This is a genomic window from Tissierella sp. MB52-C2 (genome assembly GCF_030931715.1).
GTDB lineage: Bacteria > Bacillota > Clostridia > Tissierellales > Tissierellaceae > Tissierella.
Window position 1 is genome coordinate 1,268,773 of record NZ_CP133261.1, and the last position, 57,671, is coordinate 1,326,443.

The following is a 57,671-nucleotide window of genomic DNA, read 5'->3' on the forward strand; positions in this document are numbered from 1 at the left end:
GGAATGAAAGTCCAGACACATCAAAATCTGATTATAAAAGTGAACTTTGGATTCCAATAACTAAGGGCAGGATACCAAATTTAAGTGATTAGAACAACTCATCATGATTTTGTGAAAACTCAACTACCTAAGTGATAAAGAAAACATGCATATAAACAGAATAAGTTTCTGTGTATAATTACGGGACCAGTAGCTAAAGTTAATAATTATAGTTTGGATTCATTTTTATCTCAGAGGATAACAAATGCATCGATAGAGCCCCTATATACTTCCCTAAAAAAGAACATTCTATTTTACTTTCGACTTTAAGGACTGTTATTTATCAATAGTCCAGATTTTATTTGTCATATTAGGAATCATATACAACAAGGAGATATCTGTTAAAGAGTATTTGCTTTTTTGTTGTAGTAAACTTAGACGATAAAATTCCAGTTTATTGTGAATCTAATGTGTATAATAGAAACACAATAAATTCTAATTTATATAACTAAAAATAAGTTATGAACGACTTAAGCACAAGATATTTCTTGTGCTTGTATTTTTTAAAATTAATCGCACATTTATCTACTATTATACGTTATACATAGTGAAAGGAGGTTTCTTATGTCTGTAAGCTTACAAGACCAATATGATAAAGTATACCGATATTGTTATTTTAAAGTAAATAATAAAGAGATAGCAGAAGATTTGACGCAAGAAACTTTCTTGAAATATTTCAGTCAAACATCGTATATAAATAGAGGAAAACCTCTTGCTTATCTCTATACAATAGCCAAAAATCTATGTATTGATTTTTACAGAAATAATAAAAAAGAACAAGATCTTGATGAAGAAGTATTAGCTAATGATGATATTTCTACTTTTGAAACAAGCTTTGCTATAAGACAGGCAGTACACACATTGCCAAATGATTTGCAAGAGCTGCTTTTACTTCGTTTTGCAAGCCAGCTTGGCATAGGTGAAATAGCAAATATTATGGACATTTCTAGGTTTTCAGTTTATCGTAAGTTAAATAAAGCATTTGGCAAGTTAAAAACTGTTTTGAGAGAGGAGGATTTTTCATGAGAAATAATTTAAAAAGAAAATTAAAATCAGCCTTTGAAGCTCCAGCACCTATAAGAAAAAGTATTTTTTTAAGTCAATTTGATTATCCTAAGGCAAGTCGGTTTGATTTTATTAAATCACAGGCAGGATATATTAGGAAACGGGTTTGGGTTTTGTCCTTATTATTATTTATAGGTACACTTATTGGAATATATTATTATGAAGTATCTACTTCTATTGTCTGGGTTGTATCGTCTATTTTTCCCTTTATTTCTCTTGCAAGTATAGCTGAAATTCTTAGAAGTACCACATACAATATGGATGAACTTGAGATAAGTTGTAAGCACAACTTTTTAGAGGTTAGCCTTATTCGTTTGGGAATATTGGGAATAGCTAATTTTGCTGTTTTAATTAGTATTTTACTTTTATTCATGGGACAAACCGATTTTGGATTTTTTCGATTGGGGTTATATTTAATAACACCATATTTATTAAATTGCTACGGTTCACTATTTGCTATCAATCGTTTAAAAAGCAGGGAAATAACTTATATTTGTGGTATTGTTACAGCTTTCGTTAGTCTATTAAATGCTTTGTTTACAATACAAATCAATGATATTTATACAGAAAGATATTGGTCATTCTGGCTTATGTCATTTATTATTTTAACTGTATTGAGTTATAAAGAGGTTGTGAAACTAATTAAGAAAATGGAGGGATTACAGTGGAACTCATCATTGACCGTTTAACAAAGCAATATAAGAATAAAATTGCTATTGATCGGATTTCATTAACGCTGGAAAAAGGTGTTTATGGATTATTAGGGCCAAATGGCGCAGGAAAGACAACACTAATGCAAATGCTATGTGGAGTCTTAAAACCCACAAGTGGAGAAGTAAAATTCAATGGAATTGATGTAAGTGAAGAAGAATATAGAGATTCGTTAGGTTATTTGCCACAGGATTTTGGGTACTATCCAGAATTTACGGCCTATGATTTTTTGCTTTATATGGCAAGCTTAAAGGGGCTTACGAAGGAACGAGCGAAGGAAAAGGCAAATGAACTTTTAGAGCTTGTGGCTCTTTCCGATGTAGCAAAAAAGAAAATCAAAACATTTTCTGGTGGAATGAAACGACGTTTAGGTATTGCACAAGCAATGCTAAATAATCCTAAGATTTTGATTTTAGATGAGCCAACTGCAGGACTTGATCCAAAGGAGCGTGTACGTTTTCGAAATTTAATTTCTAGATTAGGTAAAGACAAAATTGTGTTACTGTCTACTCATATTGTTTCAGATGTTGAGTATATCGCCTCTACAATTCTAATGATAAAAGATGGGCAAATTATACGTGAGGGTAGCCTTGAAAAAATTATTAGTGTAATAGAAGGAAAAGTGTTTGAATGTTCAGTAGACAGTAAAACTGCTGCTAATCTAATAGCTAATTATCCGATAATAAATATACGGGAAGAATCAGATAAAACCTTTTTACGTCTAGTAGCAGAAAAAAACCCTTGTGAAACTGCAGTTGTTGTATCAGCCACATTGGAAGATTTATACTTGTATTATTTTAATGAGGGGGTAAACAAGAATGAATAGTATTTGTGAATTAGTTGGGTTTGAATACAGGAAAATTTTATGGAAACGTCGTACTATTATTACATTGTTGTTTGCTGTTTTCATCACAGTATTTAGCTGTATTGGTCCATTAATGGGAAATGATTACATAAAAGGTGAAATATCAGAAAGCACTTATGATGGTATGAAGAAAGACAGGGAATATATAAGAAGTATGTCAGGCAGAGTAATAGGCAGTGACATACTTTCAGAAACAATAGAAGCCTATACTCAAATTCCACCTACTGATGGTAAGTATACGGACACGCAAGAATATCAGCAGTATGCTCGACCATATTATGAAATTTACTATATGATTAGAAAAGCATATAATATAAATGACAGGAAAGAAATAGAATTACTTAGCGAAGAGAATGTTAATAATTTCTACAGTATACGACAAGATATGGTTGAAAGAAGCATAGAAGAAACAACAATGAGCTCCACAGAAAAACCAGCTTCTGTGAGGCTAAGTAAACAAGTAAAAACTCCGTTTATTTACTCATATACAGGAGGATATACAAGATTTTTTTCACAGATGTTTGTGACTGCTATTTTAATATGCTTTATCTGTTCCATTTGTATATCACCATTATTTGCAGGGGAGTATACTGATAAAATGGATAGCCTGATTTTGTCATCTAAATATGGTAAAAATAAAGTTATATATGCAAAACTATTTACAGGAATATCCTTTTCAATTTTATTGAGCATTGTACTTACAGTGGTATCTTATGTCACAACGATGGCATTTTTCGGATGGGAAGGTGGTAATTCTCCAATTCAATTTTTTTTACCACTATCAATACACCCATTTACAATGGGGCAGGTTGCATTATTATACTTTGTTTTAATTTTATTTGGAAATATATTATCTGTAACATTGACGATGCTATTATCCGCAAAGCTAAAGTCTCCATTTATGGTCATTGTGATTATGACAATAATCACTATCCTTCCTATGTTTGTGACCTTATCTGAAGACATACTGTGGATATATCATTTATTCAATCTTATTCCTGTAAATATGTTTTCTATTGGTAATATTTTAGATGTATTTTCTATAAATTTATTTGGATTAATGGTACAGCCTTATGAAATTATTCTTGCTTTTGCTATTATATCGAGCATAGTATTATTACCATTTGCATATCGAAGCTTCAGAAATCATAATTGAATATAAAGTTACCCTATACTCGGGTTAATACTTATCATACAATTCTCTATCAGGTAGAGGAGGGAAATTATGAACAAACAAAAAGCGTTCAAGTCTTATGAAAACAAATATAACAGAAGAGATGAGATTTCGTCAAAGAGTAGTTAAATATGCAATTAAATATGATAACAATGTAAATGTGGCTATAAGATATCATACTAGTCGCCAACAAGTGTGGCGTTGACGAAGAAAATATGATGGTAACCTTCAGTTACTTATCCAGGCAAATGAGTACAAATAGATAATGGATTAGACTTTATAAATGATCCTGATAAGACTAGCAATATTTGAATATAGAGAGTCATGGTATAACAGAGAAAGAATACATAGCTCACTAGGTTATCTTACTCCTCAAGAATGGGAAGATAAGTCTAAGAGGGTTGCATAAAATTGTTCGAGAAAATGTATCTACTATATTGAAATAGGTCCAATAATAGTTTAATAAAGTAAGAATAGTTAAATACAATTTTAGACATTTTTCATATTTCATATCATTGTATATATATAATAAAAATAATTTAATACTTAATTTAAGGAGAGATAAAAATGAAGAAACTGATGATTATAATTTTAACCGTTTTATTATGTGCTTTTACAGTGGTTCATGCCAGTGAAATTACAGAAAGGGAAAAAAATCTAGACTTTTTGTATGAAACATTAAAAGAAAGTCATCCAAATATATTTTATAGCACATCAGAAAAAGAATTTATAAAGAGAAAAGCTGAGATTAAAAAGAATATAAATGAGAAGTCAAATGTGGAGTATGCCCTTGATTTACAAAGCTTAGTGGCTATGGTTAATGATTCCCATACAAATGTGAATACAGGTCCTGCTTTGAAAGATGTAAATATTTATCCTTTTAGCATCAGACATATTGAAACATGGGTGCTTGATGTTATTGGAACAGAATATGAAGAATACCTTGGATGGGAAATTGTGGCTTTAAATGGATATGATATGAAAACTGTAAAAAATAAAATGGCATCTATTATCAGCCATGATAATGATGTGTGGCTTCAAAGACAATTAAGGCAAATTATTAATGTCAAAGAAATTCTTGATTATGTAGGTATTATAAAAGATGATGAATTAGAAATAACAGTAAAGAAAGAAAATCAGGAAAAAACAATTTCTCTTCATGCTGTAGAGACTTCAGCGGATACGGTAGATGTGGTATATTTAGCCGAAAAGCGTAGCCAACAACCAAAAACAACTAAGGATAAATCTAAAATTTATTTTTCTATGCCATTAGATGGAAATGTTTATTATATTCAATACAATGCTTGTAAAGAAGATAAAAACTTGCCCATGGAAACATTTAGTTTAAATGTTCAAAAAGATTTAGAAAGCAATGAATATGAAACCGTTGTTATTGATTTAAGAAATAATACAGGTGGATCTGATGGGGTGATTATGCCTTTATTATATGTATTAACTGAATATCAGAAAAATAATGATATACAAATAGTAGGTCTTATTGGTGAAAATACATTTTCTTCCGCTACAATAAATGTCATGATGATAAAAGAAATGGGTGGTATTTTAGTGGGAACGTATAGTGGTGGAAGTGTTGACCATTATGGTGCAGTGGATCAATTTGAATTGCCTCACTTAAACATACAAGTGGGTCACTCTACAAAATATATAGAAATTGATAGTTTGTTTGACAGTGGCATTCCTTATGGTATTGAGCCTATTAAACCTGATATTATAAAAGAACAAACTTATGATGACTATATAAAAGGTATAGATACAGCAGTTCATTACATTGAAAATAATACAGGCAAATTGCAAGCTAATGATGATAAAAGTTTATATATTTCACGAGGAAAATTGGCTCATTTATTATATACAATGTCTCTTGAAAACAATCAACCTTTAGAATATGCAAAAGAAACACCTAAAGATGTTTTTTTCTTCACTTATTATGAAGAGGCTAGTCGTTGGGCAGTAAAAAACAATATAATAGTAGGAAAATCATCCAATGTTTTTGCGCCCTCTGATTTATTAACAAGAGAAGAATTGGCTGTTGTACTGGATAGATTTGTGTCTTATTTAAACATGGAACCAGCAGAAAAACAACAACTTTCATATAGTGATGGAAAAGATATTAGTATATGGGCAAAAGATAGTGTACAAAAAATAGTAAATATGGGTTATTTAGAACTAGAAAATGAAAAATTTAATCCAAAAAGTCATATCACCATTGAGAAATTAGAAAATATATTAGAAAATATTAAATAAAATAAATGATACAAATAAAAACCATTAACTTACAAGTAACTGTAAGTTAATGGTTTTTATAGAGTTAAATATGTTTAAAGGGTTACTATGTACAGTAAAATGAGTATACTAGATAAATAACTTGTTGGACTTAGGTTGGATCTAGATAGGTTACACTAAATTAGGACTTTGTAATGTTACTTTCCCCATAAAACAAGGTGGGGAGATTGAAAAACTACAAAAAGAGATATTATGGTTTCCACTACAATAAAATAAAAATTATATTATATATGCTAGGTGGTGGAATTATGTTTGAAGTTGCATTTAGTAATAGTGAGAAAGGTTCTATGAAAGTAGCAAAAAACTATAATGAAAAAAATATGATTGATGGAGCTATCAGCTATATTGGATAAAAACCAACTAAGATTCAATTAGGAAAACATTTTGAAGGTCAAGCAGTTGGAGGAAGTTCTAAAGATGTGGTTAATATATGTTTTTTACTTGATGTTGGAGATTTGATTTTAATAATAATGAAAAAGAGCAGTTTTTCCTAAATCAACGTAAAGATAGAGAATACATTCTATCCCCTTGCAAAAAGTGGTATACCTATACGAATATGAAAAAGCAAGGCTCCTTATTCTACTTGTGGATTTTACTTTGTTTGCAATATATTAAGAAATATTGACTGCGATATAGGTTTTGTTTGTTTATCTAAATATAAGTAAAAGTCTAATTGTGATTATGACAATAATTACTATCCTTTGAAGATTTATTAACCAAAACTACATGGAATAATATCAGTATTAACAGTTTATAATCTCCATATTGAAAAATTAATTTACTTAGTGTATTATGGGAGAGATAAAGCATAATCTTTGGTTAATTTTTTGATAGCATTTAAACAATTTTGTATAAAAGGGTGATTATATATGAATAAAGATTCAGAATTTATATTATCGGAGGCAAATAGATGTCTATTATGCAAAAATGCAAAATGTCAAATGAAATGCCCCATAAATACTGAAATTCCCGAAGTAATTAAATTATATAGAGAAGGAGAAGTTCATAAGGCTGGTGAGATATTGTTCAAAAACAACCCATTATCTGCCATCTGTTCTATAATATGTCCACATGAAAATCAATGTAAAGGAAATTGTATAAAAGGAATAAAAGGTGAACCTATAGAATTTTATGAAATAGAAAATTATATATCTGAAGAATATCTTAAAAACTTAAGTTTTGAGCCTGAAAAAAAGTTAAAAGATAGAATAGCAATCGTTGGTTCAGGTCCGGCAGGTATTACTATAGCCTTTATTTTAGCTCAAAAAGGATATAAAGTAACAATATTTGAGAAAAATGAAAAAATAGGTGGGGTTTTAAGATATGGAATTCCCGAATTTAGATTGCCAAAGAATATCTTAGATCGGATTCAAGAGTTATTAATACAATTAGGAGTAAAAATAAGACCAAGTACACTAATTGGTCCAGTATTGACCATAGATAAATTATTTGAAGATGGTTATAAAGCTATTTTCATTGGAACCGGTGTATGGAACCCAAGAAAATTAAATATTAAAGGTGAAAGTTTTGGCAATGCACATTATGCCATAGATTACCTAAAATCACCTTCAGTATATAATTTAGGCAAGAAGGTTGTAGTTATTGGTGCTGGTAATACTGCAATGGACTCAGCACGTACAGCTAAAAGGCATGGGGCTGATGATGTAACAATTGTATACAGAAAGGGCTTTGAAGATATGGCTGCGACGAAACACGAGATAGAAGAAGCTAAGGAGGAAGGAATTAAGTTTGAATTATATAAAGCACCATTAGAAATTGTTGATGAAGGTTTAATTCTTAGAGAAACTGAAAAGGTAGTTAACGAAAAAGGAGAATCTAAGATTATTGATAAGGAAGGTTCAGAAGCTCTATATGAATGTGAATCCATTATAATTGCAATAAGTCAAGCTCCGAAAAATGTTATTGTTGTAAATAATGCTGGATTTATGACTGCTAACGGGTTATTAGTAACACATAAGGGTCAGACAACAAGGGAAGGTGTATTTGCATCAGGTGATGTAGTTACTGGTTCAAAGACAGTAGTTCAAGCCATAGCAGATGCAAAGATAGTTGCTGAAGCGATGGATGAATATTGTAATAAACTAAATTCAATTAATAATGATATATAGATCGAAATAAACAAAGATTATATTGTTAACAAAACCGTTGAACCACCAATTGGAAGACATACTCTCTTAATTGGTGGTTTTTGTTTTATATAATTCTGCTGTAAATTAAAAATAAAAAATAATTGACTAAAGATACCAAAGGACAAAGACCAATGGCTAACCTTGAAACTATCTAATATATTCTTAAATATGCATATTATGAATTAGTAAAATGTTAGTAATTCTAAACTGAAAGTATTATAAAGAATAAAAATATTCCTAAATTCCAATTTCGAATACTGGGCACTTAAATAAAGGAAATCTATTGCCGATTGCATTGCAAATCGTACAAGGAGAACTCTTCTTATCCAAGGGAATGTACTTTGATATCACAGGCGAAGAACAAGCAAATGATGTAGTGACCTATCAGATTCGACAGTCCTTTTAGTGAAAGAAAAAAGATATTTAGTTAGGCAATTGACGGAAAATTCCAGTAATGCTATAATTTACCTTGTTAAGTATTTGATATTTTTCTTATTAGGCGGCAAGTTAAAAGAAGAAAAAACTTAATTAGTATCGAATGATAAATTAATTTTTTGATTATGCTTATTTGATTATAGTTACGAGGGGGGTTATTAATGGAAATGAATGAAAAAACATATCTAAGTATAGAAGAAATTATTTCATTACCAGCCTTATCAGGTACAAACATAAGTGATGATGGCAGAAACGTAGCATTTGTCAAGAAGACAGCTAACTGGGAAGACAATAAATATAGAAATCATGTATGGATATATGAAAAAGATAAGGGGCAGTGTTACCCATTAACAACTAGGGATATAGATAGTACATACCCATTATGGTCTCCAAATTCTAGATATATCGCATATCTTAGCCCAGTTGGTGACGGGGATAATAAGAAAAATCAGATATTTGTTAAGTCAATAGATGGTTATAGTGGAGTTCAAATTACTGATGAGAAAGAAGGGGTCAGTAAATTCAAATGGGAGCCTACTGGCAAGGGTTTTTATTATGTTGCACAGTCAAAAGAATCTGAGATGATAAAGAAACGTAAGGAACTATATGGAGATTTCCATCATATAGGTAAGGAATACCAGAATAATTGTTTGTATTACATTGAAATAGAAAAAGTGATACAAAATGATAAATATGAACACGAAAATAGCGTTGTTTATCAACTAATTGATGATAAGGATTTTCATATCCATGAATTTGATATTTCAAATGATGGGGAAAGGGTCGTGTTTATAGCTACACCAAGCCCACATATAGACGATATTCTTCAGAATGGAGAGCTATACATACTAGATATTAAAGCTGGAGAATTACATAAGATTAATAGAAATAAGTTATTGCGGGGGAGTGTTTGCTTTTCTCCTGATGGTACCAAAATATGTTATACAGCAAGCATAGGGGAAAAGGATTACTATAAGACACATATAAAAGATCGTACACTAGAGATATATGATATTAATAGTAGAGAGCGAATTCAGCCTTTAACAGATTTTGATAGTACGGTTATTCCAATACGATGGACAGCTAAAGGAATTTTAATTAGATGGCAGGATAAAACAAATTATCTTATTGGGTTACTATCGGAGGACGGCAAGGTGGAGATGCTAGACGAAAAAATAGATTGCTGCATAATAGATGTGTCTATAACGGAGGATGGAAATCATATATCCTATAATAAGGCTACATCAAAAGAAACCTTTGAAGTCTACTTAGACGATAAAAAAATAACAAATGAGAATAGCATTTTTAAGGGAAAGCTTAAAAGTAATAGAGAAATAATCTCATGGAAAAGTAGTGATGGTCTTGAAATAGAGGGAGTTTTATCAACTCCAATAGGATTTGATTCAAATAAAAAATATCCTTTATTGGTAATCATCCATGGTGGTCCAGATGGGGCATCTTTCCCAATACCTTCAGTCTGTTTCGAAAAGTATCCTATTGAGCAGTTTATTGAGAAGGGTTTTATAGTTTTAGAACCAAACTACAGAGGAAGTACAGGATATGGTAATGAATTCTTCAAAGCAAACTATAGAAAACTAGGAATTGGTGACTACGATGATGTTATATCTGGCGTGGATATACTAGTTGACAAGGGGATTGCAGATAAAGATAGGGTAGGGGTTATGGGATGGAGTTACGGGGGATATATATCAGCATTCTGTTCTACATTTAGTAGTAGATTTAAAGCTATTTCAGTTGGAGGTGGAATTACTAATTGGATTACCAATTATGTGAATACAGATATGCATCATTTTATTAGGACGTATTTAGGAGATAATCCATGGAATGATCCAGAGATATATACTAAAACATCACCGATGACATATATTAAATCAGCCTGTACGCCTACATTGATCCAACATGGAGAAAAGGATGCAAGAGTTCCAACCCCAAATGCATATGAGCTATATCAAGGGCTAAGGGATATGGAAGTTGATACAGAATTAGTTATATTTAAAGGAATGGGACATAGTTCTGACCAGCCAGGAATTAATGTGTCTATTATGAAGCAGAATTTGATGTGGTTTTCACACTATATCCTTGGAGAAAAAATGAAAGATTTTAGGGCTATATGATTTCCATGTGAATTTCCACTGTATAATACTCTAGCAACTGTATTGACTTACAATTTTATAACAACCTTATGGCATTAGGATCCCTTTACCTTTATAAAGGTACGGAAATGATTCGTGTAAAAATTGAAATAGGATAAAAACGTGGCTTAGATATGGAAAATTACATATTTGCCACGTTTTTTATAAAAGATTAATATCAAAATTCATATTAAATTCAGTATCTTGATCAGATTAAAAACTACTATTTTTAGCATTTTTATTTAAATATAGAGTTATTGCTTAGATGTGATTTTAGTAAGTGCAAATGTTTTTAGGGTTTTTATTAAAAATCTTTGCAATATAAGTTATATGATTATATTTTTATATGAAAAGGATTTAAATTTATAAGATATTAATTTATTAAGCCTAGATGGAGGAGTAGATATAATATGGATATAATTAGAAAGTTTTGTGTTATAAATAGTTTCACATATAATGGACAAGGCGGAAATGCTGCAGCTGTCTTTATTAATAAAGGTGACTTAGATGATTATATTATGCAGAAAATTGCTCGTCAACTTAATTTAGTTGAAACAGTATATATTGATGAAAGTAAAGAACAAGGAATAGATTTTGATATTAGATATTTTACTCCAGAAAATGAAGTTTCAATTGCAGGTCATCCTACAGTTGCTGCATTTGTCGCACTTGTAAAAGAAGAGAAAATAAATCCTATAATGAAAGATAAATATTTAGTTAAGACAAAAGATGGAATAAAAGAAGTTACTGTTGAGAAGAATGGTAGAGATATTTTTGTTAAATTGAAACAACAAAAACCAAAGTTTGGGCTAATAATTGAGGAAAAGAATAAAATAGCTAAAGCTTTAGGAATTAGTGAAAATGACATAATGAGTAATTTACCAATACAATGTATTAACACTGGATTAGGCCACTTGGTTGTACCTATAAAATCTTTCAATGGATTAATGAAAGTTAAAAGGAATATAAATCAACTAAAAAGTCTATGTGAGTCTATTGGCGTAAGGGAAATACAAGCATTTTGTTTTGAAACTAAAGATGATACATTTGATATACATACAAGAAACATATGTCCAAGAGAAGGAATTGAGGATGCAGCATGTGGAATTGGAAATGCAGCATTAGGTGCGTATTTGTTAAGTAACCATTATATTGACAGAAAAAGTATATCAATAAATGCTGAGCAGGGATATATAATAAAAATTCCATGTGCGATTAATGTATATGCTTGTAGAGTTGGTGAAGATATTGAAATACAAATTGGGGGTACAGGTAAAGTAATAATTGAAGGTAATTTTATTGTAAGTAATATATAAGTACAAAATTTGCGAGTATGATTAATTACCAAAATTTCATCAAAGTTAATAGAATATTTTTGCATTTGTATATTTTTTTAGATGCAATTACTATTTAGCTCCCTAACCGTTTTGGACAATCGCATATGATTATAGTAAAATATAATCAATTCTCTAAAATATAGTATTGCTTTATGGGCATGGGTTGATTTTATTTCAGCCTCTTTTGGTAGTATTTTCAGAGCATCTGTATAGTATCTTCTTGCATGGGTGAAACAGCCTACTCTGTTAAGTACAATAGGTGAAATTTTATAATTTACCACAGAATTAATAATTCTTCTTGTAAATTTATTTATATATGCATATAATATGCTTAATAGCGATGATAAAAACTAAGGTTTATAAATCTCCCAGAGAGCCGGTGGTTGGTGCGAACCGGTGAGAGGCTAAACTATTCCATTTTTAGAGCTATCGGCGACGAGTCGAAGGGTGTGCCCTTTACAGCACTTTAGAGTGGTCAGTTTTATCTGACAATTTGGGTGGTACCGCGGATGCTTTCCGTCCCATATAATTTGTATGGGTTTGGAAGGCTTTTATTTTTCTAAACTCATACTGTTATCTCTATGAAAAGAAAATATATGAGGAGGAAAATAATGTTAGATATTAAGTTATTGCGTGAAAACACTGACATTGTAAAAGAAAATATCAGAAAAAAATTTCAGAATGAAAAAATCACACTTGTAGATGAAATTATTACTTTAGATACTCAAAATCGGGAAGCAAAATCAAGACGTGATTATCTCAGAAGTAGAAGAAATTCAATTAGTAAAGAAATTGGCGTATTAATGTCAAAAGGAAAAAAGGATGAAGCTGAATTAGCGAAAGCAGATATAACTGTTATGGCAGATGAACTCGCAGAATTGGAGAGGGAAATTGATGATCTTGAAGTTCAGATTCTCAGAAGGATGCTGGTTATCCCCAATATTATAGACCCCACTGTACCAATCGGTAAGGATGATAGCGAGAATGTTGAAATTGAACGATTTGGAGAGCCTGCTGTACCAGATTTTGAGATACCATATCATGTTGATATTATGGGAAAATTAAAGGGTATTGATCTGGACAGTGCAAGAAAGACAAGTGGAAGCGGTTTTTATTATCTTTGCGGTGATATAGCACGTTTGCATTCTGCAATCCTATCCTATGCACGGGACTTCATGATTGACAGAGGATTTACCTATTATATACCCCCATTTATGATCAGGGGTAATGTTGTAGACGGTGTTATGAGCTTCTCAGAAATGGAAAATATGATGTATAAGATAGAAGGCGAAGATTTATATCTTATAGGCACAAGCGAACATTCTATGATTGGTAAGTTTATTGATACAATTATTGATGAAGAAAAACTTCCTCAAACACTAACGAGTTATTCTCCTTGTTTTCGTAAAGAGGTTGGTGCTCATGGCATTGAAGAACGTGGTGTATACCGAATTCATCAATTTGAAAAGCAGGAAATGATTGTGGTATGCAAACCGGAAGATAGTGCAGAATGGTTCGAGAAACTATATAAATATACGGTTGAGTTTTTCCGCACTTTAGATATACCTGTACGTACTTTGGAGTGTTGTTCGGGTGATTTGGCAGATTTGAAAGTGAAAAGTATAGATATAGAAGCATGGTCGCCGAGACAGAAAAAATATTTTGAAGTTGGTAGCTGTTCTAACTTAGGAGATGCACAGGCAAGACGTCTTTCTATCCGGATAAAGGGAAAAAATAAAGAAAATTACGTCCCACATACTCTTAACAATACAGTCGTAGCACCTCCAAGAATGCTGATATCATTTTTAGAAAACAATTTGAAAGAAGATGGTATCATATCAATACCGAAACCATTGCAAATGTATATGGGTGGTAAAGAATTAATCAAATAATTGTTGTTTATTACCGTCACTTTTGTGGCGGTTTTTTTATACCCTAAAACAGAAAGAAAGGAATGAGAACAATGCCAAAATATTTCATGTATGGAACATCATTAGAAGGAATAGAACAGCTAATTATACTGCCGCCCAATTTTTTACCAAAGAGAAGCTGTATAGTCATTAATAATTATTTTAGTTGTGAGAGAGGTTTTAAAGATTGCAATTGTATTGTAAATGATGTTAGAGATAGATATAATCCTGATTATTGCCTTTGTTTCAAAGAAATATTAACTACTGATGAAATCGAATATAGAAATTTGATAAAAGATTATGCAATGGTAGTAAAGATCACGCGTGAAGATAATATTTTAAATTATAAAGAACAAATCCTTCAAATAAAATAAGTATTTGAGGGTTTTGCTGCTCATAATTTTGATAGTAAAGGTATTGAATGTATTGGTAAAAAGTAAGTATCAAATCATCAAGATAAATTCTGTCTAAATGTATCAATTTAGAAACATATTTTCCACCAAGGGAGTACTAGATACTTATGGCATCTTTTTCGTATCCTTAAGGAACATTGATATGGTGTGTTTACTTGAAAGTTTCAGGATATTTTATCAAAAAGGCTAGTAAGAATACATCCACTTCTATAAGTGGGTGATGAATTGCAATAATTGGCAATAAACACATTGAACAAACTTCTGTTCTGTGATAAAATATATTCATAGAATGGAGGTGAAAACAGTGTATTTAACAGTAAAGCAACAAGTTAAAAACCTTACCAAAGAAGAATATCTAATCTTAAGAGAACTATCTCATACTGCTAAAAATCTATATAATGTAGCCCTATACAATATTAGACAATATTTCTTTGAAACAGGTGAATATCTTAGTTATGGTAAGAATAATCTACTATGTAAAAATAATGAGAATTACAAAATACTAAATAGCAATATGAGTCAGCAAATACTAAAAGAAGTAGATGGAACATTTAAATCATTTTTTGAATTTCTCAAACTAAAGAAACTAGGTAAATATAATTCTAAAGTAAACATTCCTAAATATCTTAAAAAAGAAGAATTTTTCACACTAATAATTGGATTTGTTAGACTTAATAATAATAAACTAATACTTCCCTATTCCAATACATACAAAAGGAATCACAAGCCTGTCATAATAACAATACCACCAATATTAAAAGATAAAGCAATAAAAGAGATTAGAATAGTACCTAAACTATCTGGAAGGTACTTTGAAATTCAATATACCTATAAGGTAGAAGAAGAGCAAAGGGAATTAAATAAGCAAAATGCACTTTCAATAGATTTAGGAATAAATAATCTGGCAACCTGTGTAACCAATAAAGGCAAATCTTTCATAGTAGATGGAAATAAACTTAAATCCATAAACCAATGGTATAACAAACAAATGGCTAAATACCAGAGTATAAAGGATAAACAAAAAATAAAAGGAATAACAAAATATCAAGTAATAATTACTAAAAAGAGAAATAATCAAGTCAATGACTATATAAATAAAGCCTGTAGATATATAATTAATTACTGTATCAATAATGATATAGGTACAATAGTCTTAGGATATAACGAAAATATACAAAATAAAATAAATATAGGAAAAGTCAACAATCAAAACTTTGTAAATATCCCTATAGGAAATATAAAAGATAAGTTAGACTATCTATGCAAACTATACAATATAACCTATATAAAACAAGAAGAAAGCTATACATCTAAAGCAAGTTTCTTTGATAAAGATGAAATACCAACAATAGGAGATAAAACCTCAGAGGGTTTTAGTGGAAAAAGAATAAAAAGAGGATTATATAAAACAAGTACAGGTACTACATTAAATGCAGATGTAAATGCAGCACTAAATATATTAAAGAAAAGTAAAGTTGTGGATCTAAGAATCCTATACAATAGAGGCGAAGTGGATACGCCTAAAAGAATAAGGATAGCTTAGCTATCAAACTTCTTCGGAAGCTCCCACTTCTATAAGTGGTGAGTAGTTCACAGACTGGCAGCTTGATGAAGTATTTGACATTAATGGATGGGATTTAAAAAAAGCGCTAAAACAGTTTCACAAGGGAAATGCAACATTATTTGAATGGAGTAATTCTCCTATTCTATATAAGACATCAAATCAATGGAATTGGATATATGAAAGAGCTAAGAACTACTTTTCCGTGAAAGCTGCAGCCTATCATTATTATGGCACTGCTAATAGTACGTATAAACAGTTCTTACAAGAAAAATCGGTAAATTATAAAAAGTACTTTTATGCATTAAGATCGTTGTTTGCAGGAAAGTACATACAAAGATATCATTGTCCACCTCCTGTATTATTTGAAGAACTTATGAATAGTATAGATATGCCTTCAGATTTGCGTAATGGAATTGAAGAGTTGCTAGAGATCAAAAAAAGGAGTGATGAAAAAGAACAGGGGATGCGAATTCCGGTTATCCATGATTTCATTACAGATGAAATAGTCAGACAAAAAGCTTATATAGATAGTATTGTAGATGATAGAAATTGTGATTGGAAAGAATTAAATGATGTTTTTTTAAACAGTTTTATTATGGATGATATAAAGAAAAAGTATAAGGATGGTGAATATAATAAAAAGAATTTTATTAGTTGAGGATGATCGGTTATTGAATCAAACTCTAGCATTTCATTTAACAACAGAAGGGTATGAAATAATCTCTTCCTATAATATAGCATCTGCTAAAGATAACCTTTCAAAAAACACTTATGATTTGATTATATTAGATGTAAACCTTCCCGATGGAAATGGTTTTGATTTATGTAAAATGTATAGTAGCAAAACAACAACTCCTATTATATTCTTAACAGCAAATGATATGGAAAGTGATATGCTAAAGGGATATGAATTAGGGGGGAATGATTATATTACAAAGCCATTCCATGTTAGTGTATTTTTAAAAAAGATAGGAGTATTATTAAAGAATACTGGCAAAAAGAATATAGAACATATTTATGATGATGGAAATTTAGTTTTAAACTTTAGCAAACGAACAGCTATGTTACAAGGAGAAAATCTTGAGTTGACTACAGGGGAGTTCAATCTGTTATATTTATTTGTTGTCAATTACAAAATGGTACTGACAAGAAGTATATTATTGGGAAAACTATGGGATGAAAATGAAAAATATGTGGACGAAAATGCCCTAACTATGATGATTAGTCGTATTCGATCAAAAATTGAGACTGAGGATAAAAAATATATTAAGACAATTTATGGAATGGGTTATCAATGGATAGGAGATGCCTATGAAGAATAGAGATTTGTTTGGAATGTCGAGCTTAATAATCATAGGGGTTGTATATCATGTTTCTTTAGCCTTATATTTTTATAATATAAAAGTACTGCTACTTTCATTAGTTGCTTATTTTATTATCATATTAGCTTCTTATTATAGCAAGAAAAGAATTGCTAATAAATATATGGATTATATAAATACTTTAAGTGACTCATTAACTTATTTAATCAATAAGGATTATCAAAGGATTAGTAAACTTCAAATTTTAGATGAAACCTTTGATTCAAAAGTAAATCAAAAAATACTGCGATTATCGGAAATTTCCCAAGAAGATTTATTACGGGGATTGAAAGAAAGGGAAAATTTGCAAGGTTTAATTTCAGATGTTTCTCATCAAGTAAAAACTCCTATGACTAATATAAAGATGCTGCAATTAATTTTAGCTAAGGATGAAATATCTAAAGAAAAGAAAGAAAGACTATTAAAATCTATGGATGGACAGTTGAGTAAAATAGATTTTCTATTAGATTCTATGATTAAAGCATCAAGACTAGAAGCAGGATTGATTCAATTAAAGAAGATTCCATCAAATTTATTTGATACAATTGCTAAAGCTATTTCTGGTATTACAGTAAAAGCAGAAGCAAGGGGTATAGAAATACTTGTAAACTGCCCAGAGAACTATATTTTATTACATGATCAAAAATGGACAGCAGAAGCTTTATTTAATGTATTAGAAAATGCAATTAAATATTCTCCTGAGAATACTAAAATAGAAGTTAAAGTACATAGATGGGAAATATATACAAATATAGATATTATAGATAAGGGGAAGGGCATTCCAGAAAAAAACTTTGGGAAAGTATTTCAAAGGTTTTTCAGAGAGGAAAGTAGTTATGATGAAGATGGGGTAGGGATAGGACTTTACCTATCCCGGGAGATTATTCAAAAGCAAGGTGGTTACATAAAAGTAGCATCTATTGTAGGAGAAGGTTCAACATTTTCAGTTTTTTTGCCAAATGATTTATAATGATTATTTTAATACCAATCCTAACTTTTTTGTTAGAATTGGTATTACTTTTTTAAATAAAAAAGATTTTCTGTTATATTTCTGTTAGTTTTACCTGATAAAGTTATATTAAGAAAAGGGGGAATGTAGAATGAATATATTGGAAGGAATAGATTTGAAAAAATATTATGGAGGAGAGCCTAATATTGTAAAAGCATTAGACGGAGTAAATTTGACTGTAAAAAAGGGCGAATTTCTTGCAATAGTAGGAACTTCAGGCTCAGGTAAATCTACTTTATTAAATCTGTTGGGTGGTTTAGATAATCCTACTTCAGGAAAGGTGATTGTAGCTGGACATGATATTTCTCAATTATCTGATGATGAATTAACTATTTTCAGAAGAAGAAATGTAGGATTCGTTTTTCAAAACTTTAATCTAGTACCTATGTTAAATCTTTATGAAAATATTGTTCTGCCATTGGATTTAGATGGAGAAAGAATAGATGAAGCCTATATTGATGAAATAATTAAGTTATTGAATTTACAAGAGAAAAAGCGAAGATTTCCCAATTACTTATCAGGTGGAGAACAGCAAAGAGGAGCAATAGCAAGAGCCTTAGCAACTAAACCATCTATTATTTTAGCAGATGAGCCTACAGGGAACCTAGATAGTAAAACAAGTGCCGAGGTTTCGGGATTATTAAAAAGTACAAGTAAACGATTTAATCAAACTATTGTTATGATTACCCATAATAACGAAATTGCTCAATTAGCTGATCGTATAGTCCGAATTGAAGATGGAAGAATTTCTAATAGATAGGGGTGAGAGATTATGATAGCAAACAACAATCGAAAGGTCATAGGAAAAATAGCTAATAGGAGCATAAAGTTCAATAGAACGAGGAATATCTTTATATTGATAACGATTATATTATCGGTTTCATTGCTTGGCGTCATGTCCCTATTTCAATCAGCAAGGGAACAGAAAATTAAAAGACAGCTGGATATGGTACAGCATGTTATCTATGAGGATGTGAATGAAGAGCAAACTGAGAAATTAAAATTTTTTGAAGAAATAGATTTTTTGACCTTGATCAAGTTAGGTCGTAGTTTTAAGATACAGAACAAGATGATTCAACCTGTGTATTTTGAAAAGGATACAAAGAGCATAAAGACAAAATCAATAGCAGAGGGGAACTACCCAGAAAAAATAAATGAGATCGTAGTAGATAAGCCTATGTTGGAGTTGTTTCCGGATGTAAAGGACATCGGTGATTCTATAGAGATAAAATTTCTGGATGGCAGAGAGGAAGAGTTCGTTATCAGTGGGTTCTATGAAGAAATAAGCGAGAATTCTAGTCTATATTCAATATTATTTTCCGAGGAGTATTCAAAAAATGGAGAGCAATTGAAAGATGTGAATTATGCTGTTGCTTGTAAAATTAAAAATGCAGAGAGGATGTCAGAAAAGGAGCTTTTAGATACTGTAAGAAAGATCGGTCATGAGGTAGGGATTGAGAGAAAAAACATAAATCCAAACAATTTCTTTACACATCCACTAACTATGTCGAAACAAAACATTTTAGTCATAATAGTAGTAGCAATAGGAATTTTATTTGTAAGCATATTGGTTGTATATAGTATATTCTATATTTCGGTTTTAGAAAATATTCAAAGATTTGGACAGCTTAGAACCATAGGGACTTCTAAAAAACAGATCAAAAGTATCGTAAGGAGAGAAGGAATCATCCTATTTTCCAAGGGGACTCCCATAGGACTTTTGATCTCTTGGATTATTTCATATTGGATTATTCCAGAGGGCTGGAACTGGAAATACACTATTATTTTGAGCTTGATGATAGGAATTGCTGAGTTGATTACTATTATTTTATCAGTTCAAAAACCGGCAAAGATAGCCTCTTCTATTTCACCTGTAGAAGCATCAAGATTTTCGGTACATAGGGGAAAAGGATTAAAAGAAACAGAGGAACTACATAGAAAATTGTCTCCCTATTCTATGGCAATCATCAGTCTTAGAAGAAATAGAAATAAATCTTTTTTGACTTTAATTTCCCTTGGCATAGGGGGAGCTTTATTTCTTACAAGTGGAACTTATATCCTATCTACTTCTTTAGAAGAATATTCGAGAGAAGGAATGTATGGCTTGGGAGAATATATTATTTCCTTTGATTATAATACAGTGCAGACCATTGATAAAGGTCGAATGGGGGTTCAATTGAATAATCCAATCAATGAGGAATTAATTAAAAAGATTGATTCAATGCCAGAGGTGGATAGCATTATGGAAATTCATCGAACATCTGTAAATTTCGATTATAAAGATGAAATTAATAGTGGAGATTCTCTTACAGCATTTTTCAGAGAAGATATAGAAACAATAAATAAAACATTGACAGAAGGAACCTTTGACTATGATAAGATGATAGAAAATGATGAAATCCTTATCGTGCTCAATAAGTTGGCAGAGGAAATATATGGGTGGAAATTTGAAATTGGAGATAAAGTTGATTTTAGATATTTTGATGGGAAAAAAGAGGTGGAAAAATCATTTAAGATCATTGATGCCATAGATGAACCTAGCGATGAGATGTATTACGCTGGTTGGTTTTTACTACCAATAGAAAAGCTAGAACAATTATTTCCTGGTATCAATACCATCGATACATTGGGTATATCTGTAAATGATTTTGAAAAGGAAGGAGAGCGGGTAGAGGAACAACTCCTTAATCTGATCGATGAGAATCCATTATTGGGGATGAGTACACTGAGGGAAAGATTAGCAGAGGATAAACAGTCCTTTGATTTAATATATAAAGTCATGGTAGGATTAAGTGGGTTTATCATTTTGTTTAGTCTAATAAATTTAGTCAACACCATAATAACCAATATCATATCAAGAAAAAAGGAATTTGCAATGCTGCAATCCATTGGATTGAGCAATAAACAATTAGTAAAGATGATACAGTTTGAGGGATTAGGCTTATCCTTGGGAAATTTGATCATAACTTTAATATTTGGTACAGCATTAGGATATGGATTGGTAAGAGTATTACAACATTTCGGAGCGACATATATGCATTATCGTTTCCCCATAGGGTATTTAATGGTCTATATTTTGATTATTATTATGGTGCCGATGGTGATTTCAGCTATCTTAGTAAAATTATTTCAAAAGGAAAGTATAGTATCAAGGTTGCGCCATATTGACTAAATAAAATAAATTTAAACTCATAGTTTGAGCAAAAGTTAAAATTGAAAAGTTGTATATTTTTGCTGTATACTTTTGCTAGTATACAGTTTTTTTATTTTTATAAAGGAATTCTTTAGATATATTTAGAATAATACAAGGAAATATATTGGGTTTACTTTATTTTGTATAAAAATAAAGATATAATAATTATATCAAGAAAACTGTATAAGGGGTGTGAAACTGTGGAATATGAAATTATACACTTACCAAAAGAGAAATGGAAGGGGACTGTTATTCCAATAGGGTATACAACAGACAAGTACTATGATGTTTTAGTTAATAAAACAGATAAAGGATTTGATATTAAGATAGAAAAGAAAGATTTTAAAGAGATAGTAACCCATACACCAGAAGAATATGATTTGCCAGATAAATTATATGAGGATCATTGGGAGAATGCTTATGCTTGGGGAGTGTTAGTTAACGATGAATTAATTGCTGCAATTGAAACGAATCAAGAATTATGGGCTAATCGTCTAAGAATTACAGAACTTTGGGTGTCAGAAAAATACCAAAAACAAGGAATAGGTCATAGGTTAGTTGGGATGGCAAAGGAACAAGCAAGAAGAGAACGATGCCGTGCCGTTATACTAGAAACACAATCTTGTAATGTTAATGCCATAGACTTTTATCAGCATGAAGGTTTTACTTTGATTGGTATGGATACTTGTTGTTACAGAAATAATGATTTGGAGAGAAAAGAAGTAAGGTTAGAATTTGGATGGTTTCCTGAAGAAAAGAAAAGAGTAAATAGAGAAGATATAGAAATTAGAATGGAAACAAGTTCAGATTGGTATAGCTTAGAGTTAATGACACAGCATGCTTTTTGGAATAAACATCATCTAGGATGTGATGAACATTATCTTGTGCATAAATTACGCCAAGATAAAGACTATCTCCCAGAGTTAAGCAGAATAGCAGTAAAGGATGGAGAGGTAATAGGGTGTATAATGTATTCAAAGGCACGAGTGATTGATGGATCACATATACATGAAATTATAACCTTTGGACCTCTTTGTGTGGAGCCTAAATGGCAGGGATGCGGAGTTGGTGAGCTGTTATTAAGAGAAACAATGGAATTAGCTGCAAATAGAGGCTATAAAGGGATTATAATTTTTGGAGAACCAGATTATTATCCTAGAATAGGATTTAAAACATGTGACAACTTTAATATTACAACTGCAGATGGTAAAAATTTTGATGCATTTATGGGAATTGAATTAGTAGAAGGTAGTATGAAAGGTATAAAAGGAAAATTCTATCAATCCGAAGTCTTTGAGAATCTTCCAAAGGAAGAAGTAGAAGAGTATAATAAAAAGTTTCCACAGCTACAAAAATTAAGATTTCCAGGACAGTGGGATTAATTAAGTATTAAAATAAGATAAATTGAGAGACAAATACAGCAGGATTACCAGATGTAGATTTAATCATTAGAACAAGTGGTGAATATAGAATTAGTAATTTCTTGCTATGGCAGTCTGTTAAAGCTAAAATATGGATAACTTCGATTTTATGGCCAGATTTCAAAAAAATTTGTTGGAAGCTATTAATTATTACAATAATGAAGAATAATAAATAATCATTTATAGTTTTAGAATATTGGATAAGGAGGCTTTAAAATGGAGTTACTTGCGAAGCCAGGAGTAGGTGGAATAATAGAGAAAAATATTGATGGAATAGATTATATGTTAATTCAAGATAGGTGCAAGGATGAAGCTACATTGGAGTATGGGCTGTTAGAAATTCCTGCCGGGAAAATAAGAAAATTTGAGAATATTTTCGATTGTTTGAGAAGAGAGATTCGGGAGGAAACGGGATTAAAAGTTACAAATATTAAAGGTGAAAGCGAAGCAATAGTTTTAGAATCTAATGGATATAAAGTGCTAAACTATACTCCATTTTCTTGTAGCCAAAATATTCAAGGAACATATCCAATAATGGTGCAAATATTTATATGTAACGCTGATGGAGAACTATTAAACAAGAGTAATGAAACCAAAAATATTAGATGGATACCGTTAATAGAATTGAAGGAATTATTAGAAGATGATAAGAGTCTATTTTATCCAATGCATATTACTACTTTAGAAAGATATTTAAAAACTAAATTAAACTATTAATAGTAGTATTTTCTAAGATAAGCTTCACTACATACTTTAGTGGTGGCTAATTATTTTAGGTCGTTAAATTCTAATTTTATAGTATTGGAGGCAGAAAAATGATAGAGGAAATGATTGAGTTAGATCATATAGGGATTAATGTACGATATTCATTAAATGATAAATCAGTTGTTTTATTTCTCCACTTTAGTGGAGGGAATTTGAATATGTGGGAAGGCATTTTACCGCAATTTCAAAATAAATACGGTATCATTGTTCCTGATTTCAGAGGACATGGCAAATCCGATAAACCCTTAACAGGGTATCATATAGACGATATGGCAAACGATATTTATTTATTGTTAGAGAAACTAAACGTAAAGCGCTGCCATATAGTAGGTAGCTCAATGGGGGCTGAGATTGGACTTAGTTTAGCTGCATCACACCCCCGAGCTCGTCCTATCCCTCATATGTGAAGGTGCTTTATGTAATGAGTTTGGAGACTACGGGTTATTTAATGGAACGGAGGATGAGATTCAACATAAAAAAGAAGTCATGCGGACTAAATTAGCTGAAAGGGAAGAACGTGTATTTAAAACGAAAGAAGAGTATATCGAGGAAGAACGAGCGGAATTAACACAACAAGGATTATGGAATGAATATTTCTTAGCCTTCTTAGAACAAAATCTACAACAGATGCAAAATGGTAATTTTACGTATTGCTATTTGAACCATGTTAGAACAGAATATGTTCAGAAATATTGGGATGTGAAGTTTGAGCAATATTATAAGAAGGTAGAATGTCCTGTTCTATTCCTTCCAAGCGAAGAAGAATGGAAGGATGAGAGAATTAGAAGTAGCCTATCTGCATTCACTGGTCTACTGGACACATATGAAATTGAGCATATAGAAAATTCCATCCATGCTTATGTGTGGATGCAATTTCCGCTTACAGCAGGCGAAGTAGCAAAGAAATTCATAAACAAACATGATAAATAAATGAAAATGGGATTAAAAACATTGTATGGATCTTCAATGAAAAACAAAAAACGGAGAAGTCTATAAATCATAATATTTTGTGCCAAGCTCCCTAGAGAACTTAATTGCATAATTTCAAAACAGGAACCTGTCTTAAGGAGACAATAATTACGTCTTGATGACATCATTATTGTCTCCTATCTGTGATTGATGTGACATTAATAAAATCTAAATATGTGAGAATTACTTTTATTTACAATTAATTTAATTGAGAGGAGATTAATACTTGAGAAAAAAACTATTAAAACGATTTTCATATTTATATACTGGTGAGTTAATTTCAGTAGTAGGATTTATTGTTTTGATTTTTTTACTTAAAAGAGTCTATCCTCAATTACGAATGTATTCGCTAACTTCTTTTTGGAGTTCATTTTTTCTTTTAGAATTTCTATTAGTGCAGGGGTGTATCTACTGGTATGCAAAATGGAAGAGATTAAAGATAGAGAATACAACAATAACTTCTATCAAAACTGTTAAGAGGTATAAAAATTTGAAAAAATTAAATATCGCTCTGATAATTGTCTTGATATTTATTTTTGTTTTTGATTGCTTCAAATGGTATTCATCAGTACCTTTGCGTAGCTTAGGCACTGCTGGCTTTATTTATATATTTGCAGTACTTGAATATATTAACTATTTTCATCTTCAACTTTCTTATGATAATCTTTCTGATGTTAAGTATTTATTAAGAACAAAAAGATTAAAAAAGTCATGTCTAAGCAGAGATTTTGACAGTATGATTTAAATCTCAATTTGAGAATGAGATTTATAAATGTAACCCATAGTTCTACATAGTGATTTATAATTTAGATTTTATTTATCTAATGAAAGGCTGATAAATAAAGGATTTTTTTATATTTGAGAAATGGCGAGGGGTTGGGGATAGAGGCTAATCCTTCGGTTTTTGGTTCTTTGGAAACATATCAATGTATTAGAGGGAGTGGCATAATACAATGAATTATGATGTTTCAATTAGAACGTGGTAATAGATAAATTAGAATTTGCCGCTGAGTCAGATTTATAGAAATAAAGATTATCTGCACAAGAAATACACTCTGATATGAATAACAGTTAATTTTTTTGAGGAATAATTAACATATATTCAGTTGTTAGATATGATGATTCTTGATATGATTAAAGTAGCAAAGGCCATTGCTTATTAAAACAGAATCAGGAGGTTATTTACATGCAGATAGGTGAAGTAATACGAGAATACAGAAAAAGAAAAAACATGACTCAGGAGGAAATTGCAAATTACCTTGGAGTTACAGCTCCGGCAGTTAATAAGTGGGAAAATGGAAATTCGCAGCCTGATATTATGTTATTGGCTCCTATTGCCAGATTGCTCAACATTACTCTTGATACTCTATTGTCCTTTGAAGAAGAACTTACAGCAGAAGAGATAAACAGTTTTGTTTATGAAATTGACACCAAATTAAAAGACGAAACCTATGAAGAGGCGTTTCAGTGGGCAAAAGGGAAAATCGAGCAATATCCTAATTGTGAACAGTTGATTTGGCAAATGGCACTGATTTTAGATGGATGGCGTTTAGCAAAAGAAATTCCGGATTCAGAGAAATATGAAAGTTATATCAATGATTGTTATGTACGTGCATTGGATAGCGAGGATGAGAATATTAGGAATAGAGCAGCTGATTCATTATTTGGATTTTATTCAAGAAAGGAACAGTACGAGAAAGCAGAGGAATATCTGAATTATTTTTCTATCCAGAATCCGGAGAGAAAGAGAAAACAAGCATTTATTTATAGCAAGACAAATCGAGTGAATGAGGCATATAAGGCATACGAAGAATTATTGTTTTCGGGTTATCAAATGATGAATATGGTATTTCAAAGTATATATACATTGGCTATGCAGGATAAAGACAGAGAAAAAGCTTATATACTTGTTGAGAAGCAAAGAGAATTAGCGAATATTTTTGAAATGGGCGAATACCATGAGGCATCGTGTAGACTTGACTTTGCAACAGCAGAGAAAGATGTGGAGGCAACTATAGAAACGGTGGAGAGAATGCTTGCCAGTACTGATAAAATATGTGATTTTACGAAGGCGGATCTATATGAACATATGGAATTTAAAAAATTAGAAGGAAAATTCATTACAGAACTTCATAATAACTTACTGACTCATTTTAGAGGTGAAGAAACATATAGCTATATGAAAAAAAGCAAGCGTTGGCAGGAGTTGGTAAGCAGTAATTCAAATTTATTAATAGATTAATTTAGCGATAACTTTTAATAATATGTATGTTTAATTGCATAACAATCATAACTATTTTAGCTAATAGTGTCGAAATCCACTAGCACGGCGAAAAAATTTCTAAAGGCTGCGATTCGAGAAATACACCCTGCCGTCAAGGAGATGTCAGAGGGGGGACAAAAAAGATTATATTACGACTAAGAAAACTTAGTCGTTTTTTATTGCCTAAGATTAAGGGAGGTGAAGTTATGAGCTATTTGTATAGTTCAGGGAATGAAATTGTAGATGAAGTAGGGAAGCTTAACTTTATAGAAGATACGGTTTCACATAGATTTGCTTAATTTGAAATGCATAATTTGAGCTATGATAAAAGAATCTTTAGAGTCATTTTTAGTTCGTTTAATGTACATTTTTTTTAAAAGCATCTTGTGTATTGATCAAGAATAGATAGCCATACAAGGTTATGAAATATTTCGATATGAGTGATGATGAACTAGGCCTCATAAACATGCTTTGACTTGCAAAATAATACTTGATATAATAATTTCATATGAAAACCATCGACATCATTATTGTATTCCTAAGGCACGGAGGTGGTTTATGTGCTGGAGAAAAATGTAGGGTAAGAATAAATACGACTATAAACAGAAATTTATGGAGGAAATTTAAGAAAGATGAATTGTAAAATAAAAAAGTTTAATGAATTAACAACGAAAGAACTGTATGAAATATTAAAAGTAAGAGCAGAAGTTTTTGTTGTAGAACAGAATTGTGTATATCAAGATTTAGATTCAAAAGATGAGGTATCCTATCATTTGTTTCTAGAAGATAATAGTGAGATAATAGCCTATTTAAGGATTCTGCCAAAAGGTATATCATATCCAGAAACATCAATTGGAAGAGTGCTGACAAAGGGTACCTATAGAAAAAAAGGGCTGTCGAAAGAGATAGTCCAAAAGGCAATAGATTTTATTATAGATATTTTGGAAGAAAAGGAAATTAAGATTTCTGCCCAGGCATATCTGCAAAAGTTTTATAAGGGTTTTGGATTTGAGCCAACATCTGGTATTTATTTAGAGGACGGGATAGAGCATATTGAAATGTTATATCAAAAATAGATAACATAGGACAATTTAAGTGATGGCAGGGCTAAATTGTAAAGAGTAGAGTTGGGAAGCAGATTTATTGGAAAATTTAACAGCCATAGATATACAGAAAGAACAGAGCGAAATAAATAGTAGATATTATGATGCATTCTTTATATTATTTAAAAGAGTATAGAAGAAAAGATATTGTTGATTATCATTTAATAATATTTTTAGTAAATAAATTAACATAATTGATACATATATATAACTATGCTATAATGTCTTTAAATAATAGAAAGGAGAGTTGCAAGATGGGTATAGCTTCAATAAGAATTCGTAATTTAGTTGTTAAATAAATACAACTAAATAAAATTAATATAAGGTAGATTGCCTAAAAACTAGGCTCTATTTATCGTGCCTTATATTAGTGGATTCTTGTAATGAAAACCCATGCAGCTAACTATATTTTATATTTTAATTTATTATATCCTCAAAAGGGGATATCTTTACGCCTTTTTATGATGGCAAATAGTCATAATTTACCAAGGCACAAATTTATTATTTGATATAAATCTTTGTACAACAGAATATTGTTAAAGTTAGGAGAGCTATAGATGGATAGGTTATTCATTTATAGCTTTTTGTTTTTATTGTCATGGATAATTCAGTATACATGAGTCCACATCAAATATTTTTAAGGTGGTGGATTTAATGTTTAATAAGGATATTCATATAAAATTAAAGGATTCACAAAATTTTTTACGCAACAAAAAATTGATATCTGATTTAATAGGTGAAAGTAATATATGTAAAGATGATGTTATCATAGAGATCGGAGGGGGTAGAGGGATTATTACAGAACAATTGATAGAAATATGTAAGGAGGTATATGTTATAGAACATGATTATAGTTTATATAAAAATTTAAAGGATAAATTCTATAATATAAATAATATTAAAGTAATCTATGGAGATTTCTTAGAATTTGAATTGCCAAAGGAATATAAATATAAGATTTTTTCCAGTATACCCTATAATATTACTGCGGCTATTTTATCAAAATTAACATTTGCTGATAATCCTCCAGAAGATATATATATTATCCTTCAAAAGGAAGCAGCAGAAAAATATGCTGGTAAGCCTTACGGTGGAGAAAGTATGCGTTCATTACTTCTAAAGCCATATTTTGATTTTGAAATTATAAGAAATATTAAAAGAACAGATTTCACTCCAACTCCTAGTGTCGATAGTGTATTTTTACACATTAAAAAAAGAGGAAATACACTAATGAGGAAAGATAAAGAAGACCTATACTTTGATTTTATTGCATACATCTTTAGCAATACTGGAAATGATATTAAATCTAGATGCAAATATATATTTTCTTATAAACAGATTAAGCGGCTATCTAATGATATAGGTTTTAAAATAACAGATAGTCCAACTTGTTTAAGTTATGAACAATGGTTAAAGGTATTTCAATATTTTGTAATAGGTGTGTCAGATGAAAAGAAAAAATTGGTCAATGGCTCATATTCGAAGCTAATGAAAGAGCAAAATAAAATAGATAAATTATATCGTAACAGAAAATAGGTTTGATGTTAGCAGATAAGTATAGATAGGGAAAAAATTATGGTGTAGCATACGAATCATAACTTCAAACAAGAAAAGTAATATGTATTTAATGAATCTGCTAGACAAACACTTTGAAACAGTATAAAGTTGGTTTGAGAGATAATTATTTGTCAAATAGGCTTCACGATAAGTTTTGTGTTATAAATTTTGAGACTGTATAATGAAAATTTTATAGGAGATAAAGAGTCTAAGTTTTTTTGATTAACTAATAATTGAAGTGCCCCCTGTCAAGTAGACAATGTAAATAAATAAAATACTTTAAGCAGCATGAGCTCTATATTCAAGTGGACTCATGCTGTTTAATCTTTTTTGTAATCTTTTATTATTATAAAAAGTTATATAATTTTTAATATCAGTTTCCAACTCTTCAAAAGTTTCATATTTGTCTTTTAGATAATACTTTTCTGCTTTTAATATTCCCCAAAAGTTTTCCATTGGACCATTATCAATGCATCTACCAGCTCTTGACATACTTTGTTCCATACCATAAATTTCTAATCGCTTTTTAAACCCATGGGACGTATATTGGTAGCCCCTATCACTATGAAGAAGTGGTCTTGCATTGGGATTAGATTTGATAGCTTTATCAAAGGTTTTAAATACTAAGGAATTATTATTGCTGTGTCCTATTTTATAAGCTATGATACTATTATCATAAAGGTCTAAAATTGCACTTAAGTATGCCTTTTGACCAATGCTGTATTTAAGTTCTGTTACATCAGTTAGCCATTTCTCATTTGGTTTAAACGCTAAAAAGTTTCTATTCAACTTATTCTTTGCAATCTCCTCAGCAGATACTTTTAAATATCTTTTCTTTTTAATTCTAATTACTGATTTCAACCCTAAAATTCTCATAAGTCTATATATTCTTTTATGATTATATTTACTGTTTAATTTACGATTAATATTCATAGTAATTCTTCGGTAACCATAGATTCCATCTACTCTTTCATATAACTTTATAATTTCTTCCATTAAATTATCATTAATTTTATCATTAACTGCATCAACTCGTTTAAGCCATTTGTAATATGAAGCTCTGGAAATCTCTGCCACTTCACATAGGGAAGTTATGGAGTACTTCTTTTCTTTATGCAATTGCTGTATTGCTTCATATTTAAGACTAGATGAGCTTAAAATCCTCCCCTTTCCAGCTCCTGTAGCTTTTTTAAAAAATCATTTTCCATTCTTAATCTTTCGTTATCTTTTTTAAGTTTTCTCATCTCAATTTGATCTTTATCTTTTGATGTAAGTTCTATTTTTCCTCTACGATCTACAAGTCCATTTTCACCGGATTCTTCATATTTTTTAACCCATTGATAGACTTGTTGATATGAAACCTCATAAATTTCAGAAGCATTATTATAGTCTTTATTTTGTTCTATACAATATTTAACAATTTCTATTCTTTCTTCTAAATTGGTCTTTCTACCTTTTGTCATAACAGCACCATTCCTACCTTTCGTAGTGTTTAATTCGTTATGACTATTATACCTTTTAACCCATTTCATTAAAACAGATCGAGAAGATATTTCATATTTTCTACAAATATTTAATTGTGTATCTTCTCCATTTAAATATTCTAAAACTGCCATTTCTTTTAATTCTTTAGAATATCTTTTCCATGTTTTACTTTCTTCTAATGCTTGTATTCCATATTTTTCATATGTAAACTTCCAGTTATCATAAGTATTATAACTAATCTTAAATTTTCTACATGTATCTTCTATAGATATTTCAGATGATTCAATTTCCTTTAAAATAGTATACTTTTCTTCTTTAGTATATTTTGATCTTTTAGACATAAAAATGCTCCCTTCTTAGTATCAGATTTTTATTTTTTAAATCTGTCTACCATAAGGGGAGCATATCATAATCTATAAACTTAGACTCTTTTTTATACCCCAAAATAGAAAAAGAGGAATGAAAACAATGTGAAAATTATTTATGTATAGGGCATCAATTGGAAGGAATAGAGAATTAATAATTACAATTCTCGGCAGTTGAGTCCAAGAGGAAAGCAGGGAATCAAATGCAAATAAACTAAACAATTGAAAAAATTAGTAAATGACATAATTTCATGTTGAGAAATATTGGAGTATACTATAAAATTATAATAACAATGTTGCCTATATCATAATTATCTATAGCATCTTTATTGTCATCTCAAGGCATATAGAATATATAACACTGTTTATAAAGACGTAAAACGATTGAAGAAGGAGATGTACATCTTATGTCAGAAATGTCCAAGTGAGCTAGCGGAATAACGTATGATTGGTGTTAGATCACTAGGATGAAATTTATTAGGTTTGATGAAATTGAGGGGGTAAGTATATGGATGTTTCACATATTGTTGAAGAAATTAATAAACTTTTTAATGTGACAAGTAAGGAAATCTATTCTAGTGAATCTGGGATTACATACGATGCGGATAAAAAAGTTAAAAAATTAGGATACTGTGTTAATCTAACACTTGAAACTGTAGAGGAAGCAAGAATTCATGGAGTTGATATGATGGTGACACATCACGATGCATGGGATGAAATATATGGATTAAAAGAGGCATGCATAGAAAAACTAGCAGAGTATGGTATAAGTCACTACTATAATCACTTGCCACTTGATGACTGTGACTTTGGAACAAATGATAGTTTATTAAAAAAATTGAATTTAAAAAATGTTAAAAGAACCCACGAATGGGAAGGGTTATATTTTGGTAGAGTCGCAGAATATGATGAAGAAATTGAATTTGATGAATTAGTAAAAAGTATTGAAAATCTACTTGAAGAACCAGTTAGATTTTGGAGGTTTAATGACAAAAAGGTGAAGCGAGTGGGTTTAGTCTGTGGTAATGGAGGGACAACAACTTGCCTTAAGGAAGCAGTTGAAAATAATTGTGATGACAAGTAATAAGTGAAATATTAGTGGGTCTAGTGTAAAAAAGGGCCAAAAATCAGTGGAAAACACTATTTTTGACCCTTTTAGTTATTGTTAGTAAGTCTAAAGCTATTTTATGCTAGTTTCTGAAATTGACTCATATACAAACTTTCATAAAAACCTTTTTTCATTATTAACTCATCATGAGTACCTTGCTCAACAATAGCTCCATTATTCATAACAAGAATTAAATCTGCATTTCTAATTGTAGAAAGGCGGTGGGCAATAACAAAGCTTGTTCTGCCTTTCATAATATTCTTCATGGCAGTTTGTAACATTGACTCAAGCCTTGTATCTACTGAACTTGTTGCCTCATCAAGAATTAAAATAGCTGGATCTGCCAAGAAAGCTCTTGCTATAGTTAATAACTGCTTCTCGCCAGCAGATATATTGGAAGATTCCTCATTTAATATCATATCATAACCATCTGGTTGTGTCTTAATAAAATGATCCACATTTGCCATTTTAGCTGCATTTATAATATCTTCCCTAGTTGCATTTTCATTGCCATATTTGATATTCTCAGCAATACTTCCGTTAAACAACCATGTATCTTGTAAAACCATGCCAAAGATAGAACGAAGTTCATCTCTCCTCATGTCTTTTATATTTACACCATCTACCTTAATTGCACCACTATTTACATCATAGAAACGCATTAAAAGGTTGATAAGTGTTGTTTTTCCAGCACCTGTAGGACCTACAACAGCTACCATTTGGCCACTTTTAACGTTTAAATTTAAATCTTTAATCAATATATTGTCTTTCGTATAGCCGAATGATACATCTTCAAAGGTAACATTTCCTTTTAAATTTTTAATTCTAAGATGATTAACTAACTCTGGTACCTCTTCCTCTGCTTCAAGAAAATCAAACACTCTTCCTGATGCGGCAATGGCAGATTGAATTGCTGATGATAACTGAGTTACCTGCTCAAGGGGTTCATTTAATTGCCACATATAACGTATAAATGCTTGAAGATTTCCAACAGTTATTGCACCAGAAATTACAAATGTTACTCCTATAAAAATAACTGATACCATTGCAATATAGGTAATAAATGATATTAATGGTGACATAAGTCCTGATATAAACTGCGCCTTAAATCCATTTTCACTAAGATTAGTATTAATTTTTTTAAATTCTTCAATAGATTCTTCTTGTTTGCCATATAATTTAATCTCTGTTAATCCTGTATATCTTTCTTGAATATAACCATTTAAGATTCCTAAGGCGCTCTGCTGATTTTTAAACATAATGGAAGAACGCTTCATAATAAATCTCATTATAAAGGTACTACATGGAATAATTAAAACAGCTATTATTGCCATAATAGGATTAATATAGAACATTAAGATAATAGCTAAAGATATGGATAAAATAGCACTTAATATTCTAGATAAAGATTGCTGCAAGGCATTTGATATTGTATCTATATCATTAGATATAATACTTAAAATATCTCCAACTGTACGATTATCAAAATAACTAATTGGAAGTTTTGTGATTTTCTTTTGAACTTCATTTCTTAAATCACGCATAGTATTCTGTATCCCATTAGTTAAAAAGTATTGAGATAGAAACCCACAAGTTATGTTTCCTATATAAATAGCAAATAATATCTTTAAAATTTTAAGAATATAAGAAAAGCTAATGGTGGCCCCAGGAATATTATTGGCAATATTAGCAACATCATCCTTTAATCTAGTTGTAATTAATCCTTCTACCATTGGTGCTGCTGCTAAAAATCCTGAATATATAACTAAGAGAAGAATTGAAGCTATAAAAAATTTCAAATAGGGTTTCATATAAGGATATAATTTTTTCATTGCTCTAATTCCTCCTTTCTTAATTGTGATTCTGCAATTTCATAATATACATTACATGTTTTCAATAATTCTTTGTGAGTTCCAATTCCTACTACTTCACCTTCGTTTAGAACGATTATTTTATCTGCATTCATTATTGTACTAATTCTTTGTGCCACAATAAATACAATAGATTCTCTTGTCTCTTTTTGTAACGCCTCACGTAGCATAACATCTGTTTTATAATCAAGTGCTGAAAAACTATCATCAAAAACATAAATTGCTGGCTTCCTAACAACTGCTCTTGCTATTGAAATTCTTTGTTTTTGCCCACCGGAAAAATTTTTAGCACCTTCACTTATATATTCTTGCAATTTGTTTGGCTTATTTTCTATAAATTCCTTTGCCTGAGCTATTTCAATAGCATGATTCATTTCTTCTAATGTTGCACCTGGATTACCGAATTTTAAATTTTCTTCTATGGTTCCACGAAATAAAAATGCTTTTTGTGGAATAAACCCAATCTTTTCACGAAGTACATTTATATCATAATCTCTAATATCCATATCATTTATTTTTATTGATCCCTTTGTAACATCATAAAATCTTGGAATTAAATTAATCAATGTACTTTTACCACTTCCAGTACTACCTATAAAAGCAATTGTTTCCCCTTGATTTGCTATAAATGATACATCTTTTAATACAGGAAGTTCACCATTAGGATATTGAAAGGTAACATGGTCAAATTCTAATTTTATTTTGCCATTCATCTCTCTTACTCCACTACTAGGATTTGTTATAGTTGGCTCTTCACCTAATAATTCCTGAATACGATTTGCAGAGACTCTTGCTCTAGGATACATTATAAATACCATAGAAAATAGCATAACAGAGAACAAGGCATGAAACTGATAGTCTAAGAATGCAACTAATTGACCTACCTGTAAAGTTCCTTTATCAATCATAATGGTAGAAACCCAGAACACTGCCATCATAGATAAATGTAATAAGAAGAAAAATGCTGGTTGTGTAAAAGAAATTATTTTGAATAATTTCTTTGAATTAGATGTATATCTCTCATTTACTCCTGCGAAGCGTTCTGTTTCATACTCACTTTTCCTAAAAGCCCTAATAACTCTTGTTCCCATTAAATTCTCTCTTGAAATTCTATTTAAATGATCCATTCCTCTTTGCTGTTTATCAGAAATAGGATTTGTTACTTTAGCAACTATAATTACACCTAATATAATAAATGGAAAACTTGCTCCAATAATTAAAGATAGGCTTAAACTTGTTTTCATTGTCATAAATACACTTATAAAAATCATAATTGGTGCTAATAATGCTGTCCTAAAAAGCAAGTTTGAGAATAACATCAGTTGAAAAGCATCACTAGTTGTACGTGTAATCATTGATGATACGCCAAATTTATTATATTCTGTATGGGAGAATTTCTGTGATTGTGCAAAAACATCATTTCTAATATCACGAATCATATATGTTGAAATTCTTGAAGAAGCATAAGAAATCAAAATCGTTCCTGCACCACCTATAATACTTATAAGCAGCATGATTATTCCCATCTTTTTAACATAATCAATATCACTGTTACCAATACCTTTGTCAATCATGGCTCCCATTATTGTAGGGATACCTAATTGAACGGTAACAAAGCTAAATATTCCCAATATGTTTAATAGAATTAATTTGGGATATTTTTTAAGATACTTTAATATTAACTTCATAATAACCTCCATTTAATAACATTGTTTTAATAATATATTTTAAGATTTCTTGATTTTAAGGGACACTTGAATTATTATAAACTATAAGGTTATATTATAGTCAAGGAAAATAACTCATAAAATATTATGAGGTCTGTGGAGGGTGACTATGTCCAATAGTAAAAACGAATATTTAACCACTGGTGAATTTGCTAAACTTTGTGGTATTCCAAAACATATTTTATTTCATTATGATCAAATAGGATTATTCCAACCTGAAATTATTAAAGAAAATGGTTATCGATATTACTCATTCCGTCAATATGATACCTTTTCTATTATTGCTGCTTTAAAAAGATTAGGTATGCCTTTGAAAGAAATTAAAGAATTTATGGATAAGCGAAATCCAAACGCCTTAATATCTTTATTGGATCAAAAATCAAATGAAGTTGTCAAAGAACTTGCTAGGCTAGAGCAAATTAAACATGAAATTGATGCATTAAAAGATTTAACGGAAGAAGCCTTAAATTTAGAATATAATAAAATTGAATTAGCTTACCATAAAGAGGTCTATGCTCTACAAAGTTCGTTAATGGATAAGGGTATGGATGATTCTTATCCTGATTTCATTTCTTCCATAATTGCTTTTCGTGAAAGTAGTAATGCCAGTATGATTGATTTTCTAGGAGCAGTTCTTGCTATTGATAATATTCTTGAGAAAAGATTTAATAGCTTTTCTTATTTATATACTAAAGGTGAAAATGTCCATGATAAAGATACTACTTTAATACGGAGAGAAGGCTGGTATCTTCAAGTTTATTATAAAGGTAGTTATCAAAACATCAGTGAAATGTATAACAAGATTATTGAATATGCTGCAAAACATCAGATTAAGCTAGGTAAACATGCTTATGAAGAATATCTTATTTTTGAGATTGGCGCAAAGAATCGAGATGATTATGTTACATTAATATTGATCGAAATATTAGAATAACTTTTTCTATAAGCAGTAATTTGTTAATAAAAAAGTAAACCTACAAAACCTGTTAAAATCAGAACCAGTATAGGATTCAGTTTGTGCTTTCTCAATAAAAATAAAGAAATAATAAATATAATTATAGCAGTAATATTTGTGCCAATATCTTTAATATTGTAGGATGAAGTTCCAAAAAAAGCAATTAAAACAATAGTGGATGCAGCAGATGCAATAAGTCCTACAGAACTAGAACGTAATCCTTTTAATATATTAGAAATACTATCTATATCCTTATGTTTTTTAAAAAAATTATATAAAAAGATAGAAATAATAAATCCAGATATAATACTTCCTAAGGTAGCCACTATGGCTCCAGATATACCAGCTATACGTATTCCTACAAAAGAAGCAGTATTGACAACCAAAGGTCCAGGTGTCATTTGGGAAATTGTGATAATATCTGTATATTCTTGGAGCGTAATCCAATTATAATAATTTACCACCTGTTCCTGTATCAATGGTATAATAGCATATCCACCACCAATACTGAATGATCCAATCTGTAAAAAGGTAATAAATAATGTAAAAATAATTTTATTCATATTGGACTCCTCCTTGTCTACTTTTTATATAAGTTTGCATAAAACATAAAATAGAACAGAAAATAATAATAACTAATACATTGATATTAAAAATAAAACTAGCTAAAAATGCGAAGGGAGCCATTAAAGTTAACAGCAAATTTTTTTCTTTTAAAACTCCCTGACCCATATCAATTACTAAATCTACGATTGTAGCAGCAACTCCTGCCTCCATACCTTTTAAGATTGCAGAAATAACTCTATTATCCCTAAAAGTCTTATAGAAAAATGATATAACTGATAATATTAACAAGGGAGGTAAGACTGTTCCAATACAAGAAATAATTGCACCTATAATTCCAGAGATGCGATAACCTACTAATACAGCAATATTAACTGCAATAGCACCTGGAGTTGATTGTGCGATTGCAGCCATATCTAGTAGTTCCTGCTCACTAATTAACTCTAAGTCATTAACAAAATACTTACGCATCATAGGAATAACTATATATCCTCCTCCAAAAGTAAAAGCACTAATAGAAAATGTGATTCTAAAAAGTGAAGAATATAGCTTCGATTTCTTTAGCTTCATAATAGTGAACCCCCCCAATAGATTTATCTTCGACATTGTTTATTATATACCTTGAATCAATATAAGTATAATAGTATAATTTTATAGAATACATAACTAAATGGTAATGAATAAGGAGTTAAATATGAAAATAAGGCATTTACGTATTTTTAAAATAGTATGTGAGGAAGAAAGCATTACAAAGGCGGCAGAAAAATTGTTTATGACACAACCAGCAGTTTCTAATGCAATTAGTGAATTGGAAAGTTATTTAGGTGTTTATTTATTTGATAGAATTTCAAGGAAGATTTATTTAAATGAAACAGGTAAATTATTCTTGACAAAGGTAATAAAGCTGTTAGATTTATATGATGACTTAGAACAAAATATTAAAGAACTAGAAGATAATGCAACTATTAAAATTGGATCAAGTATAACTATAGCCAACTTTATTTTACCTAAAGCAATAGTAGAATTTGAAAAAAAATACAGGAATACTCCAACAAAAGTTATAGTTGGAAATGCTGGAAAAATTGAAGAGATGCTATATAATAATGAGATCGATTTAGGATTAATTGAAGGAGTTATATATAATGAAGAATTAATAAAAATTCCATTTTCGTCATATAAATTAGCAATAATATGTTCTCCCAAACATAAATTAGCTTTAGATAAACCTATAAACATCAATAAGTTAATCCAAGAAAGATTATTACTTAGAGAAAAAGGCAGTGCAATCCGTGATGTTTTTGATAGTGCATTATTATTACATAATTTAAGAGCAAATCCAGAGTGGACAAGTATAAATTCACAATCTCTTATTTATGCGGTAAAACAAAATTTAGGAATAAGTGTGCTGCCTAAAATTCTAATAGAAAGAGAAATCGAAAGTGGTGAAATATTTGAAATAAAGGTAAATGATTTTGAATTAGTTAATGTAAATCATATTGTATTCCATAAAAACAAAACTCAAACAAAGAGTTTCAAAATATTAATTGAAATAATTAAGAATAACGTAAGTGACAAGTAAGTATATGTTTATTTTAGCATTTGTATCCAACTAGATTTATTTTAACTATAGTCATATGATTTTGGATTTTTCTATACTAATAAAATAATTATAAAACCCACTCATAACCACGATTGTAATACAATCGTGGTTATGATATTATATAAATCAACAAAGTTGAACATTTTAATATTAATAAATTAGCAGCTTATATAACTGATCTTGGAGAATTTGGAGTTAATTCTCTAGTTAGAAGAAAACATATTCTAATGATTTATAGAATATGTTTCATATCATTATAAATCAATAAAGAATAAGAAAGTCAAAAGAGGAGGAGTAAAGATATGACAACTGATCTATACAATCCTAATGATAAAGTAAAACTTTGGACAAGACAGCATAAGAATGTTCTCGATGAGCTGGAAAAATACGGAGTTTATAGAGTTAAGAAGGAGTATATTTTAGAAAAGATGGACACCATATCAGATTATTACTTAAATCTATATGAATGGTATGGAAGGAATGCGGCTAAAATAGTGCCTAAACCAGAAGGTGTACTATATCCTATTTGGCTTTCTATATCTTCAGAGATGATGCTACAGTCTACAGAGGATACTATTATTTTGGAAATAGAAGTAGATAGAAAAGATGTTATCTATACTGATGTGGATAAATGGGGATATGTAGTGAACTACTTTTATTTACCTATTGACCCAGAGGATGAAGAAAGACACAATGAAGAGCTAAAGAAATTTGGTATAAGTGATGAGTCTTCTTTAATTACAGGTAATAAAGGTAATTTCTATCCATTACTTAAAAATAAGATAATCAAAAGTTGGGAAAGGCTATTTGAGCCATTGGATGAGAAAAGTAAATTGGTACAGGCAACTATATGGGAGATAAAAAAGGAATGGGTGGTAGATATTATATATGGATAAATGGTAAATGTAAAAGATAGGGGGTAGAGTATATGTCTAAGTCGAATAAAAAGATAAAATTATATACATCTCAAAGGGAAATAGTCTTAGATACTATTAGAGAAAAGGGAATATACCATGTTAAAAGAGAATTTATCGTTAAAAAATATGAAAATGTAGCTAATGTCTTTCTAGAACCTTATAATTGGTTCATTAGAAATGCAGTAAATATAGTGCCTAAGCCAGAGGGAGCAGAATATCCAATATGGCTATTTACCGATCTAAAATATGTTGAAAACTATGAGGATAGCAAAGTTCTAGAGATAGAGGTTGATGTTGAAAATGTAATTCTATTTGATCCATTCAAATGGAATAGAATATTAAACTTAGCTTATATTCCTAAAGATAAAAAGGATTGGAATGAATATAATGACTCTCTAGAAAAACAAGGAATCAAAAATGAAGCTAGTATTTATATGACTAATTTTTATCCTCATTTGAAGCAAAAGGTGAGAAAAAGTTGGGACTCTTTATTTGAAGATAATATAGATTTATCAAAGCCAAATCAAGCTGCTCTATGGGAGTTGCGAAGGGAATGGATAGTGTCAGAATTTTAAATTTACAAAAAAGCGTTGCACTTTATACAAGTTTGCAACGCTTTTTTATTTTTTGTATATAAGTTATGTTGGTGATTAAAAGAGAGTGAAAACTTTCTTGACATATATAGTGCAACTATATATAATAACGATATACAGTTGTACTATACATTTGAACTGTTTAGTATTATTAAGGCTTAATTTTATTTAGGAATCCAGTTAAGCATACAATATCAAGGTACTAAGGAGGTTAGTTATGAAGCGTGATAAAAATTTACCACTTACAGAAACAGTATATTATATTCTACTTTCACTATTTGAACCATTGCATGGGTACATGATTATGCAAAAAATTGAAGACATAAGTAATGGGCAGGTTCGTATGGCAGCGGGAACACTGTATGGTGCTATTGAAAATCTACTAAAGCTTAAATATATACAGCCAGTTTTTTCTGAGGATAAAAGGAGAAAGGTTTATCAAATTACTGAAAAAGGTAAAGAAATTTTGTTGATGGATATGAGTCGTATGGAACATATGATAACTGTTACAAGACAGGCTTTAGAAGTAGGAGGAAAAGAAGATGAAGAAATTTAAGTTATTTTCAAGTTATTCAGCAGAAGAAAAATGGTTAAATGAACAATCCAATTTAGGTTGGAAATTAGTGAAAAAAAAGTTACTTTATACTTTTCATAAAAGCACAGAAAATTCATTAGTGTATGCAGTTGACTATCGTATTTTTAAAAACAAAAATGATTATCAGGACTATCTCAATCTTTTTCAAGATTCTGGTTGGATACATGTAGCGGGAAGTCGTTGGTCTGGAGAGCAGTATTTTATTTCCTTATCAAATGAAGACAAAGATGCATCTATATTTTCAGATAGAGAGTCTTCACACCATCGTTATAAAAAGAAGATGATAAATAGTATTCAAGGAATAGGATCTCTATTGGCTTACTTGGTGATAGTACTACTATCTGGAAATTTTGATATAAGAATGATTATGGAACCTAGATATGCTTTTCTTACACCTGGTCTTTGGGAGAAAAGTGGTATGGCATTTTGGAAATCATTTTTGTTTGAATTACCATTTGCTCTTATTTTCCGTATACTTCCTGTTATTTTAATCATAGGTTATATAATTTTAATGGTTATTTATTTACTTTGGGCATTTTATAGCCAAAGTCAAGAAAGGAAGTTTGAAAATGAAAATTAAAACTATTTTATCAATAATTATGACCCTTGGATGTTTTGGGTTTACGGTAGGCTGTTCTTCTATAGAGAGTATTGAGGTAAAAGAAGTTATTCCAATGGTTCAACAAATAGATGAGGTTTCTTATCCTCAAAAAATAATAATTGCATTAGGTGAAGCTACCCATGGAAATAAGGAATTTACCCAATTGAAACTAAGGGTCTTTAAGCAACTAGTAGAGCAACAAAATATTTGTGTCTTCGCACTGGAAGGAGATATGGGAGGCTGCCGTAAAGTCAACGATTATATCCAAGGAGGCAAGGGAACAGCAGAGCAAGCAGCTTCAGAAATTGGATTTGCTATTTATCGTACACAAGAAATGGTTGATTTGATAGAATGGATGCGTTCATTCAATGAAGATAAACCGGAATCAGAGCAAATTCGTTTCTATGGCTATGATATGCAAAGGTATGATAATTCTAAATCAGAGCTGTTGAAGATATTAAATAACTCTGCATCAGAACTAAATCAACAATATGCTTCAACACTAAATAAATTTACAGATGATAATATGTATGACCTAGATAAAGATACAGTAAAAACTGTTATTTCAGAATTAGAAACACTAAATAACCATCTAGAAGAACAGCGAGATACTATTATTTCAGCAACATCTGAAATGGAGTTTGCTTTAGCGCAACAGTATGCAGAGTGTATTAGACAAAATTCTGAACTACGATTGGCAGACAGTGATTATGGAACGAAACGTGATTCATATATGGCAGATAATGTAGAATGGATATTAGAATATGAAGAAACATTTTATGGTAATAATCGCATCTTTATAGCAGGGCATAATGGACATATAGGGAAAACAACTGCTACAGTCGGAACAGAAAAAATAATGGGAGAACTTCTGGCAGAAAAATATGGTGATGAATATTTTGCAATCGGAACTGAATTTTATGAGAGCACATTTTTAGCTTCTGATTACAATACGGGAGAACGCAGAGAATACAGAGTGAAAAATAGCGGTAACAACCGTCTAGCTGTGTTATTACATGAAGCGGCTAATGATTCACTATATTTAAAGATGGAAGTTGAAAATACAGATTCGGATTTGGCAAGGTATCTTAATGAAAAGCAGCCAATGAGTTCTATTGGGGATATGTTTTCTAATACTTTTTCAAAAACAGAAAAGGCTTATACCCAGAAAATAGCACCATATAAAGCTTATAATGGAATTATCTTTATAGACACACTAACTCCATCTACAATGCTTGATTCTAAATAATCAGTCTTATGGAGATAGATGTAATAATAATTTGCTAAATCCAAATTTAACATACAAATTATTTATATTGGTAAAGGAGAATAAAGTGGCAAATCATGAATTTGGAATTATGGAAACTATTCTTAAAGAAAACCAAAGGAAGGTTAAGAAATAACTAGGTAGAGATGTCCATTTTTTTTTAATATATAGTAACACTTGTGCTAGTCCACCATATAATAATATTAGAAAAGTCATAAATAAACTTTTCTAACATTAAAAAAGGAAGGTGAAAACAATGGATTACGAACAAGTGGCTAGCAGAACATCAACATGCAACGATCCAATTGGAATAGGTGCAACATGCGTAGCACAAATAGACGGAAGATTTTTCTTGCTTATAGAAATAGAAATAGAAGCTGCGGGTTTTGAAAGAGAAGAAGTAATCATATTTGAAATAACAGCAGCACAAGCAGCAGCACTAATAGCAGCAGGAGTTATGCGTTGTCGAATAGTTACCACAATTCCCACTCCAGGTCCAGGACAGGAAGTAAATCTTATTTGTGCATTTGTAGTAGGTCAAAATGTATTCTTGGTGTTTAATGTTGAAAATGCAACTGATCAATTAGTTCTAGTTAGAGTGCCTTTATGTACTATCGTTTAATGTAATAGAGATTAAACCCACGAAACAATTGGACCAGGAGTAATAATCCTGGTCTTTTTTATTGGAGAGTTTATCGTAGACCAAAAATAGTCATATAAAAATGCACCTCCAAAAGTTAAAATTACTATCTAACTTTTGGGGTGCACTTCATTAGAGGGTCTCTTTGTATATTAGAATAAAAGAAGTGAGTAGCAAGCATTCAATTAGGCATGTCTAATGCCTAATACTATTATATTAATTTAATTAAATTTGGTGAAATAAATATTTATTATTTAGAACGAAATTAAATTTTGCTAGTGAGCGCAGAGGAAAATAGAATAGTAAAATCAAATTAAGCTTATATTTTTTACTATTTGAAGAATTTTTTTTAAATAATAGGAGAAAATAGATGTTGCAAGAAGTAATTGTAATATAAATATAAAATAAAGGACTGAGGGGAGATATTAAATGAGAAACAGAAAATTATTGCTAATAAAGCTTATTTTGGTGATTATGAGTATATCTTTAGTGATTGCAGGTTGTAACACAAATGGCAAAGTAACTGAGAAAAAAGTAGAAAAATCAAAGGCTGGAAGTGAGACTACACCAAGAGTAGAAGAATCCAAAGTTAAAGGTGAGACTACGCCAAAAGTAGGAGATAAATCTGAACGAAGAGAAATGGATAATAACATTCCAGATTCTTTAGATGATATAAAAGACGATGCAGAAGATATAGTAGAAGATACAACTAAAGAAGATTGGACAGAAATTAATGAAAAATTGTCTTCTATAGAAAGAAATTGGTCCTTATATGAGACCATGGCTAAAGAGAAGAAGGTTTCTAAAGGTGAACTAGATAAATTTATAGATGATTTAAATAATTTAAAGAAAGAAGTGAAGGATAAGAAAACGTATGAAACAAAACTAGCTGCTAATAGATTAGCAATAACATCTACGGACTTTATGAAGCTATATGAAAGAAAATTTTTAGTTGACATAGAAAAGATAGAATTATATGGGAAACAAATATTATTTACAGCAGAACATGATGACTGGGAACAATCCAAGGTAGAGTTGAAATCAGCAATGAAAATTTGGAACGAAGCTCAAATGGAAGCAGACAAAATAGACCCCAATATTACTAAAAGAGTTTCTGATATTATGACAAATATATCAGATGCGATAGATGCAAAAGATAATAAAAAAATTAAAGAAACATATGAAGTATTAGATGATGAACTTGACAAACTAGAAGATCGTTTCAGGATATAACTAGGGTAATAAATACCCTAGTTATTCATTAGATAATTTAATTAGTTCAGATACAGTAACAAATTTATAACCTCTTTTTTAGTTCTAACAATATATTTTTTAGAGCTTCTACAGTGTGGCCTTCATTATGATAAACATTAAATTGAATGCTAATTAATTATTTGAGCAAGCCAAAAGAAAAAATAAATATATCATTCACTTTGGAATCTAAACGGGAATTTTGAAATCATAAGACATATAATTTATATTTTATATAATAACAATTCATGTACCTAAAGAAAGGGAAAAGATATCCGTATATAGGTATATGATCAATAAAGTTAATTATATATTTGATTTGCAATTAGAATTATTAAATGTCATTGTAAATGGATCTATAATATGGAGTAACGCTAATAGGGAAAGGTTAATATATTAAAAGAAGAAGAGTTAAAATCCCCATGATCCTGTATTATTTGTTTCTACTATAGGTGTGATGGAATTTAAAAATTGGTTTTAATTCATTGATTTTTTGGCTAATAAAGTTAGTGGAGTCATAAAGGATTTATTAAGTTTTGAAGATTGCTTGAGTATGGAAGCGATTATGACATTAACAAATATAGAAGATATTTTTAATCGCGGTATAAATGGGACAGAAGGAAATATCGATATGGATATTTATTCACATTCAATATGGATTTTACACAAAAAATCTAAACATTTTTAGTAGAATTAGCTTTTATTACTAATGTAGATGATTCTAAGATATTAAAAGATAAGCAAGATGAATTAGCCTTAGTTGTAGCAAAAGGGATATTGAATTATTTGGGAGTGAAATATATTGAGAAAACTAAAGAATTAGATTGTAGCTCATGGCAGTAGGGGCTATGGAGTGGGGAATTAAAAATAATCTTACTGATGGAACTAATCTAAGGAACCTATTACATTAGAAAAATTTATAACAATATTATATAGATATGATAAGGCTCTAGTAATCTAGGGTCTTGTTTTATTTCTCGGGAATTAATAATCTAATATTATATTCTTTCTATTAATTATGGTTGTATTTAAATAAGAGAAAGAATATAATATTCATATCCCCCATAGGGGGATATGAATATTAAGGGGAAGATACGATATGAAAAATAAGTCAACTTTTTTAAAAAGATTTGATAAAGAAAGTATTATCATTATAATAGCTTTAGCTTTACCGGCAATGATTGAAAATATCTTGCAGGTTCTTATTGGCGTTGTGGATACATATTTTATTGGAAAAATCGGTACAGAAGCTATAGCTGGTGTTGGGGTTACAAATCTGATTATGAATATTTATATCGCCTTCTTTCTCGCACTAGGAGTGGGGACTACTGCCATTGTATCTAGGAATATAGGTGCTAATAATATTGAAAATGCTAATAATGCAGTAAGACAATCTATCATAATGGCTTTAGGTATAGGTACAATATTTGGAATAATAAACTTCATTTTTTCTAGAGATATATTACTTATTTTAGGTGCAGAAGAAAGAGTAATTCAATATGCCTTACCTTATTTTTTCTCTGTAGCAATTCCATCAGTTTTCTTATGTCTTATGATGATTTTATCTAGTAGTCTACGGGGTGCGGGAGATACTAAAACCCCTATGAAAATAGCAATTGTAGCCAATATTATTAATATAGTACTTGATTATATATTAATATTTGGTATATTTAATTTTAACGGACTTGGCATTTTAGGAGCAGGTATAGCAACAACAATCTCTAGAATAGTTGGAGTTATTCTTTTGCTAAAAAAAATAAATAACGATAAAACTAAAATACATATTAATATATTAGAGAAATGGTATATTGACAAAGATATTTTAAAATCCATTACTAAAATAGGGTTACCAGCTGCGATTGAAAAACTCATTATGAGATTTGGACAGCTTGTATATGGAGGTATGATAATAAAAATTGGTACTGAAGCATATGCAGCTCATAATATAGCAGGAACCATAGAAACATTTTCTTACTTACCAGGAATGGGTTTCGGAGTAGCAGCGGCTACCCTTGTTGGACAAAGCCTTGGTGCAAAAAAAAATGATGAAGCTAAAAAAATTGGATTGATGTCTTATTTTCTTGCAACAGGGTTTATGGTAGTAGTAGGTGCTATTTTCTATATATTTGCTCCATTTCTCGCAGGAATATTTAGTGAAGATCCAGAAGTAATTGATCTAGTTGTTAAAGTACTAAGAATTATAGCATTAGTTCAGCCATTCCTATGTATAACCCTAGTAATCACTTCAGCACTCCAGGGAGCAGGAGATACCAGATTTCCAATGTACTCAACTTTTATTGGGATATGGGGAGTACGAGTATTGGGAGTATATCTATTAGGAATAAGATTAAACTTAGGATTAGTTGGTGTATGGTTGGCAATTTCTATAGATATAATAGTCAGAGGAATTATTTTAATGATTCGATTTATGAAGGATAAATGGAAAGAAATAAAAATAGAATAATGCAATTTTATATAAAGGAGTGATATTAATATGAATGAACATAATCATCCTCATAGTAAACAAATTATTAATAGAATGTCAAGAATCATTGGACATGCAGAAGCAGTAAAAAGAATGATAGAAGAAGGAAAAGAATGTAGTGAAATACTTATACAAATAGCGGCAGTTAAGGCAGCGCTTAATAATACTGGAAAGCTAATTTTGCAAGATCATATAAATCACTGTATTGTAGAAGCTATTGAAAATAATGATAATGAGCCATTGGAAAAATTAAATGCTGCTATAGATAAATTTATTAAGTGATTATTAAATCCAATGCTTTTTGGATAATGTATTTGTTATGTATAGTGAAAATAGAATTATATTGGGAATCTACATGAATTGTTTTAAAAACAACCAGGGCTAATACCTCAAAATACTTGCTTGATTAGGTATGATATATTATTTTTATAAAAAGGTAATAGAAAAGAAACACTAAGGTTCTATTTTTTGCCGTCAGAAAAATGGCAGAAATATTTTATTAAACTTGATTAAGATTGATTTGTTTAATTCTATCCTATTTTGTAAGAGCATGCCATTTACATAGATGTAAATAAAGCAAATTAAATTGATTATATAAAATATATCCACTATAATTTATATATTGTATTATAATAACTTCAAATAAATAAGTATTTGAGGGTTTTACTGCTTTATATATTGATAGGTTGATAGATGAATAATATAATGTATATAATTAGATTAAGACGAAGCAAGGATTATTTATATTATAGTGCATAAGAATTATTTATTTAGATGGAGGACAGTTATGAAAATAAATACTATAAAAGAGAATAATATAGACATTGCTATTGTAAATAGTAAGGATATATTGATAACAGATGTTCAGTCAGCATTGGATTTTATGATGACGATACAGTATAAAACTAACTGTAATCGTATAGTTTTGAACAAATCGGCAATATGTGAAGATTTTTTTAATTTAAGTACAAAAATTGCTGGTGAAATATTACAAAAATTTGTTACTTATCAAGTGAAAATGGCTATTGTAGGAGACTTTTCTGAATATACAAGTAAGAGCTTGAGGGATTTTATTTATGAATGTAATAAAGGAAAGGATATATTTTTCTTATCTGATGAAAAAGAATCCATTAAAAAATTAAGTATGGTATAGTATTTACTAATACAAACAAATAGACAATAAGAATTTATTATTGTAAATAGCTTGACAAAGAAATTTCATTTTGATATTATACAAGGCAAATGAATAGATCTCATAGTATTATTCTCGCCGGAGAATAATACATCTATAAAGAGATAAAAGAATCGCATCGGTAGGCCTGAGGTTGCGTCAGGTCTACTTTTTTTATTTATATTCTAAGAGGAGGAGAAAGTATGAAAAATAATGAAGTAGCAGTTAAAAATCAATCAAAGAACATGTTTAGGTTATTACTGTCCTATATTGTACCTGGAATAGCAGGGCTTCTATTTAATTCCCTATATATTGTTGTTGATGGTCTTTTCGTGGCAAGGATGCTTGGAAGAGAACCATTGGCGGCAGTAACTGTTGGTGTTCCTGTTGTAGAAATATTGTTAGCTTTAAGTATGCTTATATCAGTAGGAGCAGGTGTACTGATTTCTAGTAAAAATGGTAAAGGAGAATATAAAGAAGCAAGAGGTATTTTTAATATATCCGTTAGACTATTAGCTATAGTGTCTATATTAATAGCAGTAGGTGCATTGATATTTATACGTCCTATTGCAAAGATGCTAGGGGCCACTCCTGATATAATGGATTTGGTAGTTGAATATATGAAATATTTCTTTGCATTTAGCCCTGCTTTCATGTTTAGTTATGCTATGTGTACATGGCTAAGAAATGATTCACAACCGAAGCTTGCAATGTTTGCTCAGATTGTTGGAGCATTATCAAATGTATTTCTTGACTGGTATTTCATGGGACCTTTAAAAATGGGAATAGGTGGAGCTGCATTAGCTACTGGTTTGGGTCCTGTATTCAGTATGATAATAATGCTGCCACATTTTATATCAAAAAAAGGTAATCTATATTTTGAAAAAGTAAAAATGGATTTTAAAATCATTTCTGATATGTTATTAAAGGGTATACCATCATTTGCTATGGAATTTGCTTTGGGTATAACAACATTATGTGTTAATATTGCAATTGGAATACACATGGGAGCTTTAGGATTTGCCGCATTCGGTATAGTAGGATATATAGCTTTAATAATTTTATCATTATTTTTAGGTATGGCAGAAGGTTCACAGCCATTAATAAGCTTTTACCATGGAGCCAATGAAGATAATAATATGAAAGCAATTTTAAAAATCAGTTTGCGTATATCAGTAGCCATAGGAATAATAGCATATTTACTATTGTTTAAATATGCAGAAGTTCCAGTGTCTATATTTGCCGATAATGATATTGAGCTCGTTAAAGCTGCTACCACTGCAACCATTTACTATTTCCCAGCTTTATTTGTATCCGGTATAAACATTCTTTTAGCATCGTATATGCAATCCATAGGACATTGGAAGGAGTCTGTAGCAATATCTCTATGTAGGTCATTAATTTTATTGCTTCCATTATTGCTAGTATTACCTAAATTTTTAGGAGATAATGGTATATGGGTATCAGTACCATTTGCAGAAATATTAACATTACCTATAGATTATATGTTGTGGAATTCAAAGAATAATATAATAACACAGTCATCTATGTCTAGATAATGGTATAGAAATAAAAAGAGATTAAGTTTCTAGGTCAACTTAAAAGACCAAATAGACTTAAACTCTTTTTTTATTACATTGACAAAAATTCAATACAAGAATATAATTAGTATAACAAGTATGAAAAGTAATACTGAAAGGAAGTGTACTATGAATAATAAAAATCCGGAAGATAAATATATGGGCTCTGTGAAGGTAGGTTCAAAGGGACAGATTGTCATTCCAAAGGAAGTTAGAGATATGTTTAATATCTCTCCAGGAGATACTCTAATTTTACTTGCAGATGCTCAAAAAGGTATTGCAATTGAACGGTATGATGTGTTTTCTAAGATTGCTGATGCAATTTTTGCAGGTAAATCACAGGAAATTTATCCATCGGAATCAGAAGAAGATTCGCTTATTTTTGCTAAAGAAATAAGAAAATTAACTGGGTTTGGAGAAAAAGAAAATGAGTAAAATAGTATTTTTCAATATTCCAGCTTATGGACATACTAATCCTACCATAGCAGTAGTGGAAGAATTGGTAAAACGTGGTCATGAAGTTTGGTATTATTCGTTTTATGAGTTTCAGGAGAAGATTGAAAATGTAGGGGCAAAATTTATACCATGTGATGAGTACTTACCAGAATTTACTCCAGATATAGAAGAGAAAGTTGGAAAGGATTTCGCATCCCTTATTGAGATGACAGCAGATACCACAATCAGTTTAGATGAAAAGGTATGTAGAGAACTTAAAGAATTTAATCCAGACTGTATCGTATCGGATTCCATATGTATATGGGGAAAATTATTTGCAATAAAATTAGATATACCCTATATCTGCTCTACTACGACCTTTGCAATGAATAAATACACTGCAAAACTAATGAAGCAAAGTCCAAAAGAAATGTTCCGTATGTTTATGGGCATTCCAAGAATCAATAGAAAAATAAAGCTACTTCAGGAAAAAGGATATAAGGTAAAAAATATTATAAGTATTATTCAGAATGACAATGATACAGACACAATTGTCTATACGTCTAAAGAATTTCAGCCTATGGTAGAAACATTTTCAGAGAAGTATGCCTTTGTAGGACCTTCTTTTCAAATTCGAGAAATTAAAGAAACTGAAAAGAAATATCCGCTGATTTATATTTCGTTAGGGACAGTGCTAAACCAAAACAAAAATTTTTATCAAAATTGTATTCAGGCATTATCTGATGTTGGCTGTCAAGTTATTATGTCTGTTGGAGACAAGACAGATATTTCTAGTTTTGGTAAATTGCCAGACCATTTTAAAGTTTATCCTAAAGTTGAACAATTAAAAGTTTTACAGCAGACGGATTTGTTTATTACTCACTGTGGAATGAATAGTATAAGTGAAAGTTTATATTTTGGCGTTCCATCTATTTTGTTCCCATTGCATAGTGAACAAGTTATGGTGGCAAATCGAGTAACAGAATTAAATGCTGGAAAAAGATTAAATTCATGTACTCCGAATAGTATTAGGGAAATCGTTTTAGAAATGCTGAATGACATATCCTATAAAAGAAATGCAGAAATAATTTCAAAAACCTTACAGCAAGCAGGAGGAGCCATTGCAGCTGCAAATAAGATAGAGAAGGTATGTAGTTGATGATATAGTTCCCAAAACTTATATATTATCCATAAGTTTTGGGAACTATTATGATAGTCCAATTGGTTTATAGTTTATTAACTGCTTTTTCTATTCTTTCTAGTGCCTCTTGTAATACCTTTCTACTAGTGGCTATATTCATACGTTGAAATAACTTGCCTTCTTTACCAAACATAATACCTCCATTTAATAATATTTTACATTCTTTGATAAAGAAGTTGCTTAGTTGATATTCATTTATATTGAGCTCTTCACAATCTAACCATAAAAGATAAGTTCCTTCTGGTGGAATAACTTTTATCTTTGGAATTCTTTTTTCAAAAAAGTTCATTGTAAACTCTAAGTTGTTTGTCAAGTATTCCATTAAATCTTGATACCAACTTTCACCTTTTGAATATGCTGCTTCCTGTGCAATATCTCCTGGAATTGAACCAGCTTGAATACAAAGTTTATCTGCTTGAATTTGATACTCTTTACGTAGTTTTTCATTTGGAATAATAATATTTGCTGTTTTAAAGCCTGCAATGTTAAATGTTTTATTTGGTGCAGTGCATATAATAGAGTTTTGAGCAAACTCTTCGTTTATACTAGAAAATACAGTATGAGTATTTGGCTTGTATACAATGTCTGCATGAATTTCATCAGATACTATTAAAATATTATGTTTAATACATATTTCACCTAATTTGTTCAGCTCTTCTTCTGTCCAAACCCTTCCAACTGGATTATGAGGACTACAAAGAATCATTAACCTTGTTCTTGGTGTTATGATTTTTTCAAGATTTTCAAAGTCCATTTCATAACGATCTCCATTTTTTTGAAGAGGATTTTCTATAACACTACAACCATTATCTTTAATCAGTTTTGCAAAAGGAGGAAATACAGGTGTTTGTATAATAATATCATCTCCAGGTTTTGTATAAGCACCAATGATTATATTAAGTCCTGGAACAACTCCTGGTGCAAATTCAAACCATTCTTTTTTCACTGTCCATTGAAATCTCTTTTGGAACCAATTAATTGCAGCATCATAATAAGAATCTGGAATAAATGTATACCCATAAATTTGATGTTCTATTCTCTGTTTAATTGCTTCTACAATTTCAGGTGCTATCTCATAATCCATGTCAGCGATCCAAAGAGGGATGAGATCATCATCTCCATATATTTCTTTTAATTGATCCCATTTAAAACAATTACTTCCTTTTCTATTTACTATTTTGTCAAAATTATATTCGTTCATATTTTCAACTCCTAGTATATTCTTTTGCTTAATATTATCATATAAAATATCAATATACAATTCTAAGAGTACTCGTCTAAAAGTAATATATTTGGATCTGAAGCTAGAGCATACCAATTTCTACTCTTTGCTGTTGCTCTCTTGAAAGTTAATAATCTTTATTTTAGTATAGAAAGGATGATTTTAGCCATTTCTTCTGGAGTCTTTCTAGGCATATCTGTACACCAAAGTAAAGTCAGTTTCCAGAAGCCAGCAAGTTTAAACTCAAATTCGTATTTGTATCTATCCATGAAATTTTCATCTACATCTTGTTCTTCAATATGCCCTATTTTAATTGCTACTTTATAAATAATTTCAAATAGATTATCTTCAATAAAATATAGAAGATGAGCTTTTTTCATTAAAAGTAATGTATCTATATGGTTTTCCCAAAAATTAAAGTAGGAGGTTGAAATAGTAAATAATGAATCTGCTTTATCATTTAAGATTGTCTGTGCAAAATCATTTACTAAATTTAGACCAACATAATTGAAAATATCATTCTTTGATTTAAAGTAACGATAGAAAGTTCTTCGACCAATACCTGCTTTATTAACAATTTGAGAAATTGTTATATCTTGATAATCCTTTCTATCTAATAACTTAAAAGTAGCTTCAACTATCCAGTCTTTTGTTTGATTTACTTCCGACGTTTTCATAAAATATCACTCCTATATATTAATGGCACAAAATCAATATTATGTATCACTTCTTGGAAATCTATTGTCTTATACACTCAGTAATATTATACTAAATTTATAAATGTGGCACAAGCGTGTCATATCTAATCTTTGTCTATATTTAAATAAAAGTAAGTGTACTTTCAGGTTAGCCATATCTAACTGGAGGGTGCTGAAAGGAGAATTATATGAATATAGTAAGCGTAAAAAATTTAACCAAAAGATACGAAGATATTACTGCTGTAGATAATGTGAGTTTTGAAGTAAAAAAAGGTGATATTTTAGGATTAGTTGGACCAAATGGTGCTGGTAAAAGTACCACCATTCAAATGATTTCGGGATTACTAATACCTGATAAAGGAGAGATTTTGTTTGAGGAAAATAAAAGTTTTAAAAATTGGCGTTTTCACTTAGGATTAGTACCTCAAGATTTAGCAATTTATCCTGACTTATCTGCTAGGGAAAATGTAACGTTCTTTGCTTCTCTATATGGTTTAAATGGGGAAAATTTAAAAAAGCAAGTTAATGAGTCACTTACTTCCGTTGGGTTACATGAACAAAAAGATAAAAAAGCAAAGCACTTCTCTGGAGGAATGAAAAGAAGACTCAATATTGCTTGTGCAATTACTCATAAGCCTAAGTTAATTATTATGGACGAACCCACTGTAGGAATCGATCCACAATCAAGAAATTTTATTTTAGAAAGTATTAAAAAACTTCAAAATCAGGGAACAACCGTAATTTATACTTCACATTACATGGAAGAAGTCGAAGAAATTTGCAACAAGCTCTTAATCATAGATCATGGACAAATTATTTTATCTGGAGCTACAGATGAGATAAAAGCATTGTATAAAAATAGCAGAATACTGACGGTATCATTTCAATCAGAAACCCTAGATTTTGCAAAAGTAAGAGAGAGCCTATTGAACATAACAGGGGTAACAGAGGTAAATATGAAAAACCAACGCTTGAATATCTATTGTAGGCAAGATATGAATGACTATGATACTGTTTTTAATATACTAAAGCAATTCCATATCTCTATAATTAGTATTGAACATACAGTTCCTACCCTTGAAGAAATCTTTTTATCTTTAACAGGAAAGGAGCTTAGAGATTGATGATAAGACATATGTATATCAAGGAATTAAAACAATTCTTTAGAAAACCATTTAATATTGTATTTATGTTAGTAGTCCCAATGATTCTTATTCTGATTATGGGATATGCCATGTCTAACATAATAGGAGTAACAGGAATAAAAATGGAGACAAAATCCGAAGAAAGTATTCTCTATTACTTAGAAGATAATTATCATTCAAAATATGATAGAGAATTTCAACAGTTTCAAGTAGCAGTAGAAGACAAATTTAATGTAACCTTTGAAAAAGTAAGTGATTATGAAAATGGTTGTGAGAAGGTGGATAAACATAAGGCCATAGCACTTATTAAGCTATCTAACAATGGTTTCTATTATTATCGCTCCCCTTATAATGAAACAAGTACGAGTAAATTAATAAGAGCTTCTTACGAAAATTTGCTAGGAAATATAAGTATATCTTCTGAAGGTTATATTACATCTAAAGAAGTAGAAAAAACAACCCTTGATTCCTATACTTATTTTACTTTTGCAGAATTAGGTTTAATTATAATGTATATTGCTTTGATCGTTGGACAGAGTGTATTCAGTGAAAAAGAAACTAAAGCTTTTGAGAGAATTTATATTTCTAAAATAGGCATAAATAAACTGATGTTAAGCAAAGTTTTATTTGGTACTACAATTGCTGCAATTCAAATCATGCTTGTTTACTTTATGTCTACTATTTTATTAGATGTTCATTGGGGAAAGTACTTTCTATTTATTTTTGGACTTTACCTAGTCTTGGCTTTATTTAGTTCTACCTTAGGTGGAGTAATAGGTTTATTTACAAAGCAGAGAACAGCCTTAAATGACAATATTTTAATGATTTCTATTATATTAGTTCTTATGGGTGGAGGTCTTACTCCTTTATCATACTTAGAATCCATAAAAATAGTATCTATATTGAGTAAAATAAGTCCATTATATTGGGTAACAAATTCCGCATTGGATTTATCAAGCGGTATGCTTACCAATAACTTTTTCGTATCTTTAGCTATGTGTCTTATCATCACTCTTTCTCTTTGGATTATTTACTTATTAAAAAAGAGGGAAGAACAAAGGAAGGGGGTAACCATTTATGTATAATATTTTTAAAAATACTTGGATGATTTTCGTAAGGAATAAGGAGTATATTTCAACAATCGTAGTTGCTCCTGTTATTATGCTCTTAGTTTTCTCTTTTATCCTTTCTTTTCAATCAAAGGTTAATATTGCAATAATTGATCAAGATCATAGCGAAATAGGGTCTATGGTGGAACATACTCTTGATAATACGGATTTGTTTCATACAATTTCTATGGATTTAGATGAAGTGAATCAAAGTATTATTAATAATAAAATTGAATTTGCCGTTGTAATTAAAAACAATACAGAAAGTATAGATTTAACAAAAGATAAGCTCATTGAAATAATAAAGGCAAAGGATTCTAAATTAGCCGATTACATGGAAACTATATTAAATAACAATATAAATGCTAAATTGGCTAATCGTGTTCATGATTTTGAAATACTAAAAAATGAAGTACCAAAAAAGGGAGTGCCTATAAATAATGCCTTAGGTATGGTGATTTTTAAAATGATTGGTTCCTGCTCACTACTTGCTGGATTAATTATTGCAGAAAAAAGGAATGGGATTTTAAATAGAATTTATATGAGCAAAACAAAAATGTCCGCCTATCTATTTGGACGTGGCAGTGTGTTTTTTATCAATTTAGTCTTATTTATTTTTGTTTACTTTATTACATCAAAGATATTCCAATTTGATTTTGCAATGAAAAATCCTTTCAATTTAATAGTTGTTTTTTCTGTATTAGCAATCTTCACTATTGCTTTCGGTTTGGTTTTATCTGCATTTACCAATGATGAAAATCATGTTTGGAACTTTTCGGTTTTAGTTTTACTTCCCAGTTCCATATTATCTGGAGCTTTATTTCCGTATGATGCCATGCCTAAAATAATGCAGACAATAGGAGCACTTTTCCCGCAAAGATGGATTATCTCAGCTATTGAAACATTACAAAATGGAGGAAGTTTAGTAGATACTATGGTTCCCCTAACAAGGGTATTAATTCTCTCAGTTTTATTATTTATTATAGCCGCCAATAGGATCAATCGCCTAAATATTACTTAGATAGTGGCATAGTAATTTAGCCATGATTGATAAAATTGGCAAATAACACAATTCCGTGTTGAGAAATATTGGAGTATACTATAAAATTATAATAACAATGTTGCCTATATCATAATTATTTACTTTTTAAAAACTTATTCAGTAGCTAAAGTGATAGTAGATAAATGTGTAATAAATGTTATATAAAAATAGCCTTCAGACAAAGATGAGCAAACTTGGATAGGAAATATTTTAAGAATAACCTTACAATGTAAATAGGAGGTGATAATAGATGGACTGTATTCAAAGTATACAAAAGGCAATA

Annotated in this window: 53 protein-coding genes, 3 pseudogenes and 1 other annotated feature (2 of these 57 only partly in view); of the genes and pseudogenes, 49 read left to right on the plus strand and 7 right to left on the minus strand. The window is 30.2% G+C overall.

Going from position 1 to position 57,671, the window contains the following annotated elements:
• The 28 genes and pseudogenes from RBU61_RS06245 to erm form a co-directional block, all read left to right on the plus strand.
• Positions 1-92, plus strand: the 3' portion of a protein-coding gene (locus RBU61_RS06245) for an AraC family transcriptional regulator (RefSeq protein WP_308878756.1). The gene continues 814 nt to the left of window position 1, outside the view; only the last 92 of its 906 coding nucleotides appear in the window; the start codon falls outside the window, past its left edge; it ends in the stop codon at positions 90-92.
• Positions 93-603: 511 nt separating this feature from the next.
• Complete coding sequence (locus RBU61_RS06250; protein WP_308878759.1) at positions 604-1,065, plus strand: RNA polymerase sigma factor; 462 nt, start codon at positions 604-606, stop codon at positions 1,063-1,065.
• Positions 1,062-1,793, plus strand: a complete 732-nt coding sequence (locus tag RBU61_RS06255) for a hypothetical protein (RefSeq protein ID WP_308878760.1) — start codon at positions 1,062-1,064, stop codon at positions 1,791-1,793. The genes RBU61_RS06250 and RBU61_RS06255 overlap by 4 nt, the downstream gene beginning before the upstream one ends.
• On the plus strand, positions 1,769-2,641 hold the full coding sequence (locus tag RBU61_RS06260; protein ID WP_308878761.1) for an ABC transporter ATP-binding protein: 873 nt from the start codon (positions 1,769-1,771) through the stop codon (positions 2,639-2,641). Before RBU61_RS06255 ends, RBU61_RS06260 begins: the two co-directional genes overlap by 25 nt.
• A complete protein-coding gene (locus tag RBU61_RS06265) occupies positions 2,634-3,836 on the plus strand; it encodes a hypothetical protein (protein WP_308878763.1) in 1,203 nt (400 codons plus the stop codon). Before RBU61_RS06260 ends, RBU61_RS06265 begins: the two co-directional genes overlap by 8 nt.
• A 313-nt stretch (positions 3,837-4,149) precedes the next feature.
• A pseudogene (locus RBU61_RS06270) lies at positions 4,150-4,263 on the plus strand (IS3 family transposase); the annotation flags it as partial.
• A gap of 158 nt (positions 4,264-4,421) precedes the next feature.
• On the plus strand, positions 4,422-6,119 hold the full coding sequence (locus RBU61_RS06275; RefSeq protein WP_308878764.1) for an S-layer homology domain-containing protein: 1,698 nt from the start codon (positions 4,422-4,424) through the stop codon (positions 6,117-6,119).
• A 206-nt stretch (positions 6,120-6,325) separates the two neighbouring features.
• Positions 6,326-6,511 carry a hypothetical protein gene (locus RBU61_RS06280; protein WP_308878765.1) on the plus strand — a complete coding sequence of 62 codons (186 nt, stop codon included), beginning with the start codon at positions 6,326-6,328 and terminating at the stop codon, positions 6,509-6,511.
• A gap of 516 nt (positions 6,512-7,027) precedes the next feature.
• Positions 7,028-8,287, plus strand: a complete 1,260-nt coding sequence (locus RBU61_RS06285) for an NAD(P)-dependent oxidoreductase (protein WP_308878768.1) — start codon at positions 7,028-7,030, stop codon at positions 8,285-8,287.
• A 617-nt stretch (positions 8,288-8,904) separates the two neighbouring features.
• A complete protein-coding gene (locus RBU61_RS06290; protein ID WP_308878769.1) occupies positions 8,905-10,878 on the plus strand; it encodes a S9 family peptidase in 1,974 nt (657 codons plus the stop codon).
• A 428-nt stretch (positions 10,879-11,306) separates the two neighbouring features.
• Entirely contained in the window at positions 11,307-12,212 is a 906-nt protein-coding gene (locus RBU61_RS06295) for a PhzF family phenazine biosynthesis protein (protein WP_308878770.1), read from the plus strand.
• 352 nt (positions 12,213-12,564) lie between these two features.
• Positions 12,565-12,760: a binding site (T-box leader), on the plus strand.
• An 84-nt stretch (positions 12,761-12,844) separates the two neighbouring features.
• Positions 12,845-14,125: a serine--tRNA ligase gene (gene serS, locus RBU61_RS06300; protein WP_308878771.1), complete on the plus strand. Its 1,281-nt coding sequence runs from the start codon at positions 12,845-12,847 to the stop codon at positions 14,123-14,125.
• 71 nt (positions 14,126-14,196) lie between these two features.
• On the plus strand, positions 14,197-14,517 hold the full coding sequence (locus tag RBU61_RS06305) for a hypothetical protein (RefSeq protein WP_308878773.1): 321 nt from the start codon (positions 14,197-14,199) through the stop codon (positions 14,515-14,517).
• A gap of 343 nt (positions 14,518-14,860) precedes the next feature.
• Positions 14,861-16,099, plus strand: a complete 1,239-nt coding sequence (locus RBU61_RS06310; protein ID WP_308878774.1) for a transposase — start codon at positions 14,861-14,863, stop codon at positions 16,097-16,099.
• A gap of 67 nt (positions 16,100-16,166) precedes the next feature.
• Positions 16,167-16,778, plus strand: a pseudogene (locus RBU61_RS06315) (DNA polymerase beta superfamily protein); the annotation flags it as partial.
• Positions 16,744-17,442 carry a response regulator transcription factor gene (locus RBU61_RS06320; RefSeq protein WP_374212489.1) on the plus strand — a complete coding sequence of 233 codons (699 nt, stop codon included), beginning with the start codon at positions 16,744-16,746 and terminating at the stop codon, positions 17,440-17,442. The pseudogene RBU61_RS06315 and the gene RBU61_RS06320, both read left to right, overlap by 35 nt.
• Complete coding sequence (locus RBU61_RS06325; protein ID WP_308878775.1) at positions 17,432-18,451, plus strand: HAMP domain-containing sensor histidine kinase; 1,020 nt, start codon at positions 17,432-17,434, stop codon at positions 18,449-18,451. Before RBU61_RS06320 ends, RBU61_RS06325 begins: the two co-directional genes overlap by 11 nt.
• 130 nt (positions 18,452-18,581) lie before the next feature.
• On the plus strand, positions 18,582-19,250 hold the full coding sequence (locus tag RBU61_RS06330; protein ID WP_308878776.1) for an ABC transporter ATP-binding protein: 669 nt from the start codon (positions 18,582-18,584) through the stop codon (positions 19,248-19,250).
• Between the two features lie 12 nt (positions 19,251-19,262).
• On the plus strand, positions 19,263-21,662 hold the full coding sequence (locus RBU61_RS06335) for an FtsX-like permease family protein (protein ID WP_308878777.1): 2,400 nt from the start codon (positions 19,263-19,265) through the stop codon (positions 21,660-21,662).
• Positions 21,663-21,883: 221 nt separating this feature from the next.
• Entirely contained in the window at positions 21,884-23,065 is a 1,182-nt protein-coding gene (locus tag RBU61_RS06340; protein ID WP_308878778.1) for a GNAT family N-acetyltransferase, read from the plus strand.
• A gap of 47 nt (positions 23,066-23,112) precedes the next feature.
• Positions 23,113-23,280: pseudogene (locus RBU61_RS06345) on the plus strand (undecaprenyl diphosphate synthase family protein); the annotation flags it as partial.
• A gap of 40 nt (positions 23,281-23,320) precedes the next feature.
• The gene (locus tag RBU61_RS06350) at positions 23,321-23,821 is read left to right on the plus strand and encodes an NUDIX domain-containing protein (protein ID WP_308878779.1); all 501 of its coding nucleotides are present in this window, start codon (positions 23,321-23,323) and stop codon (positions 23,819-23,821) included.
• Between the two features lie 98 nt (positions 23,822-23,919).
• The gene (locus tag RBU61_RS06355; RefSeq protein ID WP_308878780.1) at positions 23,920-24,276 is read left to right on the plus strand and encodes an alpha/beta fold hydrolase; all 357 of its coding nucleotides are present in this window, start codon (positions 23,920-23,922) and stop codon (positions 24,274-24,276) included.
• Between the two features lie 79 nt (positions 24,277-24,355).
• The gene (locus RBU61_RS06360; protein ID WP_308878781.1) at positions 24,356-24,799 is read left to right on the plus strand and encodes a hypothetical protein; all 444 of its coding nucleotides are present in this window, start codon (positions 24,356-24,358) and stop codon (positions 24,797-24,799) included.
• A 265-nt stretch (positions 24,800-25,064) separates the two neighbouring features.
• Positions 25,065-25,583 (plus strand): hypothetical protein, encoded by a 519-nt coding sequence (locus RBU61_RS06365; RefSeq protein ID WP_308878782.1) that lies wholly within the window; start codon positions 25,065-25,067, stop codon positions 25,581-25,583.
• A gap of 441 nt (positions 25,584-26,024) precedes the next feature.
• Positions 26,025-27,080 carry a helix-turn-helix transcriptional regulator gene (locus tag RBU61_RS06370; protein ID WP_308878783.1) on the plus strand — a complete coding sequence of 352 codons (1,056 nt, stop codon included), beginning with the start codon at positions 26,025-26,027 and terminating at the stop codon, positions 27,078-27,080.
• A 653-nt stretch (positions 27,081-27,733) separates the two neighbouring features.
• The gene (locus tag RBU61_RS06375; RefSeq protein WP_308878784.1) at positions 27,734-28,177 is read left to right on the plus strand and encodes a GNAT family N-acetyltransferase; all 444 of its coding nucleotides are present in this window, start codon (positions 27,734-27,736) and stop codon (positions 28,175-28,177) included.
• A gap of 681 nt (positions 28,178-28,858) precedes the next feature.
• Positions 28,859-29,740: a 23S ribosomal RNA methyltransferase Erm gene (gene erm / locus RBU61_RS06380; RefSeq protein ID WP_308878785.1), complete on the plus strand. Its 882-nt coding sequence runs from the start codon at positions 28,859-28,861 to the stop codon at positions 29,738-29,740.
• 300 nt (positions 29,741-30,040) lie between these two features.
• Here erm and RBU61_RS06385 read toward each other — a convergent pair.
• Positions 30,041-31,587 (minus strand): IS3 family transposase gene (locus RBU61_RS06385; RefSeq protein ID WP_308878786.1). Its coding sequence is split into 2 segments (ribosomal slippage): positions 30,041-30,942 and positions 30,942-31,587, totalling 1,548 coding nucleotides; the frame shifts between segments, so codons are not numbered across the junction.
• A 532-nt stretch (positions 31,588-32,119) separates the two neighbouring features.
• Here RBU61_RS06385 and RBU61_RS06390 point away from each other — a divergent pair.
• Entirely contained in the window at positions 32,120-32,695 is a 576-nt protein-coding gene (locus RBU61_RS06390; protein ID WP_308878787.1) for a Nif3-like dinuclear metal center hexameric protein, read from the plus strand.
• 101 nt (positions 32,696-32,796) lie between these two features.
• Here the strand turns inward: RBU61_RS06390 and RBU61_RS06395 are convergent, their stop codons facing one another.
• Positions 32,797-34,551, minus strand: coding sequence for an ABC transporter ATP-binding protein (locus RBU61_RS06395; protein WP_308878788.1), 1,755 nt, complete (start codon positions 34,549-34,551; stop codon positions 32,797-32,799).
• Positions 34,548-36,278, minus strand: a complete 1,731-nt coding sequence (locus tag RBU61_RS06400; RefSeq protein WP_308878789.1) for an ABC transporter ATP-binding protein — start codon at positions 36,276-36,278, stop codon at positions 34,548-34,550. Before RBU61_RS06400 ends, RBU61_RS06395 begins: the two co-directional genes overlap by 4 nt.
• A 148-nt stretch (positions 36,279-36,426) precedes the next feature.
• Here RBU61_RS06400 and RBU61_RS06405 point away from each other — a divergent pair, with 148 nt between their 5' ends.
• Positions 36,427-37,251: a MerR family transcriptional regulator gene (locus RBU61_RS06405; RefSeq protein ID WP_308878791.1), complete on the plus strand. Its 825-nt coding sequence runs from the start codon at positions 36,427-36,429 to the stop codon at positions 37,249-37,251.
• Positions 37,252-37,274: 23 nt separating this feature from the next.
• On the opposite strand, the gene RBU61_RS06410 is transcribed toward RBU61_RS06405, so the two are convergent.
• Positions 37,275-37,835, minus strand: a complete 561-nt coding sequence (locus RBU61_RS06410) for a chromate transporter (RefSeq protein WP_308878793.1) — start codon at positions 37,833-37,835, stop codon at positions 37,275-37,277.
• A complete protein-coding gene (locus RBU61_RS06415; RefSeq protein WP_308878794.1) occupies positions 37,828-38,406 on the minus strand; it encodes a chromate transporter in 579 nt (192 codons plus the stop codon). The genes RBU61_RS06410 and RBU61_RS06415 overlap by 8 nt, the downstream gene beginning before the upstream one ends.
• Positions 38,407-38,530: 124 nt before the next feature.
• On the opposite strand from RBU61_RS06415, the gene RBU61_RS06420 reads away from it, so the two are divergent.
• The 15 genes from RBU61_RS06420 (at position 38,531) to RBU61_RS06490 (ending at position 52,130) form a co-directional block, all read left to right on the plus strand.
• A complete protein-coding gene (locus RBU61_RS06420) occupies positions 38,531-39,415 on the plus strand; it encodes a LysR family transcriptional regulator (protein WP_308878795.1) in 885 nt (294 codons plus the stop codon).
• Between the two features lie 323 nt (positions 39,416-39,738).
• Complete coding sequence (locus tag RBU61_RS06425; protein ID WP_308878796.1) at positions 39,739-40,332, plus strand: DUF3841 domain-containing protein; 594 nt, start codon at positions 39,739-39,741, stop codon at positions 40,330-40,332.
• 32 nt (positions 40,333-40,364) lie between these two features.
• Positions 40,365-40,928, plus strand: coding sequence for a DUF3841 domain-containing protein (locus RBU61_RS06430; protein ID WP_308878797.1), 564 nt, complete (start codon positions 40,365-40,367; stop codon positions 40,926-40,928).
• A gap of 235 nt (positions 40,929-41,163) precedes the next feature.
• The gene (locus RBU61_RS06435; protein WP_308878798.1) at positions 41,164-41,502 is read left to right on the plus strand and encodes a helix-turn-helix transcriptional regulator; all 339 of its coding nucleotides are present in this window, start codon (positions 41,164-41,166) and stop codon (positions 41,500-41,502) included.
• Positions 41,489-42,121: a DUF2812 domain-containing protein gene (locus RBU61_RS06440; RefSeq protein WP_308878799.1), complete on the plus strand. Its 633-nt coding sequence runs from the start codon at positions 41,489-41,491 to the stop codon at positions 42,119-42,121. Before RBU61_RS06435 ends, RBU61_RS06440 begins: the two co-directional genes overlap by 14 nt.
• Positions 42,111-43,391, plus strand: coding sequence for an erythromycin esterase family protein (locus RBU61_RS06445; protein WP_308878800.1), 1,281 nt, complete (start codon positions 42,111-42,113; stop codon positions 43,389-43,391). The genes RBU61_RS06440 and RBU61_RS06445 overlap by 11 nt, the downstream gene beginning before the upstream one ends.
• Positions 43,392-43,665: 274 nt before the next feature.
• Positions 43,666-44,031 (plus strand): hypothetical protein, encoded by a 366-nt coding sequence (locus RBU61_RS06450; protein ID WP_308878801.1) that lies wholly within the window; start codon positions 43,666-43,668, stop codon positions 44,029-44,031.
• Positions 44,032-44,478: 447 nt separating this feature from the next.
• On the plus strand, positions 44,479-45,282 hold the full coding sequence (locus tag RBU61_RS06455) for a hypothetical protein (protein ID WP_308878802.1): 804 nt from the start codon (positions 44,479-44,481) through the stop codon (positions 45,280-45,282).
• Between the two features lie 583 nt (positions 45,283-45,865).
• A complete protein-coding gene (locus RBU61_RS06460; protein WP_308878803.1) occupies positions 45,866-45,988 on the plus strand; it encodes a hypothetical protein in 123 nt (40 codons plus the stop codon).
• A 411-nt stretch (positions 45,989-46,399) separates the two neighbouring features.
• Positions 46,400-47,764, plus strand: coding sequence for an MATE family efflux transporter (locus RBU61_RS06465; protein WP_308878804.1), 1,365 nt, complete (start codon positions 46,400-46,402; stop codon positions 47,762-47,764).
• Positions 47,765-47,794: 30 nt separating this feature from the next.
• On the plus strand, positions 47,795-48,067 hold the full coding sequence (locus RBU61_RS06470; protein WP_308878805.1) for a metal-sensing transcriptional repressor: 273 nt from the start codon (positions 47,795-47,797) through the stop codon (positions 48,065-48,067).
• Positions 48,068-48,572: 505 nt separating this feature from the next.
• Entirely contained in the window at positions 48,573-48,938 is a 366-nt protein-coding gene (locus RBU61_RS06475; protein WP_308878806.1) for a DUF4180 domain-containing protein, read from the plus strand.
• 221 nt (positions 48,939-49,159) lie between these two features.
• The gene (locus RBU61_RS06480) at positions 49,160-50,515 is read left to right on the plus strand and encodes an MATE family efflux transporter (protein WP_308878807.1); all 1,356 of its coding nucleotides are present in this window, start codon (positions 49,160-49,162) and stop codon (positions 50,513-50,515) included.
• Between the two features lie 150 nt (positions 50,516-50,665).
• Positions 50,666-50,971, plus strand: a complete 306-nt coding sequence (locus RBU61_RS06485) for an AbrB/MazE/SpoVT family DNA-binding domain-containing protein (RefSeq protein ID WP_308878808.1) — start codon at positions 50,666-50,668, stop codon at positions 50,969-50,971.
• Complete coding sequence (locus tag RBU61_RS06490) at positions 50,964-52,130, plus strand: macrolide family glycosyltransferase (RefSeq protein WP_308878809.1); 1,167 nt, start codon at positions 50,964-50,966, stop codon at positions 52,128-52,130. Before RBU61_RS06485 ends, RBU61_RS06490 begins: the two co-directional genes overlap by 8 nt.
• Before the next feature lie 67 nt (positions 52,131-52,197).
• Here the strand turns inward: RBU61_RS06490 and RBU61_RS06495 are convergent, their stop codons facing one another.
• Together RBU61_RS06495 and RBU61_RS06500 are read right to left on the minus strand one after the other, a co-directional pair.
• Entirely contained in the window at positions 52,198-53,373 is a 1,176-nt protein-coding gene (locus RBU61_RS06495; protein WP_308878810.1) for a MalY/PatB family protein, read from the minus strand.
• A 158-nt stretch (positions 53,374-53,531) separates the two neighbouring features.
• Positions 53,532-54,071, minus strand: coding sequence for a TetR/AcrR family transcriptional regulator (locus RBU61_RS06500; protein WP_308878811.1), 540 nt, complete (start codon positions 54,069-54,071; stop codon positions 53,532-53,534).
• A 209-nt stretch (positions 54,072-54,280) separates the two neighbouring features.
• Between RBU61_RS06500 and RBU61_RS06505 the strand changes: the two genes are divergently transcribed.
• The 4 genes from RBU61_RS06505 to RBU61_RS06520 form a co-directional block, all read left to right on the plus strand.
• Entirely contained in the window at positions 54,281-55,216 is a 936-nt protein-coding gene (locus RBU61_RS06505) for an ABC transporter ATP-binding protein (protein WP_308878813.1), read from the plus strand.
• Entirely contained in the window at positions 55,216-56,322 is a 1,107-nt protein-coding gene (locus RBU61_RS06510; protein WP_308879775.1) for an ABC transporter permease, read from the plus strand. The genes RBU61_RS06505 and RBU61_RS06510 overlap by 1 nt, the downstream gene beginning before the upstream one ends.
• Positions 56,315-57,367 carry an ABC transporter permease gene (locus RBU61_RS06515; RefSeq protein ID WP_308878814.1) on the plus strand — a complete coding sequence of 351 codons (1,053 nt, stop codon included), beginning with the start codon at positions 56,315-56,317 and terminating at the stop codon, positions 57,365-57,367. Before RBU61_RS06510 ends, RBU61_RS06515 begins: the two co-directional genes overlap by 8 nt.
• Before the next feature lie 271 nt (positions 57,368-57,638).
• Positions 57,639-57,671: the beginning of an AraC family transcriptional regulator gene (locus tag RBU61_RS06520; RefSeq protein ID WP_308878816.1), read on the plus strand. The gene runs 828 nt beyond the window's last position; 33 of the gene's 861 nt are visible here — the first part of the coding sequence; it begins with the start codon at positions 57,639-57,641; the stop codon falls past the right edge of the window.

What these genes read in the sequence shown, in the direction of transcription:
- RBU61_RS06250 (WP_308878759.1), top strand. Translation starts at nt 604, where the DNA reads ATGTCTGTAAGCTTACAAGACCAATATGATAAAGTATACCGATATTGT.
- RBU61_RS06255 (WP_308878760.1), top strand. Translation starts at nt 1,062, where the DNA reads ATGAGAAATAATTTAAAAAGAAAATTAAAATCAGCCTTTGAAGCTCCA.
- RBU61_RS06265 (WP_308878763.1), top strand. Translation starts at nt 2,634, where the DNA reads ATGAATAGTATTTGTGAATTAGTTGGGTTTGAATACAGGAAAATTTTA.
- RBU61_RS06275 (WP_308878764.1), top strand. Translation starts at nt 4,422, where the DNA reads ATGAAGAAACTGATGATTATAATTTTAACCGTTTTATTATGTGCTTTT.
- RBU61_RS06285 (WP_308878768.1), top strand. Translation starts at nt 7,028, where the DNA reads ATGAATAAAGATTCAGAATTTATATTATCGGAGGCAAATAGATGTCTA.
- RBU61_RS06290 (WP_308878769.1), top strand. Translation starts at nt 8,905, where the DNA reads ATGGAAATGAATGAAAAAACATATCTAAGTATAGAAGAAATTATTTCA.
- RBU61_RS06295 (WP_308878770.1), top strand. Translation starts at nt 11,307, where the DNA reads ATGGATATAATTAGAAAGTTTTGTGTTATAAATAGTTTCACATATAAT.
- serS (WP_308878771.1), top strand. Translation starts at nt 12,845, where the DNA reads ATGTTAGATATTAAGTTATTGCGTGAAAACACTGACATTGTAAAAGAA.
- RBU61_RS06305 (WP_308878773.1), top strand. Translation starts at nt 14,197, where the DNA reads ATGCCAAAATATTTCATGTATGGAACATCATTAGAAGGAATAGAACAG.
- RBU61_RS06320 (WP_374212489.1), top strand. Translation starts at nt 16,744, where the DNA reads ATGGTGAATATAATAAAAAGAATTTTATTAGTTGAGGATGATCGGTTA.
- RBU61_RS06325 (WP_308878775.1), top strand. Translation starts at nt 17,432, where the DNA reads ATGAAGAATAGAGATTTGTTTGGAATGTCGAGCTTAATAATCATAGGG.
- RBU61_RS06330 (WP_308878776.1), top strand. Translation starts at nt 18,582, where the DNA reads ATGAATATATTGGAAGGAATAGATTTGAAAAAATATTATGGAGGAGAG.
- RBU61_RS06335 (WP_308878777.1), top strand. Translation starts at nt 19,263, where the DNA reads ATGATAGCAAACAACAATCGAAAGGTCATAGGAAAAATAGCTAATAGG.
- RBU61_RS06350 (WP_308878779.1), top strand. Translation starts at nt 23,321, where the DNA reads ATGGAGTTACTTGCGAAGCCAGGAGTAGGTGGAATAATAGAGAAAAAT.
- RBU61_RS06355 (WP_308878780.1), top strand. Translation starts at nt 23,920, where the DNA reads ATGATAGAGGAAATGATTGAGTTAGATCATATAGGGATTAATGTACGA.
- RBU61_RS06360 (WP_308878781.1), top strand. Translation starts at nt 24,356, where the DNA reads ATGCGGACTAAATTAGCTGAAAGGGAAGAACGTGTATTTAAAACGAAA.
- RBU61_RS06370 (WP_308878783.1), top strand. Translation starts at nt 26,025, where the DNA reads ATGCAGATAGGTGAAGTAATACGAGAATACAGAAAAAGAAAAAACATG.
- RBU61_RS06375 (WP_308878784.1), top strand. Translation starts at nt 27,734, where the DNA reads ATGAATTGTAAAATAAAAAAGTTTAATGAATTAACAACGAAAGAACTG.
- erm (WP_308878785.1), top strand. Translation starts at nt 28,859, where the DNA reads ATGTTTAATAAGGATATTCATATAAAATTAAAGGATTCACAAAATTTT.
- RBU61_RS06390 (WP_308878787.1), top strand. Translation starts at nt 32,120, where the DNA reads ATGGATGTTTCACATATTGTTGAAGAAATTAATAAACTTTTTAATGTG.
- RBU61_RS06395 (WP_308878788.1), bottom strand. Translation starts at nt 34,551, where the DNA reads ATGAAAAAATTATATCCTTATATGAAACCCTATTTGAAATTTTTTATA.
- RBU61_RS06400 (WP_308878789.1), bottom strand. Translation starts at nt 36,278, where the DNA reads ATGAAGTTAATATTAAAGTATCTTAAAAAATATCCCAAATTAATTCTA.
- RBU61_RS06405 (WP_308878791.1), top strand. Translation starts at nt 36,427, where the DNA reads ATGTCCAATAGTAAAAACGAATATTTAACCACTGGTGAATTTGCTAAA.
- RBU61_RS06410 (WP_308878793.1), bottom strand. Translation starts at nt 37,835, where the DNA reads ATGAATAAAATTATTTTTACATTATTTATTACCTTTTTACAGATTGGA.
- RBU61_RS06415 (WP_308878794.1), bottom strand. Translation starts at nt 38,406, where the DNA reads ATGAAGCTAAAGAAATCGAAGCTATATTCTTCACTTTTTAGAATCACA.
- RBU61_RS06420 (WP_308878795.1), top strand. Translation starts at nt 38,531, where the DNA reads ATGAAAATAAGGCATTTACGTATTTTTAAAATAGTATGTGAGGAAGAA.
- RBU61_RS06425 (WP_308878796.1), top strand. Translation starts at nt 39,739, where the DNA reads ATGACAACTGATCTATACAATCCTAATGATAAAGTAAAACTTTGGACA.
- RBU61_RS06430 (WP_308878797.1), top strand. Translation starts at nt 40,365, where the DNA reads ATGTCTAAGTCGAATAAAAAGATAAAATTATATACATCTCAAAGGGAA.
- RBU61_RS06435 (WP_308878798.1), top strand. Translation starts at nt 41,164, where the DNA reads ATGAAGCGTGATAAAAATTTACCACTTACAGAAACAGTATATTATATT.
- RBU61_RS06440 (WP_308878799.1), top strand. Translation starts at nt 41,489, where the DNA reads ATGAAGAAATTTAAGTTATTTTCAAGTTATTCAGCAGAAGAAAAATGG.
- RBU61_RS06445 (WP_308878800.1), top strand. Translation starts at nt 42,111, where the DNA reads ATGAAAATTAAAACTATTTTATCAATAATTATGACCCTTGGATGTTTT.
- RBU61_RS06450 (WP_308878801.1), top strand. Translation starts at nt 43,666, where the DNA reads ATGGATTACGAACAAGTGGCTAGCAGAACATCAACATGCAACGATCCA.
- RBU61_RS06455 (WP_308878802.1), top strand. Translation starts at nt 44,479, where the DNA reads ATGAGAAACAGAAAATTATTGCTAATAAAGCTTATTTTGGTGATTATG.
- RBU61_RS06460 (WP_308878803.1), top strand. Translation starts at nt 45,866, where the DNA reads ATGACATTAACAAATATAGAAGATATTTTTAATCGCGGTATAAATGGG.
- RBU61_RS06465 (WP_308878804.1), top strand. Translation starts at nt 46,400, where the DNA reads ATGAAAAATAAGTCAACTTTTTTAAAAAGATTTGATAAAGAAAGTATT.
- RBU61_RS06470 (WP_308878805.1), top strand. Translation starts at nt 47,795, where the DNA reads ATGAATGAACATAATCATCCTCATAGTAAACAAATTATTAATAGAATG.
- RBU61_RS06475 (WP_308878806.1), top strand. Translation starts at nt 48,573, where the DNA reads ATGAAAATAAATACTATAAAAGAGAATAATATAGACATTGCTATTGTA.
- RBU61_RS06480 (WP_308878807.1), top strand. Translation starts at nt 49,160, where the DNA reads ATGAAAAATAATGAAGTAGCAGTTAAAAATCAATCAAAGAACATGTTT.
- RBU61_RS06485 (WP_308878808.1), top strand. Translation starts at nt 50,666, where the DNA reads ATGAATAATAAAAATCCGGAAGATAAATATATGGGCTCTGTGAAGGTA.
- RBU61_RS06490 (WP_308878809.1), top strand. Translation starts at nt 50,964, where the DNA reads ATGAGTAAAATAGTATTTTTCAATATTCCAGCTTATGGACATACTAAT.
- RBU61_RS06495 (WP_308878810.1), bottom strand. Translation starts at nt 53,373, where the DNA reads ATGAACGAATATAATTTTGACAAAATAGTAAATAGAAAAGGAAGTAAT.
- RBU61_RS06500 (WP_308878811.1), bottom strand. Translation starts at nt 54,071, where the DNA reads ATGAAAACGTCGGAAGTAAATCAAACAAAAGACTGGATAGTTGAAGCT.
- RBU61_RS06505 (WP_308878813.1), top strand. Translation starts at nt 54,281, where the DNA reads ATGAATATAGTAAGCGTAAAAAATTTAACCAAAAGATACGAAGATATT.
- RBU61_RS06510 (WP_308879775.1), top strand. Translation starts at nt 55,216, where the DNA reads ATGATAAGACATATGTATATCAAGGAATTAAAACAATTCTTTAGAAAA.
- RBU61_RS06515 (WP_308878814.1), top strand. Translation starts at nt 56,315, where the DNA reads ATGTATAATATTTTTAAAAATACTTGGATGATTTTCGTAAGGAATAAG.